The following is a 57671-nucleotide window of genomic DNA, read 5'->3' on the forward strand; positions in this document are numbered from 1 at the left end:
TTTTTTGGCATTTTACCCCATGTTAACTTCTTTGCAAGTCTACTGTCTTTTTGGCCCATTTCCAGCCAAATAGGCTCGCTGGCAACCGTTAGAAATGAAAAAAGCCGGTTTTTGTTCAAATAACGCTTCTGGCAACCGTTAGAATTTTTGCCCGGGAAAGGTAAGGGCCCGCAACGCCCGACAGAGGACGAATAAGTCGAAAATTGGTTAGGATTCGGAGCAACGTCGGGGAGAAGGCGAACGGGTCGTAAGTGTTCGAGAGAATCGGAGCAACGTCGGGGAGAAGGCGAACGAGTCGCAGAGTTCGAAGAATCGGAGCGGCAAGTGTTCATATATCCGGTCGGGGGTCTTCCACGAGCAAGCCCCCCGACCGGATCAACTAGATCAGCAGCTCCACCGCCAAAGCCGCTACAATTCCGCCGAATACGACAGCGATGACCGGCAGGCGCAACAGCGAGAGAAGAACGGCGGCGGCCGCTCCGGCGATGCCCGAGCGCAGGTCGCCCGTGGAGGTAAAGACGGCGGGAAAAGCGAGCGCGGACAAGGCGGCAAACGGAAGGTAGTCGAAAAACCGTTTCATCCGGCCCTTAATCGTCAGGCGTCCGCCGAACAGCATCGGAACGAGACGGGGAAGGTAAGTTACGGCGGCCATTCCCAGCACGACGGCGGCATTCAAGTAAAAACCGTCCATGTTATTCCTCCCCTTTTCCGAGCCAGGCTCCGGCTGCGGCGGCGAGAACAGTAGCCAGCACCACGCTCCAGCCGCCGTTCAGGAACGAAAAAAGAGGCGCGTAAGCAAAAAGGCAGCTGAACAGCACGGCCAGGATTGACACGAAGACGGCGGAAGGCGTTGTGCGCAGCCCGGGCACGAGCAGGGCGATGAACATGACGTAGAGCGCAACGCCCATGCTGTTCCGGACAAAAGCAGGCAGACCCTCCGACAGCAAAAGGCCGGCCCACGTTCCGGCGTTCCAGGCGAGAAAGGCAATGGTGTTCAGGCCGAGCAGGTAAGGGAAGGACAACTGCTTTCCGGCGGTTCGCATGGACGCTACGGCAAAGGTCTCATCGGTCACACCAAAGGCGAGAAGGGCCCGCATCCGGCCTTTGATGCGCCCGTGCAGCCTTTGCGAAATGGCAGACGCCATCAGGAAGTGGCGAAAATTTAGAATAAAGACGGTCAGCACAATTTCCGGCAGCGCCGCACCGGTTGCGAGCAAATTAATACCGACAAACTGGGACGCCCCGGCATATACCAGGAGCGACATGAGGATGCCGACGTACGGGGGGAGCCCCGACGAAACGGTCAGCATGCCGAATGCAAGCGCGATCGGCACATAACCGACCGCTACCGGCAAGCCTTCCTTGACGCCTTCCCGCAGCTGCCTGAACGCAGCGGGCGCGGCAGCAAGATCGCCCGCTGCTGGAGTAGGCGGAGCTGCGGCCGAACGTTCCGGCTGCCCGGGAGATGATGGATTCACGGACGGTTGGCTCCTTTTGCGGAGGATGGGGTTTGCGTTTAAGCCATTATAACGAATCGGGGATCTTCTGTCTGTCCGATTTTTTTGCCGATGGGGGCGATAAAAGCCGGATGCGGCGAGTTGATCCGGTTATCTAATGAATTTTTTTTGACAATTCTGTTTCAATGCCGGTTGTCCCGGGTAAACAAAATTCAAAAGCATGCCGAAATAGCGGCTTTTCAAGCGATAAAAGCAATACATAAGCATGAATGCCGAGGCAGTTGATTGGATTGCAGCCGCGAGGCGGACATGAACCATGATCAACGGAGGGACGAAGATGTACCGGATCAGCTACAAAGGCAAGAGCTTGGGGGAAACGATGGACCGTGAAAAGGCGGAAGCGATGCTTTTGCAGCTGCGTCCGTGCTTCCAGAGCCTCGAGCTGCAGGAAGTCAAACCCGCCGATCTGAAGCGCGGCGACAAGAAACAGGAAACGGCGTAACGCAAGGCGCTCCGTTTCACCGCCGCTTTGGCTTCCGCATGCGTTGGCACCGGCGGTCTTTCCGGGTACAATACAAGAAGACCAAACGATAACCCTGTCCAGCCGGACGGCAAATCCGGCGCGGCGGGGTTTTTCGAGTCACGGCGGGAGGCTGGAGAATGCCGATATTGACAAACGCGGAGCGGATGGCGGAACGGCTGCGCGGGCTATGGAAGGATCCGGTGAGCCGCTCGGAGCTTTGGGTGGTGTGCGTCGGCACGGACCGCTCGACGGGTGATGCTTTCGGTCCTTTGGTGGGAACGATGCTGAAGGAGGCCGGGTTCGCCGACATTGTCGGAACGCTGGACGCTCCGTGCGATTCGGCCAATCTGGAAAAGCGGCTGAAGGAGGTGCCGTCCGGCGTGCGCGTGCTGGCGGTCGATTGCTGCGTCGGCCCATCGGTCGGGCGGTTTCAAATCGACTCCCGCCCTTTAATGCCGGGGAAATTCATGGGCAAGCCGCTTCCCCCCGTGGGCGAGGCATCGCTTGCCGGCGTCGTATGCCCCAACACGGACAATCCTTACCGGGCGCTGCAAACGGCGTCGCTTCATTTGGTGCTGACGATGGCGCGTCAGGCGTCCGAGGCGGTCGCGGAAGCTTTTCGCGAGTAGCCCCGGAGACGCAAATCCATAGGCTTCCACAATGGAAAAGGAGCTCGGCCAGGCGGAACAACGCCCGGTAGAGCTCCTTTTTGCTGGATGTTGCGTTAGATTCTTTTTTGCCGTTTGCGGTATTCCTGCGGGGGGCAGCCTTCCTGCTTCTTGAACAGCTGCGAAAAGTAGGAGAGGTTGCTGTACCCCGTCATGTCGGCGATCTCGCTGACCTTCAGCTTCGATTCGCGCAGCAGACGGCGGGCGAGGCTCATTCGCTGTTCAAGCAAATACTCGGACATGGACAGCCCGGTTTCCCGCTTGAACAAACGGGAGAGATAGTCGGGATGGAAATGGAAGCACGCGGCCAGCTCCTCCCGGGTTACATCGCGCGATAGGTTGGACAGGATGTACTGCTGAATCGTCTTGACAAGCGTCTGCCCTTCGGTCTGCTGCAGGTCGAGGGTTTCGATGGCGCTTGTCAGCACTTCCTGCGCCCAGTCGCGCAGCTCCTCGGCTGTGGAAACCGACCGCAGCAGATCGGCAGAGCGGTCCAGCCAGGGCAAAGCCTGCTGCACGGACATTTTCTTGCGGTGAAACAACTGGTAAATCATCGAAAAGAGATGATGGTAAAGCGCCAACTGAAGCTCGGCGAAAAAGACGTTCCGGCGGCTGTTCGCCGACAGCCATTCGTTCAGAATGCGGAACAACTCATCTTTCTTGCCCGTTTCGAACAAGACAGCCAGTTCCGAAGGCCATGGGGATGGAGCCGGCTCTTCGATTACGTTCGCGCCGACGGCATCTGCCATGAAAAGCGAGAGAGGCATTTACGTACCCTCCTTACCCGTAGACGCTTGTGGCGGTTTCCCGCGCTGCGGACCCTCCGGTCCGCAGCCGGGAGAGCGGCAACTTGCAAGCCAAGCCGGGGTCTGCGTCCGCGGAGCCGGAAAGCCGCCCGGTTGAAGGCGGCTTTCCGGCTGCAGGCCCGCGGTTCAGGGCTCGCTGCCGTATACCAGTGTTCCGTTTTGATACAGGGTTACTTTTGACCAATCGGCTAAACCAAGCTTGGTCGGATCGAACGAATAATCGTTTGCTTCGTTAAAGTTGCTCCAGTCCGCTTTGTGCAAGCGGGACTGGATCACGCCGGTTTGCCCGCCGGCTGCGATGGAGCCGGCCCCGGATTTGAAGGAAATCTCCAGGTAGGTATCGGCGTTTGCTTTCGGCGTGGCCAAGGTCACGAACTGGCCGGTGACATTGGAGGAACCCACAACCGAATAGTCGTTATAGTAGTTGAGAGAAGCGCTGCCGTCTTTGGTGAAATAGTAGCGGATTTTCAACGTGCTCAGATCAACAGGCGTCGAGCCGGTGTTGACGATGTTCAGATTCGCCCGGATGGCGTTGTCCGTCGCGTTGGTGTCCGCCGCCTGATACTGCACCTTCAATGCCCCGGGAGGCGTCGTCGGCGTAGCCGTAGGAGTAGCAGTAGGTGTGGCAGTCGGTGTTGCCGTAGGAGTAGCGGTCGGTGTAGCCGTTGGTGTTGCGGTAGGCGTAGCCGTCGGTGTGGCGGTCGGCGTGGCCGTAGGCGTTGTGGTCGGCGTCGGCGTCGGCGCGCCGCCCAGCAGGCGGTCGTATTCCGCGTAGGCCGTCGCGATGTCGACCTGAGACCAGAACCGGTGGTACTCAAACGTCGGCACTCCGCTTTCCCATTTCTTGGTCGTGGGGTTCCAGGACGTGTTGTACAGATTTTGCAGATAAGCAAAATCGGGGTCCTGCTGGAGTTTCGGTCTCAGGTCCGCAAAGCTGATGTAAACGCCGTTTCCGCCTTTGGCCGGATCGGACGGTACGGCTCCGGGGCCCGGAATCGTGTTGCCTTGTCCCGTCAAACCGGACCAGCCGGCGGGAATGTAAACTTCTTTGGTGAAGTAACGGTAAGCGTCGCCTTTTTGCTCCGGACGGGTGATGCCAACGCCGTCGTTAAAATTCCAGGCGACGTCAAGCAGCTGCTCGGCGGTCGACTTGGCTTGGGCGGCAAGCGGCGTGAACGCGCCGGTTTCGGCTTTGGTGCCGGCGGCGAAGAAGGTCAGCGCCTTGATATAGCTGCCGAGCACGCCGACATCCTGGCCGGGGTTCTTGGTTACGACGCGGAAATTCGGGTTGCCCGTGAACGAGGAGAACCCGTTCCAGGTGTCGGGCTGCCCTCTCCATTCCTGCGTGGATGGAACGTAGAACTGGCCGGGGTCCGGCGTTGTGGCGACGGCCGGGTTGTTGCCGCCGAGAATCCGCTGTCCTGCGGCGTTCAGGTAATAGCCATCGGCATCCGTCACCGGTTTTTGGTTGACGAACACATAATCCAGCGACCAGTCGACCCATTTGGTGATGACCGTTTTCGCCATCTGGAAGTTTTCCGAGGTCAGCTCGCCGTTTTCAGCCAAAATGTAGTACATTTCGGCGACGCGTTCGAGCGGCCAGGCCTGGAAGCCGAACCAGGTGTTCGAATCCGGGTCGCGGTAAACCGGCGCTTCCTGATACGCCATGCCGTAGAACGTGCTGACGCCCGCCGGGTACTTGGAATAGTTTCCGTTGTAGCTGTTGGTGGCTCCGCCGCCTACCGCTCCTTCGGAGGAAAGAAGCCAGGTGTAGAATTCAAGCTGGCGCTTGAGGGATTTGTTCCAGTCCTCTTTTGCGGTAGCCGATGCGGGAATCAGGCCGCCATCCGTTTGCGACAAAGCATAAGCCGCAACCGGATTCTGGTATGCCTGATGCGTGTGGCTGGCGCCGATTCTCCAGGCCCAGTTGCCGGTTCCGTTAGCGCCAAGGCCGCCGCCCCAGGCCGTGTACCAGGCCATCAGGTACATGTTGGAGTCTTTTCCGGTTCCGGGAGAAGGCGTCCCGTCCGCCGCGCTGCCGACTTGCTGGAAGTACTTGTCGAACATGCCGTAGCGGAGGAAGTCGCCCATTTTCTTGGCTTTGTTCAGGTAGGCCGGGTTGTTGTAACCGAGCTCCTTGGCCCAATAAAGAACCTGAACGGCCCGGGCGTCCGCGTCCGTAGCGTTCGTGTACCGCCATTGGGCCGCCGGCGCTTGAGCCTCCTTGGTAAACAAGGTCATAAAGCCTTCGCCCGTTTTGCCGAAGGTTTTATCATCCTGCGACGGATGGGGGATGGTTTCCCAAACGGATTCCTGTTCGCCCCGTTGGTAAGTATTGACGTAGGTTGCGGTATGGGACGGATTCAAAAGGTTTCCGAAGCCGTACCAGTTGTCGACGTCAACCAGCCAATGCATGAGATAAGTCTGGTTGCTGCCGTAAGTCGCCTTCAGCTCGGCATCGATTGGGTCCTTGCCGGCCGCATAGGTGGCGCCGATCTGCGACGGATATTGATCGGGATAAGGTTTCTCGGCTGCGTACGTTGCCGGACTGTTCGGGTTGTAGTAGCTCATCGTCGGCTGTTCTTCCTTGCCGTCTCCTTCGTTAACCGGAATAATGTATTTTTCCATGCTGTCCCATGCGGCTTCCAGCTTGGTCCAGTCCTTCGTATAGTAGCCGTACAGGGTTTCCAGCCAGAGCCAGTAGCTGTAGGCTTCCGACGTGGTCATGTGGCCGTGGTCGGGGGCTTCGCTCAGCAGGGTTTCAATGGAATGGTAAGGGATGCCCTCCGGCGAGAAATAGCCGCTGGCCGGATTCTTGATCTGATTGTACAGCGTCAAAAACCGGGTCTGGTTCTGGCTGGCCGCCGCATCCGCATGCTGCGTGCGGGGAACGCCGAGAAAAGCGCTGACCCCGAGCGCACCGCTCAGCAAAATCGCAAGACCGGCGCGGACCTTCTTGTTTTTCATCCTTTGTCATCTCCTTTTTTTGGATTTCGTGCCGCCCCGAGGGAGCGGCACGAATACTGTGTTTAAGGCTGGGACCCGAAAACGAGGGTTCCGTTCTGATAAAGCGCCACGTTCGGCGCATCGGTCAGGGTCAGCTTGGCGGGATCAAAAGAGTAATCGTTGGCTTCGCTAAAGTTCGACCAATCCGCCTTGTGCACGCGCGCCTGGATCACGCCGCTCTGGCTGCCGGGCGCGATGGTGCCGGAGCCCGGCTTGAACGAGAGCTCCAGGTACGTGTCCGCGTTGGTCTTGGGCGAAGCGAGCGGGACGAACTGGGCGGTGAGGTTGGACGAGCCGACAACGGCGTAATCGCAGAAGAAATTCAGCGCGGCCGAACCGTCCTTTGTGAAGTAATACCGGATTTTCAGCGTCGAGAGATCGACCGGCGCGCTTCCGGTATTCACAATATTAAAGTGCGGCCGAACCGCGTTGTCCGAGGCGTTCGTGTCGCCAACCATGTACTGCACCTTAAGGCCGCCGGGCGAACCCGTCGGAGTAGCGGTAGGCGTAGCCGTTGGTGTAGCGGTGGGCGTAGCCGTCGGCGTTGCGGTCGGAGTAGCGGTAGGCGTAGCCGTTGGTGTAGCGGTAGGCGTGGCCGTCGGTGTCGGCGTCGGAATGACGATGCCGCTCGGCTCTTGGCCGAAGATGCGTGCTCCGGCATCGTAGACAGGCAGCTTCGGCGCTTTTTGCACCGTGGTCATGACGAGTCCCGTGTAGGAATAATCGTTGGCGGGATCCCATGCGCCTTGCGGTCCGGCAATCCGGAACTGGACTTCTTTCCGGTAATGCGGCTGGCCGCCCGGATAAATTTTGGTTCCGGTAAAGTCGACGTTCACGTAGTACAGGTGCTTGGCAGCGTCGAAGGGAAGCGGCTGCGAAACCGCAGCGCCTTGATTGTAGGCCGAGCTTACCTTCACGTCCGCGGCTGTATAGCCCGCCGCATAAACCTCGCTCAAGTCAAGGAAATACTTGAACGAAAGCTTGTCTCCCATGCGGGCCGGCCAGCCGGAAACGTTGTTCAGGTAGGCCTTGATTTCCGTGAAGTTGGCGCCCGACTGGTTCAATGCGGCTTCCACGAAGAACTCGTCCGTTCTCGTTTCCGGCGCGGGGAAGTTCGCAAGCGGCTTTTGACCGGCGCCGTAGAGAAGGTTCATTTTGGCGAGCGCGCCCGTAAAGGCGGCGTTGTAATCGGTTGCAACTTCATTGCTGACATAATCGTTTGTGCTGTCGGTATACTTGTCCGAAGCGTCCGGTCCGCCGACCAGCGCGCCATACAGAATATGCCGGTGCTCCGCAGGGCTGGACAGGCTGTCCGTCCAGGAGCTGTGAGCGGTCCGGTGATGCGGATGCTGCGGCGGATTGATCCCGAATCCGACCACATAGCTGCGGTTATCCGGGTTATCGCCCAGCATATAGCGGATTTGGCGCTCGGCGAAATCCTTGTAGCGTGTTTTCTTGGCCGCGTCGGTTACGAAATCGGAATAAACGAAGGCCAGGAAGGAAGCGTTTGCAGCGTACCGCAAGGAGCCCCAGCTATCCAGCCAGGCGAGCCCGCCGGGCGTGTACTTCACCTTCATGCCGTCTGTTCCGACCGTCCAGAAATCCAGATTGCGCTCGGTTTCCGCGGCAAACTTCTGAGCCTCCGGCATGCCGAGCTTGGACGTGATCCGGGCGAGCAGAATCTGCGCGCCGTAGCGCTTGTCGTCCCAGTTGATCGTCCATTTGACCGGCCAGCTTCCGTCCTGCTCGGTGCCCCAGCTTTTGGTGGCCTGGATGGCTTTGGTCAGGTACGTGTCATCCCCGGTGGCGAGATACAGCCAGGCGCCGCCCCAGGACAGCTCATCGTAATATCCGCTCCAGGACCGGTAAAAGGAGGCGGCGTCCGTAATGCTGTCGGAATAAGCCCCCCGGTACGTATCCGCGAACGAATAGAGCTGTTTTGCGTGCGTGAGCAGCGTCGCCGAGTACGCCGGGTTGGTTTGCTTGAAGACGATCGAAGCGGCGGCCAGCGCGGCGGCCGTTTCACCCGCAAGGTCCGAACCCGGATGCGCGGCGTCAATCTTGTACGCTTTGCGCTCCATCTGCATAACCTCGGCGGGGCCCCACCAGGCATGGTCGATGCCGCCGGTGCCCACTTGACCGTACAGTTCATTCGGGGCTGTATGCGCTTTCAAAAAATAGTCGGTCGCCCATTTCAGATTGTCCAGCATTTCATCCAGCTGTCCCGCCTGTTCAAAGCCCGCCCGGTATTCATAAACGGACCAAGCGAGCATCGTGGCGGAATAAGCCATCGGAAACCCGAACTTGACGTGGTCGCCGGCGTCAAACCAGCCGCCGGTCAGATCGACCCCGACATCCGCTCCGTCCTTCAGGCCGGAGTCTCCGCGCCATTCCACGCGGTTGTTGTCGGGCAGCACGCCGGACCGCTGCGCTTCATAGAAATAGATGGATTTTTGCAGCGCCTCGGCGTAATTGTAGCTGCCTGCGGCAGCCTGCGTGACGCTCCCCAATCCACTGCCGGATACCAGAGAAACACCCAAAGCGGTTACTGCCATGCACGCAAAGAAGCGGGTACGCCAATTTACCTTTTGCGTACGGTTCATCCGTTCACCCTCTCTCATTTGATTCGTTATCGCATTTAGCAGGTCAAGCAGCCAAGAAACGGTATCCTCCTTTCCGGGAATCTAGCAAGAAATAAGGAATTGCTACTCAATTATACCTTTTTTTGGAGGTTCGACCAGAAAGGAAACTGACCTCTATTTGTTGATTTAAAGACTTTTATGTAAATCCCTGATAGAAAACCGTAAACCGGCCTTCGCCGAAATGCCAAAAACCCCGTTCCACGGGGGAACGGGGCGGTATACCGGGAAGCGTGTCGCGGCCGGGACCGGGTCATGCGCCGTCCGACAGAAAAGGAACGACACATTCGGGCGAATCCATGGAAACCTTGCCGACCCCCGGATGAACCGGATAGGCGTCCATCTCCTCCGCCGGATAGGGCTGCCAGGCTTCCTTCAGGCGCTCGGGCTCCCTTATGCTCCGGTCCAGCCAAAGGCGCTCGTGCTCCGGCCGGAGAATGACCGGCATCCGATGATGAATGCCTGCGGTAAGCTCGTTCGGCTCGGTTGTCAAAATAACGCAGGAAGCGGACCGCGTGCCGTCCGCCTCCGTGCGCCATTCGTACAAGCCGGCGAAGGCGAACGGACGGCGGTCTTTGCGCACAATCCGCATCGGCCGTTTTCCGCCGCCCGGAGCGGCGGTCCATTCGTAATAGCCGTCCCCCGGAATCAGGCAGCGCCGGGTCCGCAGCGCTTCCCGGAAGGCCGGCTTGTCGGCTGCGCTTTCGGCCCGCGCGTTAATAAGCAGGGGCGGAGTGCGGCCGTCCTTGGCGGTCCACGCCGGCGTTACGCCCCACTTCAGGCCGCCAAGCCGCCGGCCGTTTTTGCCTTCGACAACCGCGTAGACGGTTTGCCCCGGCGCCGCGTTGTAACGGGGAGCGTAGTCGCCTGTTATCTCATCGATTTGAAAAATGTCGGCAAGCTCGGCAAGAGTCAGCAGGATGGTATATCTTCCGCACATGGACGGGTCGCCCCTTTCAGCAAAGTCTTCGCAGGTTGTCAAGGTAAATATTTTGCAAAGCCAGGTTTCTTTGTTTCGGCCGTTGCTTTCCGGTGTAATAGATTTTACCAATTTGAAGAGGGGCTTCCCCCGGAAAAAGGAGTTGAAGAGTCATGTCGATCGAACGTTTTATCTTGCGCAAGCTTAGCCGGTGCAAACAAAAGGAACTTCGCGCGAACCTTCTTCAGCTGCTCGTTATCCGTATCCAAAAGGCACAGGAGCAAGCCGAGCTGGAACAAATCCGCAAAACCGCCATTTGAGCGCATCCGATGGCAGACCGGCGCAGGCCGCGAAAAAGCCGGAGACGTCCGACGGTTTGCCGTTGCATACCGACCTTTGCAAGCCCTGCCAGGGGCTTTTTTGTTTTGCGGCGAAAAGGGGACGCGGGGGAGCCCTTGGCAATCTCCGGGCTACAGCTCCTCGATCACATCTCCGGCGATGATTGTTCCACCCGGCCGTTTGGCGGCCGCGGCATCGCCCGCCCGGCCGTGCAGCCAGACGCCGAAGCAGGCCGCATTCGTGCCGTCATGGCCCTGGGCGAGCAGACTCGAGATAACGCCCGAAAGCACGTCGCCCGTCCCGCCCGTTGCCATGGCGGGGTTGCCCGTCAGGTTGACGTAAACGTCGCCTTCCGGCGAAGCCACAACGGTGCGGGCTCCCTTCAGGACCAGGGTTACGCCATGGCGGATGGCAAAGCCGCGGGCGACGTTCACCCGGTCCGCCTGCACCTCGGGCGTGGACAAGCCGGCCAGACGGGCCATTTCGCCGGGGTGGGGCGTCAGCACCGTTGGCGCTTCGCGTTTCGGCCAGGCGCCGAATTCCTCCGCATCGGCGAGCATGCCAAGGGCGTCGGCGTCGATGAGCAGCGGGCAGCGCGCCCCTTCCCAGATGGCGCGCAGCCACTGGCCGTCGTCGGCGTAGCGGCCGAGCCCCGGCCCGATGGCCAGCGCGTCGCGGCCTTCGGTCAGCGCGAGCAGCCTTTCGGCCGACACATGCGTCCAGTCGCCGTCGCCGGCGTCGGGCACGCCCGCCAGCATGGCCTCGGGCAGCCGGCCGCTCAAGTGGCGCACCAGGCTGGCCGGCACGGCCCAGGTGGCCAGCCCGCAGCCGGTGCGCAGGGCCGCCCGGGCGGCCAGCAGGCCGGCGCCGGTCATCCGCTGCGTACCCGCCGCGAGAAGCACATGGCCGTAAGTGCCCTTGTGCGTATTCGGCGCGCGCCGCCGCGACAGATCGAGGCCGAGCGGTCCGGCGAGGAATTCCTCGGTCAGCAGATGGCTGCGCGCGCCGAGGGTGCCGGGCAATCCGGACGGGATGCCGATCGCCCGCACGCGAAGCTCCCCGGCGTATTCGGCGCCGGGGTACTGCGTCAGGCCGATCTTCGGGAAGCCGAAGGCGACGGTGACGCAGGCGCGGATACAGGCTTCCGCCACGGCGCCCGTATCCGCGTCCAGGCCGCTCGGCAGGTCGGCCGCGACGATTGGGCGTCCGCTGGCGTTCGCGCGGCGGATGATGGCGTCATACGGCGCGCGCGGCTCCCCGGACGCGCCGGTGCCGAGCAGCGCGTCGACAATGCCGTCGTAGCGGTCCCAAGCCGGCCCGTCCTCCTCGTACACCGTCAGGGGAAGGCCCAGCTTCCCGGCGATGTCCCGCTGCACGGCGGCTTCTCCCGTCAGCTCCTCCGGCGCGGAGGCCAGGACGATGTCGCACCGGACGCCCTCCGCCTGCAGATGGCGGGCGGCGACAAGCCCGTCCCCGCCGTTGTTGCCTTTGCCCGCGAGAATCAGCCAGCGGCCGGAGAGCCGTTCGCCGTCCGCCTTCAGCCGGGCGGCGACGCGCAGCGCTTCCTCGGCCAGCGCACGCCCCGCATTTTCCATTAAAACCAGAGCCGGCAGGCCGAGCTCTTCTATCGCGTGTTTGTCGGTCCTTCGCATTTCTTCCGCTGTTACCAGATACATGGGACCCTCCTTGTATGTACGGCGCCCGCCATTCGGCGGCGCGCTTGTGTTCGTCACCCGCTCAAGCTAAAATCAGTATAGCGAAAAACTGGTTTTAATACGAATGGTACCTGGCATCATTCGGGCATATACTGGTTCGACCGGAAGAATCGGCCGAAAGCATTGGAAAGGGATGAACAGTTTGATTGTAATCAAGACGGAGGCGGAAATCGCCCGGATGAAGGAAGCGGGGGCCATCCTCGCGGAATGCCACAGGAGGATCGCCGCCAAAATCGTTCCCGGCGCGACCACCTGGGAGCTGGAAGAGCTGGTGGAGGACTATTTGAAAAGCCAAGGCGCCACCCCCGAGCAAAAAGGCTACCATGGCTATAAATATGCGACCTGCGCTTCGGTAAACGATGTGGTCTGCCACGGGTTCCCGAGCAAAAAGCCGCTCCATAACGGAGACATCGTCACCATCGACATGGTGGTCAACAAGGACGGCTGGCTCGCGGATTCGGCCTGGTCCTACGGAGTCGGGGAAATCAGTGCGGACGCGGCCAATCTCCTGGCCGTTACCAAGGAATCGCTTTACAAAGGCATTGAGCAGGCCGTTCCCGGAAACCGGCTGGGCGACATCGGCCACGCCATTCAAAGCTATGCCGAAGCGCGCGGCTTCTCCGTCGTCCGGCAGTTCATCGGACACGGCATCGGCCGGGAGATGCACGAAGCGCCCGAGGTGCTGCACTACGGCCAGGCGGGCCGGGGACTGCGGCTCAAGGAGGGAATGGTGATCACGATCGAGCCTATGCTGAATGCCGGGCACTGGGAAGCCTATGTGGAAGAAGACGGGTGGACGGCGCGCACGGTGGACGGCAGCCTGTCAGCCCAGTATGAGCATACGATCGCCATCACAAAAGACGGCCCGGTCATTCTGACCGAGCAGTAAAGCAAATCCGGCTTGCGGCAAGCCTTCGCGGTTCCAACGGACCCGCGGAGGCTTTTTTGCGCGGAATTTTCCAAAACCATACAAGGAATAAGAAGGTAAATGTAGAATTAGATAGAAATGTGCAAAAGGCCAACTGGTTAGGGAGGTTGCATGTTCCTTGTCAATCAAGAACAAGTGGAGTCTTTGCTTCGGCCTTGCGGCGACTATCATCATTTCCGTCTTTATGGCAATGGATTATTGGGACACCAAACATAGCTTGACCAAACGGCTGGAAGACCGCATGCGGGAGGCGGAGCGGGCGACAGCCTTTTCGCTGAAGTCGGAAATGCTGCTGACGCGGGAAAAGGATGCGGCGGCAAGCCTCCGGCTTCGCTTCGCCGGAGGGGAGACGGACCGTCAGCTGGCCCAAAGCGGCGCTGCGCCCGGCCCGAAGGAGCTTGCCAGGTGGCGGGACACCTTTGAGCTCTCCGGCCTCTGGCTGCTGGAGGTCGGACCGGACGGGAACGCCTCCGTCCGGCAGGCCGCTTCCGGGCAAGGCACACCGCCGGACTGGTCATTCTGGCAGCGGGGGTTGTCCGAGCTATGGGCCAAGGGTACCGTGTTCTCGGAGCCGGGAATCGCTTCCGCGGGCTTTTGGATGCCCCGTTCGGACGCCGCAGCGGCGGCTGCCGGGCCTGTGTCCTGGTGGGGCTTCTACCGTCAGCAGGACGGCGGTATCCTGGCTCTGGAAATGACCGGAGATGCGGCCGGGGAAGCCGGCTCCGGCAGCGCCGCCGACACGCGTTCCGATCTTCTTCACAGCAATGCCGACTTTTTGCAGATCGCGGCGTTTGATCCTTTTCAGGCTTCCCTTCTGCTCGGCGAAGAGACCGAGGACACCACGCTCTGGGCCGCCCGGATCCGGGAAGCGTATTTCGCCGGACAGGCCGTCACGCTGCCGGGCGAAGCCCGGGGCCGCCCCGCCGTGGTCCGCTTCCATCCCGCCGATGCGGGCGTGCCCGTCGTGATCGTGGTGGCCGCGGACCGGGCTTCAATCGACGGACCGCTCCGGAAGCACATGGCCGAACGGGCGCTCCTTGGCCTCCTGCTTCTGGCGGCGGCGATGCTGCTTGGCCGGCTGGCCGCGGGCGGTCTGCTGCGGCCGTTGAAGCGGATGACGGTGCAGCTTGGCAGGGTCGCCATGGACCGGCCGAATATCCGGGTGCCCAATACGGCAAGGGACGAATTCGGCCTGCTCGCCTCCCGCCTCAACGGAGCGTTCGACCATTTGGAGGAACGCACGGAGAAGCTGCGGCGGGAGAATGAAAAGCTCACGTTCTCGAACGAATACCTGGAGTCGCTCTTTGCCCACACGACGGACTTGATCTGCGTGCTGGATCGGGACGGCGCGGTGCAATACATGAACCAGGCGTTTGAAACGCTGCTCGGCTGGCGTCAGGAGGAGATAAAGGACACCGAATATCCCTGGTTGTCCGAACGGCTTGCCAAGCGCACCCGCAAGTGCATCGACCGGATTCTGGCGGGCAGCCAGCTGTCCGATCAGGAATCCGTCTTCTTGACCAAAACCGGCAAGCAGATCGAGGTCAGCCTCAGCCTTTCGCCGGTCAAGAAAGCAAACGGAGAAATCGTCGGCGTGTCGGCCATCATCCGGGACATCACCGAGCGGAAAAAAACCGAGGAGCTGCTTCGCCGCTCGGAAAAGCTGTCCGTGATCGGGCAGCTGGCGGCCGGCGTTGCCCATGAAATCCGCAATCCGCTCACAACGCTGCGGGGATTCGTCCAGCTTCAGAAGGCAAAAGGCGAAGGAAACCGCAATCACCTCGAGCTCATGCTGGCGGAGCTGGACCGGATCAATTTTATCGTAAGCGAATTCATGATTCTGGCAAAGCCGCACGCCAACCGGTTTCAGCTGAAGGATCCGCTCGGCATTTTGCAGGATACGGTGCTTTTGATGGAATCGCAAGCCGCCCTTTACGGCGTTACCCTCAAGCTGGAGACGGACGCTTGCCTGTTTCCTGTGGAATGCGAGGAAAACCAGCTGAAGCAGGTGTTCATCAACGTGATGAAAAACAGCATCGAAGCAATGCCGAAGGGGGGCGTGGTGAGGATCATTCTGAAGGCGCTGGAAGGCAAGCGGCTGCTTTTTCGGATCATCGACCAGGGCAGCGGCATACCCGAGGACCAGCTGATCCGGCTCGGCGAACCGTTCTACAGCAACAAGGAAAGCGGCAACGGCCTGGGCCTCATGGTCAGCCAGCGGATTATCGCCAATCACAGAGGCACGATGTCCATCCGCAGCCGGCTCGGCAAAGGCACCTGCGTGGACATCGTGCTCCCGGCCGAGCTGCGGGAAGCCGGGGAGGAAGCGGCTGCGGCGCTGGAGCCTCCCGTCAACATCCATTAGCGGCGGATCAGCCGCCGAACGCCTGCCGGAAGGCCGCGGCCACGAGCGCCGGCTCCGTTTCCCAGATCCGGGCCACGTCCTCTGCGGCGTTTTGCTCAAACCAGTCGGCGAGCAGCCTGCGGTTGCCCGCGTTTTGGGCGATGTACACAAGGTTTGGCACAAGCTTGCGGTAGTAGGCTTCCTCCGCCTCTTTCATCCGCTCGGGCGGCACATGCAGCTTGAGCCGCTTTGCCGTCCGGTAGAGCTCCCTCGCGCAGGCGCGGCGGATCCCTCTGGCGGTGGGCAGCGTTTTTTCATGCTGGGCGTTTTTCGGTTTCACGGCGGTCTCCTCCCGGTCGTTTGGCTGCTACAGCTTATGCGGCGGGGACGGCGGGAGCCACTTTCGGCTGCGGGAGGCGAATGACGCCGGTTATCGCAAACACGAATAAATTGACAACGCATCCGCTTCGTGATATAACTTGCAAAAACCATTTTCGGAAGGGGAACGGGGCCTTATGACGAAGGAGAACGCCAAGATCCTGGATTGTACGATCCGCGACGGCGGCCTGGTGAACAATTGGGAGTTCAGCGTCGATTTCGTGCGCGATTTGTACAAGGGACTGAGCGAAGCCGGAGTGGAATATATGGAGATCGGCTACAAGAATTCCCCGAAGCTGCTCAAGGGAGCGGATGCGGGGCCGTGGCGTTTTCTGGACGAAGGCTTTCTGAAGGAAGTCATTCCTTACAAAACGGCCACCAAGCTGTCCGCGCTCGTGGACATCGGCCGCGTCGACGAAAACGACATTTTGCCTCGGGAGGAATCGGCTCTTGATCTGATCCGGGTCGCCTGCTACATCAAGGACGTGGAGAAGGGATTGGAGCTGGTCCGCAAATTCCATGAAATGGGCTATGAAACCTCTTTGAACATCATGGCGTTGTCCCATGTGCTTGCCCATGAGCTGGAAGCCGCCCTGGCGGAAGTGGCCAAAAGCCCGGTCGATCTGGTCTACGTCGTCGATTCCTACGGAAGCATGGACCCGGTGGATATCGGACATCTGGTGGACAAGTTCCGGGCCCTCGTCCCGGGCAAGCAGCTTGGCGTTCATACCCACAACAACATGCAGCTTGCGTTCGCGAACACGCTGACGGCGCTGAATCACGGCGTCCAGTTTCTGGACGCTTCGGTCTTCGGCATGGGCCGGGCGGCCGGGAACTGCAACACGGAGCTCCTGGTCAGCCATCTGAAAAACACCAACTATGAAGTCCGCCCTCTTCTGGACGTTATCGAGAAGCACATGCTCGGCATCCGCGAAAAATGGGAGTGGGGATACCTCATTCCGTACATGGTCTCCGGCGTGTTTGACGAACATCCGCGCATGGCGATGGCGCTGCGTGCCAGCGAGAACAAAGACCGCTATGTCGAGTTCTACGATACGCTGACCAACCCCGAATCGATCGTCGCCCCGAAGGCCGACTGATGCTGAAAGCGCGCATCCCGGACATTTGTCCGGGATGCTTCTGTTTCCATGGAGCGGCCGGTTTTCGGAGCATTTCATAGTCGGGCGGGGTTTGTGATAGAATAGGATGAGGGTTGGAAAATTATTAGTTGGAAGGCTGGACGGAGATGGGCGATTTTATTCATCAAATTCTCGATTTCCTCACCGATCTCGGTTACTGGGGGATTATGCTCGGACTCATGATCGAAATTATTCCCAGCGAAATCGTGCTCGCTTACGCCGGTTTTTTGGTGGAGCGGGGGGACATCAACTTTGTGGAGGCCGTTATTTTCGGCACAATCGGAGGCGTCATCGCGCAGCTTTTTGTGTACTGGATCGGGCGCTACGGCGGCCGGCCGGTGGTTGAAAAGTACGGGAAGTACATCCACCTGAAGAAAAAGCACATCGACGGCGCGGAGAACTGGTTTAACCGGTACGGAACCGGCGTTATCTTTACGGCCCGGTTTATTCCGGTCGTACGCCATGCCATTTCCATTCCGGCGGGCATCGCCAAGATGTCCCTGCTGCGCTTTACCGTTCTGACGACGCTCGCGATCATCCCGTGGTCCGTGCTGTTCATCTGGCTGGGCGAACGTCTCAGCGGAGTCGGAAAGAGCTGGAACGACATCGGCGAATACTCCCACCAATACACGGTGCCCTTTCTCGTGGGGGCGGTCGGTCTGCTGTGCCTCTACTTCATCTTCAAGATTGTGACCCGCAAAAAAACCCGCAAAACGGAGTAGACTCCGGGCGGCACCAAGGAGGCGGAACCATGGCAAAATCAGTGACGGGCTTTATCGGACAAGGCATCAAACCGGCGGTTTTCATCGACGGCATGCAGAAGAACAAGGAAGCGTTTCTGGATTATTACACCTCGTTTGAATGGCCGAGCGAAGACGACCGGCTCTATTTCGAAAGCCTCCGCAACCGCGACGATCTGCGTTGCCTGATTCTGATGGCGGACTGGTGCGGCGACGTTGTGCGCAACGTGCCGGTGGTGTTTCGCGCGTTGGAGAGCAGCGGCGTTCCGATGGAGGTCATGATCATCGAGCAGCACCCGGAGCTGATGCACCAGTTTCTGACCATGGGCGGGCGCGCCATTCCGATCGTGATTTTTGCGGATACGGGCGGTTACGTTCTGGGTACCTGGGGGCCGCGTCCCGAGCATGTGCAGGAAGCGATGCGCGCCTTCAAAGCGGCCAATCCCGACCGGGAAGCGGCCGATTACCAGACCAAGCTCCAGGAAGCACGCGAAGAAATGGGCCGGCGCTACGGCGAAGGCAACGGCTATCAGGCCGTCATTGTCAAAGAACTGCGCGAGCTGATCTCTTCCTTTTAGGAAAGACCATCGACGCGCAACGGAGGTTGAAGGCCGCATGCCGCTGAAAGTGGAAACCTGTGTTCTCGGCCCGCTGGGAACAAACGCATATCTGTTGAAAGATGAAGAGCAGGGGAAAGGGATCGTGATCGATCCCGGCCAGAATCCGGCCGCGCTGGTCCGGAGGCTGGACGGCCTCGAGATCGAAGCCATTCTGCTGACCCACGCCCATTTCGACCATATGGCGGGCGTGGAAGAGGTCCGCAAGCTGAAGGGCTGTCCCGTTTACCTTCACGACCTGGAAGCCGACTGGATGGGCGACCCCAAGAAAAACGGCTCCGCCAACTGGCCGGAGGTGGCCGGGCTGGTGACGGCGGAGCCCGCGGAGCACGCCCTCGCCGACGGCCAGAAGCTGACGCTTCTCGGACATGAAATCCGCGTGCTTCATCTGCCCGGCCATTCGCCCGGCAGCGTCGGGTTCCTTCTCGGCAGCCAGCTGTTCGGCGGGGATGCGCTGTTTCGGCTCGGGATCGGCCGCACGGACCTGTACGGCGGGGACGATTTCGCGATGCAAAGCACCCTCGCCAAGCTGTTCAAGCTGCCGGATGAGGTGACGGTTTATCCCGGACACGGCACGCGGACGACGATCGGGTACGAAAAAGCGAACAATCCGTACGCGTAAGCAGGGGAAACAAGCGGACGGAACGGCTTCCGGCCCCGGCCTCCGGCCCCGTCGCGGACTAACCGCGTAGCCGCAGCAGCCGGTCTAGCCCGGCGGCATTGCGGACTAATCGCATGGCCGCCGCGGCAGACCTGAACCGGCGGAGGGCAGGAACGCTCCGCCGGCCCGGGGCCGGACTTTTTTCGTTTGCTTCTAAACTTTTCGGAGTTATAGTACGATAGAATAGGAAACAGGTCGCCTTTCATTTGCATGGCTTAAGGGGGAATCGGAATGCTGCGACTGGGACAAAAGATTTACATTGTGGAAGACAGCCTGGAGCAAGGCTTGCCCATCGGGGAATACGGGTACGTAATCGCATACGACCGCAACGCCGACAACGTATTTGACTACGTGGTCCGGATCCCGAGAAACAACCGCCATGTTCTGGTGCCCGCTTCCGACATCGAACGCGAGGAAGTGCTGCTGGAACGGGAAGCCAGCCGCGTGGAGCGCGAGGCGCTGATCGATTTCGCGCTGGCGACGCGCAACGAGGAGCTGTTCCGCCGTCTCATGAACGGAGACGCCGAGCCGGCTGCCAGCGAAGCGGAGGAACCGGCCAAGGAAGTGACCAGCCGGGAGGAGTTCATCCGCCAGATTAACCTCAAGGCCTGGATTTAACCGAAAACATGCGATTTGCCCATGATGGACAACGCCAGCCAACCGGAGTACCGGTTGGCTTTTTTTGCGCTTTTCGCTCGCCCGGCAAAAGGCTTTTCCGGATGGACCGGCCTCTTCCAGGCGTTTGGGAAAATGCGCGTTTTGGGCAACGAGAGGTTCGTTTTGACAATGGTTGTTCGGGTGCCCGCGTGCTAGGATGAGAGCAGCTTCCAGTTTTCGGTCCGCCTGATGCGGACGCGCAGGAGGTTTGCTCATGGCAACGACCATTGGAGAAATCATCGGCTGGCTGACGGAAGGAGTCGACGTCCCGGAGGCAACCGCAGACCGGGCGGACCCGGCTTGGCTTGGCACGGAAGCGCTCGGGATCGCCGTAACCTTTTCAGCCTCGCAGCGGATTCTGGAGGAAGCGGCCCGGCGGAACGCCAACTTTATCATCACGCACGAAGGGGTATTTTACAGCCATCAAGAGCCGGAGGACTGGATCGTCCGGGACCCCGTTTATCTGGAGAAAAGGCGGCTGCTGTCCGGCTCCGGTCTGGCGGTCTACCGGTTCCACGATCACATTCACCGTTACCGGCCAGACGGCATTATGGCGGGGCTTTTGCGCGAGCTGGAATGGGAGGCTTTTGTCGAGGAGCATCAGGCGGCCGCTTCCGTTTTGTCGCTTCCGCAGCAAAGCGTGGAGAACGTGGTCCGGCATCTGAAAGAAAAGCTGGGCCTTTCCTTCGTCCGGCTGGCGGGTGAATCCTCCTTGTCCTGCTCCCGCGTGGGCGTTCTGGTGGGGTACCGGGGCGGCGGGCGGGCGATCATTCCTTTTGTGGAGGACAAAAAGCTGGATCTGGTTATCGCCGGAGAGGGGCCGGAATGGGAAGCGCCGGAATATATCCGCGACGCGGTCCATCAAGGCCGGCGGCGCGCCCTTGTCATGCTGGGGCATGCGGAAAGCGAAGCGCCGGGCATGAAGCTTCTGGCGGACCGGCTCGCCGTCCGTTTTCCGCAGGTTCCGGTCTTTTTTTTGAAGGATGCACCGGTGTTTCAGGTTTTGTGAGGGAACTGAAAAGAGGAGGCCACAAGGATGACAAGCCGAAGGACCGTTTCGTTCAACCGCGGCTGGCGGTTTGCGGAGGGCAACTACGCCGGCGCCGAAAAACCCGGCTATCCGGATCAGGGCTGGCGGACGCTGCAGGTGCCGCATGATTGGAGCATCGAAAAACCGTTCGATCCCCAGATGCCACAGGGAGGCTTTCAGGCTTCTTTGCCCCGGTGGTCGGTCGGCTGGTACCGGAAGCGCTTTCGGCTGGACCTGCTCCCTGAAGAGGCGCGGGTTTACGTGCAGTTCGATGGTGTCCATCACAACAGCGAGGTGTGGATCAACGGGCATTTTGCCGGCAAGCGGCCTTACGGGTACGCCAGCTTCCAATACGACTTGACGCCATATTTGCTGCGGGACGCCGAAAACGTAATTGCGGTCAAGGTGGACAATACGGCGATGCCCGCCGACCGCTGGTATTCCGGCTCGGGCATCTACCGGAACGTCTGGCTGATCTCCACCGGGCCGGTTCATGTGGCCGAATGGGGCACGTATGTCACCACGCCGCGAATTACGCCGGAGGAGGCGGAGGTGCGGATTCGGGTTGCGCTCGCGAATCACGGCGCGGAGGAGGCGGACTGCCGCATTGCGACCACGTTTGTGGATGCGGAGGGACGAGAGCAGGGCAAAGCGGAAACGCGGATTCGGCTTGCTGCCGGGGCGACGACGGAAATCGCGCAGGAAGCGGCGCTTGCGCAGCCCGCGTTGTGGTCGCCGGACCGGCCGGCGCTATACCGGGCGAAAACGGTCGTCTTTCGCGGCGGCGTGGAAACGGACCGCTATGAAACGGGTTTCGGCATCCGGGACCTGAAGTGGGACAGCGGGAAGGGCTTTTTCCTGAACGGAGAGAACGTCAAGCTGAAAGGCGTTTGCCTCCATCACGACCTGGGCTGCCTCGGCGCGGCTTACCATGATCCGGCTATGCGAAGACGATTGGCAACACTGAAGGAAATGGGCTGCAACGCGATCCGCTTCGCCCACAATCCGATGGCCCCCGAGCTGCTGGATTTGTGCGACCGGATGGGTTTCCTGGTTGTGAATGAAGCGTTCGACAAGTGGAGGTCGCTTTATTACGAGCATTTGTTTGACGAGTGGTGGCAAAAGGACCTCGGGGACTTCCTGCGGCGCGACCGGAATCACCCGTGCGTGATTCTGTGGAGCGTGGGCAACGAAGTGGAGCGCCAGGGGCAGGAAGACATGCTGGGCCTGCTGGAGATGCTGGCCGCTTTTTGCCGCGAAACCGACCCGACCCGGCCGGTGACGTGCGCGCTCGAACCGCACAACACCCCCGTCGAGCTGCGGGACGGCCCGATCGAAGGGAAGGTGGCGCACACGAAAAAGCTGGCTGCGCGCATGGACATTCTCGGTTTGAACTACCAAGAGCAGTGGTACGGCCATTACCGGGAAGCGATGCCGGACAAGCTGATTCTCGGAACGGAGACCTTTCCGTTTTACCGGGGCAGGGAGAATCGCGTCAAAGGCTATTGGCCGCGCAATCCGTGGTTTGACGTGGAGGAAAAGGATTATGTGATCGGGCAGTTTGTTTGGGCGGGGATCGATTATCTCGGGGAATCCGTTTATCCTTCCAAGGGCTGGTCTTCGGGTCTGATCGACACCTGCGGGTTCCGCAAGCCGGTGTCGTATTTGCAGCAAAGCTTCTGGTCCGCCCAGCCGATGGTGCATGCGGCCGTCCTGGACGACAGCGGGCGCCAGGAGCACAACCCCGGGTGGACGATGCACTGGAAGTCGCCGGCGATGGCGGATCACTGGACGCTTCCCCATCTCCAGGGCAAGCTGGTGCGCCTGCTGACATTCACCAACTGCGAGACGGTCGAGCTGTTCGTGAACGGTGAATCCTACGGAGAGCGGAGACTGGCGGATTACCCGGACCGGCTGATGGAATGGCATCTGCCCTACACGCCGGGAAGGCTTCGGGCCGCAGGCAAAATCGGCGGAACGGCCGTTTGCGAGCACGTCATGGCGACCGCCGGGGAACCGCGCCGCCTTCTGCTCCACGCCGACCGGACCGTGCTGCCGGCGGACGGACGGGAGCTTGCGCATGTGGAGGTTTCCGTGACAGACGGGGAAGGCGAAGTGGTTCCGGTCGGAGACCATTTACTCTCTTTCGAGCTGGCCGGGGAAGGCCGCATTCTCGGCGTCGACAACGGCGATTTGAGCAGCGACGAGCCTTACCGGGGGAACCGCCGGACGACGCGGAACGGCAAATGCCTGGTAATCGTCCAGGCGGGCGAACGGGCCGGCACTTTGATCTTGCGGGCGTCAGCGGCGGGCCTGGAGGCGGGAAGCCTCGCGATTGAAGTGAAGGAGCATGACCGCGCCGAGGGCCCAGCTACTGCGGCGGGCTTGCAGGCGGGAAGCCTCGCGATTGAAGTGAAGGAACATAACCGCGCCGAGGGCACGGCTTCTGCGGCGGGCCTGGAGGACGGGAAGCATCCCATGAGCAAAGGGCATGTATGCGGACAAAGTCCGGCTTGTGCGTTGGTTTTCCTTCACGGACGGCGACTAAACGAAAGAGGTGCCCTCAAGGTTAGACGTGACCGGGGCTCCTCTTTTGTAATTGCTGGCTTTGTTCGTCCAGAAATCCTTCGTGTACGCCTATTCGTGTACGCCTACCTAAGCTGTATCGTTGGTGTTTTGACTCGTTCTGCCGGTTGCTCTGCGTTTTCCCCAAAAAACCAACTTTTCGAACGGACAGAACTTCAAAGAATCCGCAAAGTGGACGGTGTGAACATAAAAAGGAAATGAAAAGCCAAAGCAAATCCGGTTTGCAGACTGCCAATTCCCAGGTTGAGCCCTCCTACGGCAGCACCAAGAGAGAGTTAGGTGCACGAAAGCAACTATTTCAAGCAAAATAGCGGGTGCGGGTTCAAATAAGTTCGTTCACGCACTTAATTATTCATTTTTTTCCAAACTATGTTAAAATAGGTCCTTTTAAGTGCGCTTCTGCACTTATATGGTTGAAAGGGGGCAAAGAGAAGGAAATTGTTGCTTTCCTGCACCTATTTCGCAAAAGCACCCGATTTGCAAACCAAACCGAGGCTTCCAGCATTCCCGGAGTGCTTAAGGGGGACCGAACCCGGAGGTTGTGTCGTTTATGCTTGCTCGCCGTCAGGGCAACAAAACCGAATGAAAAATAACCGCACCGCGCAAGACTAGCCTCTTGCCGGTCCGGTTTTCTTTTTTTCGCGCTTGGATACGGGGGGCATTAGAGTAGCTTCTCTATTATGAATGCATCTTATTCGTTCGGGGAAATGCGCTGCATCTCTTGAAGTTCGGCTTTGAGCATGTCAACGTCCAGCGACGAAAAGAGGAACAGGGACCGGGCGTTTTCCAGATAAATTCGGATGTCTTCCTCGCTGTTGCCGGACAGGTGCAGGGCAAGCAGCTGCTTTAGCTCGTCCTCCGTAAAACGGAAGCGTTCGATGAGCCGAAGGGCTTCGCTGTAAGCATTCATGCGGCGGGTCTCCTTCCTGCTGTTCGATTCTTGACTACGGTCCATTACCCTCCAGTCCGCACCGTTAAACATGGTTATCGCTGTCGAGAATTGCCGTGTATTTGAATCGAAGCCAAACCACAAGGCCGCAACAGAACAAAAAAGACTGGTGGAGCTGAGAAGATGCCGAAGTACGCAAAACGGCTGTGCGAAAGGGGGCAGGCCACACGATCTCTTGCAGGGCTTTGTAGAATTTGCAGGTCATTACCCCGCAGGGCTGTAGAACTCTTTGAAAAACAGCGCGAGACCCATACGAACGGTGCGGCGGATCCACTACAGGGCCGGTGCAGCCCTGAAAGCAGTCGCCGGAGCTCGCAGCTCAGGCGGACTAATCCCGGCCCGCGGCGGCGCGCGGACGGTTCGGTCGAATGCCGGGCACCGCACCGGCGCTGGCCGGACGGAAGCCGGGAAGCCAAAGAAAGGCAAAGCGCACCATGGCCACAATGACAAAACACGCCCATAGCGGAAGGAAAGAGACCAACACCCCGGCGACGAGCGCCCCGATCGCGCTGCCTCCGTTCATTAGCAGTTGAAAATCGGAGAAGTAGTCCATTTCTTTTTTATGGCGGCCGGCCTCGTCCATCATGACCGATTGCTGAGATACTTCGAAGACGGAGGAACAGACGCCGATCCAGGCTTGAACGATGATCAGGAGCCAGAACTGGCTGATCCACCCGTACGGAATGATCGCCACGGCCATTCCCAAAACGGCCAGCGTGTAAATGTTCATCGACCCGAAGCGCTCCATCCATTTGCGGGCAAGCGGCAGGAAGGCGGCGGACACCACGCCGGAAGCGACGACAAAGTAACCGATCTGGGCGTTGGAGAGATCCAGCGCTTTCACGTGATAAAGGGTGAACAGCGGCCCGACCATCGTGATGCCGATGTTGTTAAGCGCCATCCACCACATGCGCCGGTCGCATTCCCGGAACGGGACCACCATTTTCAGCCGAACCCGCTGCTTTTCGTTCGGAGCGAGCCGGGCGATCAGGTTCATGCCGGCAAACGTGGCCAAACAGCCGACCAGCATGGAAATCATATAGTTATAGGGAAAAAGGCGGTCGGTCAAGTCGAGCACATTGCCGATTCCCAGGCTGCCGAGCACGACAATGACGATGCCGATAAGCTTGTTGGTGCTGAATATTTGCGGAAACCGTCCCGGTTCCACATGGCGGCGCAATATCGCGGGCTGCTGTGCGCTGGTGACCATGACGGACATGGCGTTCACCGCCCAAAAAGCGAGGATAAACGGAATAGGGTTCGGAAGCATAACCGCCAGCGCCATGCTGAGGAAGGCGAATTGGCGGACATAGCCCGCCGTCAAATAGACCCCGCGGGTAACCGGAAATTGGCGGGTGATAAAGGCCAGCGACAAAGCGGAAAAGAGCGGCGGCAGCGAGTTGGACAAGGCGACCTGGAAATCGCTTGCGCCCAGCCGGACGATCAGCACCGGCAGGAAGGTGAAGAAGGCGACGCTTTTCGTGTTCTGCAGCGCGGCATCCAGGTAGATTCGGGTTGTCAGCTTCATGTTGGTGGGAACCGGACCTTTCTGCTTTGCATCTGCTTGATGTTTCGCAAACGAAAGCCGATCTTTTGCCATCTTACCGCCTTTTTCGGCGGGATAACATGGAGATATCGCTTAGAAAACATGGATTATCCGCGCACGCGGCGATTTTTATTTCAGCAATCGGTCATACTTCTGTTCAAAAAGTACTTGAGACGGACAACGTTTTGGCATATCACCATACTCGCCCGTTTTATCCCGTTCACATGGTTGCGATTCCTAAGAAGCAGATCTCGTCGCTTCTAACACTGGAGCAAGGCGACAAGGAACTCTTGATTGAGTTGATGGGACGTTGTAAAAAGGTGGCGTCACAAGTGCAGTCTGAGTATGGAGCTTGCAGAGTGTCGACCAATTTAGGAAAGTACCAGGACTCAAAGCATCGTCATTTTCATGTTTTCTACGGCGAACCATTACGCTAAAGGTAATCCGAACGTATGGGAACGAAGCTCAATAAAGGCTCATAAGGCTCAAAAGGCCTCAAAAGAACAACAAAACCCCGGCGAACCAGAGCCGGGGGTTTGCTATGTACCGCTAAACTATCTCAAGCGGGGACCCGCTTGATTCTTTCCTGTCACGCGTTGGATTCCGTGACGTTCTTCCAAGCCTGCGGGTGATTGTCGCTCAGCAGCTCCACGGCGGCCGCGTTCGCTTCCACCTGCGCTTCGTCCTTGCAGCCAGGAATTACCGCGGTTACAGCGTCGTGCTTCAGGCACCAGGCCAGCGCCCAGCGGGCCATGTCCGTGCCCTCCGGGACTTCGTTCCGGCGGATTTCATCTACCTGCCGGAGCTTTTCGGCCGTTTGTTCCGGGTCGTGGCGATGCCGCACGTCGTCTTTGCCGAAGGTGGCGCCGGGCTTGTACTTTCCGCTCAGGTACCCGCTTGCAAGCGGAACCCGGGCCAGCACGCCCAAATCCTGCTCCAGGCACGACGGGAAAACGGCTTCCTCCGGCTGACGCTCCAGCCGGTTGTATACCACCTGGATGGCGGACGCGCCGACGCGTGTCGCGGCGGACGTTTGATGCACGTTGGTATTCGCTCCGATGGAAATGCCCAGATGACGGACCTTTCCGGCTTCCACCTGGCGGTTCAGCGTTTCCCACAATTCGTCGTTGTCGAATGCGCTGTCCGGGCCGGAATGGAACTGCAGCAGGTCCACATAATCGGTGCCCAGCGCCTTCAGGGATGCGTCCAGCTGCTTGACGGCTTCCTCGGCGCCAAACGAATCCGTGCGCGTAAAATTCTCGTGAAAATGATGGCCGAATTTGGTGGCAACGACCCAATCCTCGCGCCGGTCGCCGCGGAGAAAGCCTCCGATCAGCGATTCCGACAGATGGTCGCCGTAGCATTCCGCCGTATCGATCAGATTGATGCCAAGTTCCTTGGCCCGTCCCAGGATTCGGTCGGCTTCCGACTGGGAAAAGGCTTTGCCCCATTCCCCGCCGAACTGCCAGGTGCCGACGCCAACCACGGAAACCTTCAAGCCGGTTTTTCCAAGTCTGCGGTATTTCAACTGTCATTCCTCCTTCGATGATGGCTTCCGCTATCATGATACACAATTCGGTCCGCTTTTCCAAAACGGCCGAATCCGCTCAAGCCAACAGGAGACGGTTGTCCGTTTCCGGCAGGAGCCCTTATAATGGAGCCAAAAGGAGGGGGACGGGTGCAAACCGCATTAATCATCTACATTGCCGTGCTTTCCGCGCTCGGCTATGCCATGATGGGCAATGACAAAGCCCGCGCGCGCCGGAACAAACGGCGCATTCCGGAGGCTCGCCTGTTTGGCGTCGCTCTCATTGGCGGCGCGCTTGGCGTGCTGTTCGGCATGTACCGGTTCCGCCACAAAACGCTGCATTTGAGCTTCCGCGTCGGCATTCCGCTTCTGCTGGTCTGGAATGCGGCGGTCGTTTCGTATCTGATTCGGCTTTCTGCCGGTTGAGGCGGATGTCACGGTTAAAAACAAGAAAAGCCTCACCCTTCGATGGATTTCGGAGGGCGAGGCTTTTATCGCTTCACGTATTTTGCAGTGTACCAATCCGTGCGGTTTTCGCTTGCTCTACCGATACTGCTGAAAGATAAGAATATAATTGTTTTGTGTCGTTTCCCGTTCCGTCCAAGTCATAGACCGAGACGACGATTTCCCTTTTCACCAATCGGACATAGCCGCCTCCCAATTTTCGCGTAAAACGAAGCCCCATTGTGAAATAATGAACACGGCACAGATAGGGACGCGTCAGAAGGCGGATTCCAGTTTTTTTCAATTGCAGCCGCCCTTTTTGGCCGAAGCGGGATATTTACGCCGCCGTGGGGGGAACTTATAATTAGCATCTGTGAACTGGAATTGCAGGTAGTTATCGTCCATGTCGCCCGCCGGGGCTCGCTGGAAGACAAAAACATGCAGGACAAATCTGTGTGTTTTTTTATTTGAAGAAAAGGTGTGATTGGTTTGGCCAGCAAGCTCAAACGATTCCTGATCGGCCGTCCGATGAAGTCGACGGATCTGGAAGCTGAAAAATTATCCAAGCTTAAGGCGCTTGCCGTCCTCTCGTCCGACGCGCTGTCGTCGGTCGCGTACGGGACGGAGCAAATATTGATCGCGCTGATGGCCGCCGGCTTTGCCGCCGCGTGGTATTCGGTGCCCATTTCCTTTGCCGTATTGGCCCTTTTGGTGATTCTGGTTGTCTCCTACCGTCAAACCATCTTCGCTTACCCCTCCGGGGGCGGGGCGTACATTGTGTCCAAAGACAACCTCGGGACGTACACCAGCCTGGTCGCCGGGGGATCGCTTCTGGTCGATTACATATTGACCGTTGCCGTCAGCTCGTCCGCCGGGACGGACGCGATCACGTCCGCGTTTCCGCAGCTGCACGATTACCGGGTTTACATCGCCATTGCCATGATTCTGTTTTTGACCATCATGAACCTGCGCGGCACCACCGAATCCGCCAGCGTGCTGGCGATCCCGGTGTACTTGTTTATCGGGTCGATCGCCGTGCTGATCGTGGCGGGGCTGATCAAATACCTCACCGTCGGCCCGCAAGGGCATGTGCCGGAGTTCGGCTCCGCGGTGTCCAACGTCAGCCTGTTCCTGCTGCTGAAGGCGTTCAGCTCCGGCTGTTCGGCTCTGACCGGCGTCGAGGCCGTCTCCAATGCGATTCCGAATTTTCGCCAGCCGTCTGAAAAAAACGCCGCCAAGACCCTCATGATGATGGGCTTTATCCTTGGCTTCATGTTCCTCGGCATTACGCTGCTGGCTTACTGGAACGGGATCGCGCCCAATCCGACCAGCACCGTCGTCTCCCAGGTCGCCGAATCCACCTTTGGCCGCGGAGTCCTGTATTACTGGATTCAGGGCATTACGGCGCTGATTTTGTTCCTGGCGGCAAACACCGCATATTCGGCTTTTCCGCTGCTCGCCTTTATGCTTTCAAAGGATAAATTTCTGCCCCATGCGTTTCAGGTTCGCGGAGACCGGCTTGGCTTCTCCAACGGCATCATTTTTCTCGGCGTTTTCTCCGCGCTTCTGGTCATTATGTTTAACGGCAATACGGAAAGCCTGATTCCGCTGTATGCGGTGGGCGTGTTCATTCCCTTTACGCTTTCCCAGCTCGGCATGATGCTCCGCTGGCGGAAGCTCCGTCCCCCGGGCTGGACGTTGAAATTCGTCGTCAATACGATCGGCATGCTGACCACGCTTACGATCACCCTGATTTTCATCATCACGAAATTTGACCATACCTGGGGCGTTTTCGTATTCCTGCCCGCCGTCATCTACCTGTTTGTGCGCATCCGCCGGCATTACGCGAACATCGCAGACGAACTGCGGCTGAACCTGAAGACCGACAAACCCGTCATAAAAGGAAGCACCATCATCGTGCCGGTGGCCGGCGTGACGCGGGTTGTGCTGAACTCGATCAGCTACGCACGCTCTCTGACGGAAAACGTGGTCGCCGTTTACGTCGGGTTCGATGAGGAAGAAATTCGCCGCATGGAGGAAAAGTGGGCCGAGTGGGACCCGGGCATCCGCCTGATCACGCTGCGCTCCCGGTACCGGAGCATCATCCGTCCGCTTTTGCGGTTTATTGACACGGTGGAGTGGAAAACGTCCGAAACGGACCACATCACCATCCTGATTCCGCAATTTATCACGCGGCACTGGTGGCAAAATCTGCTTCACAACCAGACCAGCCTGCTGATCCGCGCTTTTCTCTTTGCCCAAAAAGACATCGTCATCGCCACCGTGCCGTACCACTTGCGCAAATAACGGAAGCGGCGCGCCGTTGATCGCACAGGGAGCGTTTTACGGTGCAGACTGAAAAGCGTATTGCCGCGAGGCCGAAGCGTCCTATGGATCAGACGGGGCTTATCGCACCGGCCGGGCGTCTAACCGCGCAAGCTAAAGCGTGCCTTGGTCGGCCGCCCTTCCCGGACAAACAAGCCGTTCCGTTCATAGCGGACGGCTTTTTTTCTGCTTTCGGCCGGTTTTTCCGCCGGATTGGGCATATCCGGCATATCTGCCAGGAAGGCGCTTTCCCCGGGGCGGGCATCCGGGTATACTGGTGGGGAAGAGGCTGCTTTAACGCCCCGAAAGGGAAGCTGAAAACGGGCAGCTTACAGGAGGAGAGTCAAGCTATGAAACCGGGCATCAGCACCTACAGCTTGTACAAGGCCATGCAAAACGGGGAACTGGATATTCTCGGCGTCATCGACTGGATCGCGGAAGCCGGCGCGGAGCACGCCGAGATTGTGTCGCTCGGCCTGAATCTGGCCGGGCAGCCGGAGCTGACGGAGCAAATCCGGAAGCGGGCCGAGGCGAAAGGGATCGCCCTTTCCAACTATGCGACCGGCGGCAACCTGGCGGTGGACAGCGAGGAGGACTTCGAGCGGGAGGTCGAACGGCTGCTCAAAGAAGTGGACGTCGCGCGCGGACTTGGCGTCAAGCTGATGCGGCATGATGTGGCCAGCCACCCGGACACGTCGATTCGCAACTTTCTGAACCGGCTGCCGAAGCTGGCCGAAGGCTGCCGCCGGGTAGCGGATTACGCCGCCGAAGCCGGCATCGTGACCAGCGTGGAAAACCACGGTTATTTTCTGCAGGCAAGCGACCGCGTACAAGCGCTGCTGCATGCGGTGGACCGGCCGAATTTCAAAACAACGCTCGACATCGGCAACTTCATGTGCGCCGACGAAGACCCGGTGGCTGCCGTCAAGAACAACATCGGGTACGCATCGATGGTACATATCAAAGACTTTTATCTGCGCCCCGCAGCCGCGGAGCCGGGCGAAGGCTGGTTCCGCACAACGTCCGGCAATTACCTGCGCGGCGCAATTGTCGGCAACGGGGATATTCCGATGGCGCAGGTTTTCAAGGTGCTCAAAGGCTCGGGGTACGACGGTTATCTTTCCGTCGAATTCGAGGGGATGGAGCCTTGCCGCGAAGGAACGCGGATCGGATTGGCAAACGTCCGCCGGCTGTGGGATCAGGCGTAACGAAACGATAATTTTTTGCAAAAAATAAAAGGTTGGCAAGGAAAAGCCTCCCGGCTTCGTGCGCTGCGCGAAATCGGGAGGCTTTGTCATAACTGGCATTTTTCGCTTCGTCATCTGTGAGGGAAAACGAGGAAATAGGGCTAACGGATTAGCACTGGTACACTCGCGGCCTGCCTTCGATCCGGCAAAAAGCGTCGCCGCACCTTGCAGCCGGCATCCGGTTTGCGTATAATAAGCGGTAACATTTTAAATGCCATGATGGAGAAGAGTAAGCAGTGCTTCGCGACAGGGAGGAAACGCCGGAGATTGAGAGCGTTTCTCGGGAATCAGGCTGCTGAAGTTCGCTCCGGAGCAGTCCCTTGAACCGCCGCTTGCGGGCGGAAACGGTAGGGAGCCGGCGGCGCTGCCGCACGGTCCGGCCGTTCGCCCCGATTCGAAAGCCGCGCAGTAGAGCCGACCGGTTACGAGCCGTTATTCGACAGAGCGAGCAAGCGGATTCCTGCGCCATTCCGGCGGGAACGCGGTTACCGGCCGTACGCCGGCCGAGGCGCCGCATGCTTAAACAAGGGTGGTACCACGGCGATTTCGTCCCTTACGGGACGGGGTCGCCTTTTTGCTTTTGCCATACACCGCTAAAAGGGGCGACGAATCATGATGAAGGAACGTTTGATCGAACTGAAGCAAACGGTGCTGAACGAGCTGAAGGACGTTAAGGGCATCCAGCAATTGAACGAGCTCAAGGTCAAGTACCTCGGCAAAAAAGGACCGCTGACCGAAATCCTGCGCGGCATGGGCGCGCTCAGCGCGGAGGAGCGCCCGCTGATCGGGCAGGTGGCGAACGAGGTGCGCCAGTCCATCGAGCAGGCGCTCGAGGAACGCCAGGCGGACATGCAGCGCCGGGAAACGGAGGAGCGGCTGAGATCGGAAACGATCGACGTGTCTCTGCCGGGCCGGCCGGCGCCGGCCGGAGCGGCGCATCCGCTCAGCAAGGTGGTTCAGGAGATCGAGGATATTTTCGTCGGCATGGGGTACACGGTTGAGGAAGGCCCGGAAGTCGAGCAGGATTACTACAACTTTGAAGCGTTGAACCTTCCCAAAAACCACCCGGCGCGCGACATGCAGGATTCGTTTTATTTGACGGAGGAGCTGCTGCTTCGTACGCATACCTCTCCGGTGCAGGTGCGCACCATGGAACGCCGCAAAGGCGCGGTTCCGGTCAAAATCATCTGCCCCGGCAAGGTTTACCGGCGGGACGAGGACGACGCGACCCACTCTCACCAGTTCACGCAGGTGGAAGGGCTTGTAATCGGCAAAAACATCCGCATGAGCGACCTGAAAGGCACCCTGCTCCAATTTGCCCGGGAAATGTTCGGGCCGAACGTGAAAATCCGGCTTCGCCCGAGCTTTTTCCCGTTCACCGAACCGAGCGCGGAGGTCGACGTTTCCTGCATGATGTGCGGGGGTGAAGGCTGCCGGACCTGCAAAGGCAGCGGCTGGATCGAAATTCTCGGCTCCGGAATGGTGCATCCCGAAGTGCTGCGCATGAGCGGATATGATCCCGAGGAATACAGCGGCTTTGCATTCGGGATGGGTCCCGAACGGATCGCGATGCTGAAGTACGGCGTGGACGACATCCGCCATTTCTATGGCAACGATCTGCGTTTTCTCCGGCAGTTTACCCAAAAGTAAGAAGCAGGCGAGATCGGCGGCTGCAAGCCTGTCCGCCGCGTGACAGAGCGCAATGCGCACTCGAAGCACGAATCAGGAGGCCCGAGGAGGCCTTGTCTATATGCAACCAATCCAACGTTAGGGACGTGAGCCAAGCATGAAAGTATCGTACCGATGGTTATCCGAATACGTCGATTTGACGGGCTATAGCGCCAAAGAGCTGGCCGAAAAGCTGACTCGCAGCGGCGTGGAAGTAGACGGAGTGGAAGCTTTGAACAAAGGCGTGCAGGGCGTGGTGACCGGCTACGTCAAAGCCAGACAGAAGCACCCCGACGCGGACAAGTTGAACGTTTGCACGGTGGACGCCGGGACGGGCGAGGACCTGCAAATCGTCTGCGGCGCTCCGAATGTGGCGGAGGGGCAAACGGTCCCCGTGGCCCTGATCGGCGCCAACCTGCCGGACGGCTTGAAGATCAAACGCGCCAAGCTGCGGGGCGTCGAGTCCCAAGGCATGATTTGCTCTGCCAAAGAGCTTGGTATCAACGACCGCTACCTTCCGAAAGAAGTGCAGGAAGGCATTCTGGTTCTCCCGGAGGGAACCGCTGTCGGACAAAATATTCTCGACGTGCTTGGCATTGACGACGAGGTGCTGGAGCTTGACCTGACGCCGAACCGTTCGGACTGCCTGAGCATGCTCGGCGTCGCATATGAAATTGCGGCGATTCTCGGCCGCGAGGTGCGCTTGCCAGACCCGCAGGAGGGGCTTGCCGAAGAAGGCGCCCCGGCGGCGGATAAGCTCAAGGTGGACATCAGCGCGCCGGAAGCTTGCCCCCATTATGCGGTTCGCCTGCTGGAAGGCGTCAAGATCGGCCCATCCCCGCTCTGGATGCAGTACCGGCTTATGGCCGGCGGCATCCGGCCGATCAACAATGTGGTCGATATTACCAACTACGTCATGCTGGAATACGGTCAACCGCTTCATGCCTTTGACGCCGACAAGCTGGCGGGCGGCCGCATCGAAGTCCGCATGGCCCGCGAAGGCGAGCGGCTGGTGACGCTGGACGGCGTGGACCGGGAACTTGCTTCCTCGATGCTCCTGATCACCGACGGCCCGACGCCGGCCGGAATCGCGGGCGTCATGGGCGGTGAAAACTCCGAGGTTACGGCAAGCACCGCGCGCATCGCCCTGGAATCGGCCCATTTCGCCGGTCCCTCCATCCGACGCACCTCCCGCCAGCTGAGCCTCCGTTCGGAAGCCAGCCTGCGCTTTGAAAAGGAAGTGAACCCCGAAGCCGTTATCGCGGCGCTGGACCGGGCCGCTTCCCTGATGTGCCGCTACGCTGGAGCGAAAGCCGCCGCCGGAACGGTTGAAGCCAAGGCCCGCCCCTACGAGCAGCAACGCGTTCCGCTTGCGCTCGCCAAGGTCAACGGGCTTCTCGGCATGGAGCTTTCGTTCCGGGATGTCCAGGACGTGCTGGACCGCCTCCATTTCGATTATGAAGAAGCGGGAGAAGACACTGTTCTGGTCAAGGTTCCCGGCCGCCGGGGGGACATCGCCCGCGACGTCGACCTGATCGAGGAAATCGCCCGTCTGTACGGCTATGACAACATCCCGACGACTCTGATGGTCGGCGTCACCACGCCGGGTTCGCTCACCCGATCCCAGCGCCTTGTCCGCAGCGTCCGCAGCCTTTTGACGGACAGCGGCCTGAACGAAGCAATTACCTATTCGCTGACGCAGCCGGAACAGCACGAACAGTTTCCCGGCGCATACGAGGAAGCCAAACCGGTCCGGCTGGCGCTGCCGATGAGCGAGGACCGCAGCGTGCTCCGCACCAGCCTGGTGCCGCAGCTGCTGGAGGCCGCCCGGTATAACCGGAACCGCAACAATGCCGACCTCGCCCTTTTTGAAATCGGCCGCGTCTTTATAACCGACGAAGAAACGCTCACCCGCCAGCCCAAGGAAAAGCTGCTTCTGACGGTTCTTTTGACCGGAACCCGGACGCCGCAGCATTGGGCGGAAAAAGCCGCAAAGGTGGATTTCTATGATTTGAAAGGCATTTTCGAAAAGGTGACGGAAGCGCTTGGCGTCGAAGGCGTTCGGTACCGGGGCGTCTCCGTGCCGGGCTTGCATCCGGGGCGGACAGCGGAAATCGCCGCCGTGCGGAACGGGGAAGAGGCCTTTATCGGCCGGATCGGCCAAGTGCATCCGGACCTTCAGCGCGAGCTGGACCTGGAAGAAACGTATGTGCTCGAAGCCGAGCTGGAAACGCTGATCGGACTCGCGGGCGGTACGATTGAATACCGCACGCTGCCCCGTTTCCCGGCGGTTACGCGCGACATCGCCGTCGTGGTGGACCGGACGGTTCCGGCCGGCGAGCTGCTTGCCGAAGCGCGGAAAGTCGCGGGCGGACTGCTGGAGTCGAGCGGCGTGTTCGACGTCTACAGCGGAGAACGCCTCGGAGAAGACCGCAAGAGCGTGGCGCTTACCTTCCGTTACCGCAATCCGGAACGGACGCTGACGGACGAGGAAGTAACCGAAGCCCACGGGAAGGTGCTGGCGGCGCTGGAACAAACTTTTGGCGCGGAGCTTCGAAAGTAGCAGGAACAGGACGGCTTTTCGCGAATACGTAAACAAGCGTGGGAGGAGGTTTATGCATGAGCCAGGAAGAAACGACACGCCTGTCGGTCGATATCTACGGGACGCAGTACCGCCTGAAAGGCACCTCAAGTCCCGCCTATATGAAAAGGGTCGCGGCCCGGGTCAATGAACAAATGCAGCAGATCGCCCATACGAATCAGCGTCTGGATACGACGAAGATTGCCGTTTTGGCGGCTGTCAACATAGCGGATGAGTTTATCAAAATCCAGGATGAGCTGGAACGGCTTGCAGCGGAAACGGAGCGGCTCGGCAATCTGGAACGGGAGCTTCGCAAAAAGGCCGATCAATACGATGGGCTGCGCGAGTCCTTTGAAGCGCGGGACAAAGAATTCCGGGAACTGGAGCAGGTCCGGCGGGAAGAAGCGGAAAGCTTCTCCCGCGCCCGGACCGAGTGGTCCTCCGAACGCCAGCGTTTGGACGCGGAGAAGACCGGACTGAAGAAGGAACTGGAAGAGAAAAACCGCGAGGCGCAAAAAGCGGCCGAGCGGATCAAAGAGCACGAAAGCGTCCGCAATTCGCTTGTGCAGGAGCGCAAAGCCTTGCAGGATAAAGCAAACGCCGCACAAAACGAAGCGGGCAAGCTGCGCAAGGAGCTGGAGCAGACGGCCGCAAAAGCGGACGAGCTGGCAAAAGCGGGCGAGAAGGCCCGCAAGGAGCTGGCGGATTACCGGGCGCAGCAGGAGGGCGAAGTCCGCCGTCTGAAGGAAACGCATGCGGCCGAGCTGGCCAAGCTGCGTGAAACGGCAAGCGCGGAAAGCGAAGCCTTGCAGAAGGAGCGGCGCGAAGAGCTGCGCCGCCTGCAGGAAGTCCATGCCGGCGAGCTGCGGAAGCTGCAGGAAGCCCATGCGGCGGAGCTTCGGGAAATGCAAAGCGCGCAGGCCGAGGAACTGATTCGCCTGCGCGGCGAAGCGGCGGAAACCGCCGGGCGCTTGCAGGAAACCCACGCTGCCGATGCGGAGGAATGGAAGCGGCGGCTGGACGAAGCCGAACGGTATCTGGTGGAAGAAACGGAACGGCTGCGCAGCGAACAGGCGGAACGCGAAACCAGGCTGAAGCGCGAGCATGAAGAAGAGCTGGAGCGTAAAGATTTGTTTTTGGCGGAGGAGCTGGAGCGCGTTCAGGCGTCCATGCTCGCGGATGCCGTCCGGCTGGAGGAGGAACGCGACGCCGCGCGGGAAGAGAAGGCGCGGGTAGCGGCCGAGCTTGCGGAGCAGCATGAGCGCGAGCTGGCGGAGCAGGAAGCAGCGCTAGCGGAGCAGCATGAGCGCGAGCTGGCGGAGCGCGAAGCGGCGCTCGCGGAGCAGCACAAGCGCGAGCTTGCGGAGCGCGAAGCGGCGCTAGCGGAGCAGCGTGAGCGCGAGCTGGCGGAGCGCGAGGCGGCGCTTGCGGAGCAGCATGAGCGCGAGCTGGCGGAGCGTGAAGCGGCGCTTGCGGAGCAGCATGAGCGCGAGCTGGCGGAGCGCGAAGCGGCGCTCGCGGAGCAGCGTGAGCGCGAGCTGGCGGAGCGCGAGGCGGCGCTTGCGGAGCAGCATGAGCGCGAGCTGGCGGAGCGTGAAGCGGCGCTTGCGGAGCAGCATGAGCGCGAGCTNGGCGGAGCGCGAAACGGCGCTCGCGGAGCAGCGTGAGCGCGAGCTGGCGGAGCGCGAGGCGGCGCTTGCGGAGCAGCGTGAGCGCGAGCTGGCTAAACTGCGGCAGAGCGCCGATCTGGAGGCGGACGCGATGTTCCGCGAGCTGGAGAGCGAAACCGCCAAGCAGGTCGCGGCGGCGCGCGAAGCCGAAGCGGCCCGGCTGGGTGCGGAGCAGGAAGCTTTGCTTGCCCGGCTGTCCGAGGCGGAAAGCCGGTTGGGCGATCTCCAGGCGGGCTGGGCGGAAGAGAAGGACCGGTTGGAGTACGCCCTGCTGTCGCTTCGAAGCGAGCTGAACAAGACGGCCGAACGCGAGAAACGGCTCGACGAAGAACTGGCGGCCGTACGCCAAAGCGAATCCGACGAGGCCGAGCGGCTTGCCGTCAAGGAGCGCGAGCTGGCCGCTGCCGAAGACCGGCTGGAGGCGGCGGAGGCCGCCATTGCGGAAGCGAGACGCGAAGCCGAAGAACTGGCCGCCGCGCTGCGGCAGGAGCGGGAGGACAGATCCGTTTCGGCGGACCAACCGCTGGAACAGGAATACGCCAAGCTGCAGCAGGAGTATGAAATGCTCAAAAAAGAGTATAATGAGTGGATCGAACTGGTCATGGAAGAATCCACCGAGGAAGCGGGCCGAAAATAATGTTCGGTGCGGGAACCCCCTCACGGGGGTTTTTCGTGTTCGATAAGGCCGTCCTCCGGCAAGAAACCGAGATCGAAAGGAGGCAATCCGCTTGGCCAACATTGACATAACCGCCGTCGTGCTGCTGATCTTCGCCGCGCTCGGCCTGATCAGCAGCAACCAGTCCGTCGCGGTGGCGATGGTCGTTCTGCTGCTGGTGCGGCTCACGCCGCTGAACCAGGCGTTTCCCTGGATCGAGAAACACGGCCTAACCGTCGGGATTGTGATCCTGACGATTGGGGTCATGTCCCCTATCGCAAACGGCAAGCTGTCGCCGCAGGATATGCTGCAATCCTTCACCAATTGGAAATCGCTGCTCGCCGTCGCAACCGGGGTGCTCGTTTCCTACCTGGGCGGCCGCGGCGTCGCCCTGATGGGGAATCAGCCCACTATCGTTGCGGGACTGCTCATCGGGACAGTCCTTGGCGTCGCGTTGTTCCGCGGCGTTCCCGTGGGGCCTTTGATCGCGGCCGGCCTCCTGTCGCTGGTTATCGGGAAAACCGGTTAACCGGCGTTGAAGCCGACTCCTCCGCCAGAAAGCGGAATGCGTGAAGCTCCGGATGCAAAGCAAACCGGCGGCTTGGACCGATGTCCAGGCCGCCGGTTTTTTGCCGCCGGCAGGCGGCAGCGAAATTCCGCTTTAACGTGCTCCTTCGGTCCCGTTCCGTTTTCCGATGCCGGCAATGGGAACGAACAGGTCAATGATGCCGATAACCAGCGCCGCAAGCAGTGCGCCGAGCAGCGTCACGCGGATACCGCCGACGATAAACTGGCTGACGTAGATCACCAGCGCGCTGAGCAGAAATCCGACGACTCCCCGGCCGAAGGGACTGACATTTTTTCCGAAAAGACTTTCGATCACCCAGCCGAGCAGAGCGACCACAAGGGCCAGCAGCAGTGCGCTGCCGAAGCCCCCGACCCGGAACCCGGGAACCAGCCATGCGGTGACGAGCAACACAATGGCGGTGACCACAAAACGGACGATTGCGCCCAGAATACGCATGCGGATTACCTCCTCCCTGTAAGGACATACGGATAGTATTTCCCGAGTTGGCCGGGTTATGAACCGGGGAGGCGTTTGCGGCGGAGCGGAAACGCCGAGCTTTTGCCGATACCGGCTCCTGGACATGAGGCGGTCCAGGCTTATATCCGGGAATATTCCGCTATAGTCAAACGCTCGAATAGCTTATCCGGCGGGCTTTGGATATAATAGAGGCGGTAACGAACCATGATAGGAGCAGGATCAAAGTGGAAGGCAAAATTTTAAATACACTTGAATTTCATAAAATTCTGGACGCCCTGACGGAACGGGCCGCAACTAGCCTGGGCAAAACCCGGGCGGAAGCGCTCCGCCCGAGCGGCGTGCTGGAAGAGGTCAAGCGGCGCCTTCAGGCGACCGACGAAGCGTTTGCGGTCGACCGGCTCAAGGGGGGCGCTCCCTTCGGCGGCATCCGCGATGTCCGTCCGGCCCTGCGCCGGGCCAAGCTTGGCGGCATGCTGAATCCGGCCGAGCTGCTCGACATCGCCACCACGATGAAAGGCGGCCGACGGCTGCGCCGGTTTTTGGAGACCGTCCATTCCGATCACCCGATTCCGCTGCTTGCCGACCTGGCCGAGCTGATCAGCGAGGACCGACAGGCGGAGACGCGCATTCTTGAATGCATCGATGAACAGGCTTACGTCATGGATACAGCGAGTCCCGAGCTCAACCGGACGCGCCAAGAGCTGCGCAACGGCGAAGCGCGCGTTCGCGAACGGCTGGATCAAATGATCCGCACCCCGTCCGTGCAGAAAATGCTGCAGGAGAACCTGGTCACCATCCGCGGAGACCGGTACGTCATTCCGGTTAAAGCGGAATACCGCAGCCATTTCGGCGGCATCGTGCACGATCAGTCGGCCTCCGGGGCGACCATGTACATCGAGCCCGAAGCCGTCGTGCAGATGAACAACCGTTTGCGCGAGCTGAAGCTGAAGGAAGAGCGCGAGATCGAGAAGATTCTTCAGATGCTGTCGGCCATGGTGGCGGAATTCGCCGAGCCGCTCGAAGCCAACCTGGACGTTCTCGGCGAGCTGGACTTTATTTTTGCCAAGGCTACGCTGGCACGCACCATGAAAGGAACGCTGCCGGTCATGAACGACCGGGGCTTCCTCAAGCTGAAAAAAGGCCGCCATCCGCTGCTGACCCGGGATAACGTCGTGCCGCTCGACGTTGAGCTCGGCAACCAGTATAGCGCCATCATTGTGACGGGGCCGAATACGGGCGGCAAAACAGTCACTCTGAAAACGATCGGCCTGCTCAGTCTGATGGCCATGTCCGGCCTGTTCATCCCGGCGGAGGACGGAAGCCAGATGTGCGTCTTTGACGGCATTTATGCGGACATCGGGGACGAGCAGAGCATTGAGCAAAACCTCAGTACCTTTTCCAGCCACATGACCAACATCATCTCCATCCTGCGCGGCATGACGCCGAAAAGCCTGGTGCTGCTGGACGAGGTCGGGGCCGGAACGGACCCGGCGGAGGGCTCGGCCCTTGCGATCGCGATTCTGGAATACATCCATTCGATGGGCTGCCGTCTGGTCGCGACTACCCACTACAGCGAGTTAAAGGCTTACGCCTATGACAAAAAGGGCGTCGTCAACGCCAGCATGGAGTTCGACATCAACACGCTCAGCCCCACCTACAGGCTGCTGGTCGGCATACCCGGCCGAAGCAACGCGTTTGCGATTGCGGAGCGGCTCGGGCTGTCCCGCTCGATCATCGAGCATGCGCGCGGCCAGGTCGGCGAGGAGGACCAGCGCGTCGAGTCGATGATCGCAACGCTGGAGGAAAACCGGCTGACCGCCGAAGCGGAGCGCACCAGCGCCGAGAAGCTCCGGGCGGAGGTGGAGGCGCTGCGCCGCAAGCTGGAAAACGAGGAGCGCCGCTTCGCCGAAGAGCGCGGCCGGCTGCTGGCCCAGGCCGAGCAGGAAGCGGAGGCCGCCGTTGCCAAAGCCCGCCGGGAAGCGGAGGAGATCGTGACCGAGCTTCGGCGGATGGCCTTGGAAGGCGGCCGCATCAAGGAGCACGAGATCATTGGCGTCCGCCGCCGGCTGGATGAAGCGGTGCCCGACCTGGCGCCGAAGAGCGGTCCGGGCAAGCCGCCGGTCAAGAAAGAAAAGGCAATCGAGCCCGGAGACGAGGTTATGGTGGCCAAATTCGGCCAGCGCGGCCATGTGGTTGAGATCGGCGGCGGAGAAGCGACCGTCCAGCTCGGCATCATGAAAATGAAGGTGCCGGTCTCCGACCTGGAGTCGGTCAAGACGGCGTCCTCCCAGAAGAAAAAGCCCGCGCCGCAGCAAACCGTTACCGGCGTCAAACGCACCCGGGACGACAACGCGCGGCTGGAGCTGGACCTGCGCGGCCAGAACATCGAAGATTCGATCGTCGAGGTGGACCGGTTCCTGGACGAATCGTTCCTGGCAAATTTCCCGCAGGTGTATCTGATTCACGGCAAAGGCACGGGAGCGCTGCGCTCCGGCATCCAGGACTATCTGCGCCGCCACCGCCATGTCAAAAGCTTCCGGGACGGGGCTTACAACGAAGGAGGCACCGGCGTCACCGTCGTCGAGCTGAAATAAAAAGCCCCCCGAAATTCTTGAAACCTTGTTTTGCCGCATGCGTAAATAATCCTTGTGGAACCAAAAATGAACAAAATGCCGGCACAATAGATTCAGGGAGGATGAGCAGAATGGGAATTTTTAAACGTTTGCGCGATTTGACGGCCGCTTCGATCAACGATCTCTTGGATAAAGCCGAGGATCCGGTCAAAATGCTGAATCAGTTCCTCCGCGACATGGAGCAGGACATCATGGACGCCGAAGCGGCGGTCGCGAAGCAAATCGCGGTGGAAAAGAAATTCAAGCAGCAGTACGAAGAAGCGCAGGAAATGGTCGAGAAGCGCCAGGCGCAGGCCGAAAAAGCGATCGAGCAGGGCAACGAAGACCTGGCCCGCCGCGCGCTTCAGGACAAGAAAGAGCATCAAACCCGCTATGACGAAATGAAGGGGCAGTTCGACATCGCCAAAGCGAACGCCGACCGTCTCCGCGACCAGCTGGGCGAGATGAAAGACGAGTTTACGAAAATGAAGAACAAAAAGGATCTTCTGGTCGCCCGGGCGGAAGCAGCCAAAGCGCAGAAATCCATCAACCAGGCGATGTCCGGCTTCGGAACGGACAATGCCGCCCGCGGCTTCGACCGGATGAGCGACAAGGTTGCCCAGATGGAAGCCGAAGCGCAGGCCAGCAACGAGCTTCGCTCCAAAAACCGGAGCCTGGACGACGAGCTGGCCAAGCTGGACCAGAACGACGGCGTCGAAGACGAGCTCGCGGCCCTGAAGGCAAAAGTCGCGTCCCGCAAAGAGCAGCAGTAAGACGCGTTTTAAAACCGATAGCGCCGGGTAAGAGGCTGAAGAGCGGTTCTTCAGTCTCTTCCGGCGTTTCTGTGCTTACATAATCGCAGGAGGCGTTCCGATGAACAAAGAGGTAGACTGGATGCTGGACAATCCCTACCTGAACACGCTCGCTTTTTTTTCGGTAGCGGCTGTCGCCCTGATTTTGTTTATGCTGGTGTTCAACCGGATCACCCGTTACAACGACTGGCACGAGATCAAAAAGGGAAACGTAGCCGTAGCGATGGCGACGGGCGGGAAAATTTTCGGGATCTCGAATATTTTCCGCTTCGCCATCCTCAACAACGACACCATTCTGGAATCGATCATTTGGGCTTCCTACGGTTTCGTGCTGCTGCTGGCGGCGTATTTTTTGTTTGATCTGCTGACCCCTTATTTTAAAATCGACGAAGAAGTCAAAAGCGGCAACAAAGCCGTCGGGTTGGTTTCGATGATCATCTCGGTTTCCATTTCCTATGTAATTGGAGCCAGCGTGAATTAACGAACCCCAACAGAAAGGATGAGTCCCCTATGAACGAGGAGAATCAGATATGCCCCTGGTGTCAAACCGAGATTGTGTGGGACCCCGAGATCGGGCCGGAATCGGTCTGTCCCCACTGCTTGAACGAGCTTGGCGATTACCGCAGCGTTTCCCTGACGCTGGATGAGGAAGAGGACGAAGACGACGGCGAGCCTTCGTTTGAATACACCAAAGCGGAACCGGATGAGGAGGAAAGCTCGTTTCGCGAAGCCTACCTGCAAAAGGCGCAGGCGCTCACCGATCTGCAGGAGGAAGCGCCGGAATGCGGCAACTGCCGCGAGCTGATGCTGCTCGGCAGCGTGATCCGGCTGTCCGGGGACAATCACGTGCCCGTCCAGCCGCCCGGCATCAAGGAGCCGCTCACGCCGGAAATTCTGGAGATGAACTTGTATGTATGCCCCGCCTGCTTCAAAACGGAGACGTATCTGAACGAGGGCGGCCGGCTCCGGCTTCGCCAGGCGCTCAGCGACTAAACCGGCTCGCGTTCCGGGGCTTCCATCCCTTGGCCTTTCCCCCCGGGCACGATAACGTTTCACGGTTGGATTTCTTCGCTGCGGGGCAAAGTAAGCCAATGAACCATACTGCCGATTTGCCCAAATCATCCGCCGGAAGCCGTTTCCGCTCCTCTGAAGAAGACGGCCGCAAGCCGCCGAAAGCGTTGACGGCCCAAGCCCGCCTTTTGCTCCTGGTCGGCGCCTTGTACGTGGTGGCGGGTGCTCTGTCCGGGACCTTTGTACACGTTTACTTGTGGAAAGCCAAAAACGATCTGGCCATGATCGGCTGGTTTTCCGTCTGGCAGCAGGCGGCCATGGCCCTCACGTTCTGGATCGGGGGGAAATGGGCCAAGGAAGGAAACAAAATGAACGTTTTGCGGGCCGGCCTGCTGACAGCGATTGTTTTTTACTCCCTCGTTCTGCTGCTCGGTCGCGCCACGATCCGTTATTTCGTGCCGCTCGGCTGCATCCAGGGGGTAATGGCGGGCTTTTTTTGGCTGGCCTTCAACGTTTTGTACTTTGAAGTGACCGGTCCGGAGAACCGCGACCGCTTCAACGGCTGGTCCGGGCTGCTCAGCTCCGCTTCGGGTATGCTTGCGCCGCTTTTATCGGGGTACATCATTACCCGGATGCACGGAACGCAAGGGTACCGCGTTATCTTCCTGCTGTCGCTTTGTGTCTTTGCCGCCGGCTTTGCCTGCAGCTTTTTTCTGAGCAAACGCAAATCGGAAGGCCGGTACCGCTGGGGGTTCGCCCGGGAAATTTTGGCCCGGCCGCATGGAAGCTGGCGGACGATTTTGCCCGCCATGGGCGCCCAGGGGCTGCGGGAGGGGGTATTTGCGTTTGTTTTCAGCCTGCTGGTCTACATCAGCACCCGAAACGAGCTTCGGCTCGGAAATTATTCCTTCATCACCTCCGGGGTCGCGCTGGCCAGCTACTATGCGGTCGGGCGGCTGCTGAAGCACCGCCACCGCAAATGGGCCATGCTGACCGGCATTCTGGCCATGACCGCGGTGCTTCTTCCCCTTTTCGGCCGAATCAGCTACTGGAACCTGCTGGTGTACGGAATCGGAACTTCGCTGTTCATTCCGCTTTATCTGGTGCCGGTGACTTCGGTTGCCTTCGACGCCATCGGCAAGGAGCGGGACGGGGCCGAAAACCGGGTGGAGTACGTGGTCGTCCGGGAGGTGGCCATGAACGGTGGACGCGTGATCGGAACGCTTTTATTCATCGCTGTCGTTTCACGCACCGCTTCGCCCAATGCGCTGATTTCCCTGCTGACGGGCATCAGCTTAACGCCGTTAATTGTCTGGCGGCTTCTGCTTCCATGGCTGAAAGGGGGGAAAGAGAAGCAGTTGACGGACCCGATCCAAACCCGATAAAATAAGTAGGAATAGGAAAAGGGAGCGGATGCGTGTGTCGTTAAAAATTCATGGGAGCATTACGGAGCTGATTGGCCGGACGCCGGTGGTTCGCCTGAACCGGCTCGTCGGCGGACAGGATGCGGAGGTATTGGTCAAGCTGGAATTTTTCAATCCGAGCGGAAGCGTGAAAGACCGCGCTGCCTTCAACCTGATCGAGCAGGCCGAGAAGAACGGGGAGCTGCAGCCGGGGGCGACGATCATTGAAGCGACGAGCGGCAACACGGGGATCGGCCTGGCGATGAACGCGGCGGCAAAAGGCTACCGTCTGATCATTGTCATGCCGGATAACATGACCCGGGAACGCATCAACCTGCTGCGCTCGTACGGAGCGGAAGTGGTGCTGACTCCGGACGCCGAGCGGATGCCGGGGGCGATCCGCAGGGCGCAGGAGCTTGCCGACCGGATTCCCGGCAGCTACATCCCGCGCCAATTCGAGAACAAAGCCAACCCGGATATTCACCGGGAAACAACCGCGCTTGAAATCCTTGAGCAGACGGAAGGGCGTCTGGACGCGTTTGTCGCTTCTTCCGGTACAGGAGGCACCATAACCGGAACCGGCGAGGTGCTCAAAGAGCGCATTCCGGGCATCCGGGTCTATGTGGTCGAGCCCGACGGGTCCCCGGTTCTTTCCGGCGGCCAGCCGGGACCCCATAAGCTGGTGGGGACAAGCCCGGGGTTCATCCCTCCGGTATTGAATACTTCGGTATACGACCGCATTTTGCGCGTCAAGGACGAAGACGCGGTTCGCGTTACGCGCGAGCTGGCCGCGATGGAGGGCATTCTGGTCGGACCGTCCGCCGGTGCGACGGTCTGGGGGGCGCTGCAGATTGCCCGTGAGCTCGGTCCCGGCAAACGGGTGCTGTGCATTGCGCCCGACACCGGCGAACGTTACATGAGCACGGACATTTTCTCCGTCCCGGTTCACTTTGCGGCGGCCGGTCCTAAAAATCCCTCCCGATAAGGGAGGTTTTTTTGCCGGGGTGTTGAATAAAAATCCACTTAACTGTATAATTATAATTAATCCATTAGAGAACAGGGGGATTTCGCAAAATGATCGCATTGCAAATGGGGGGGCCGGAACCCTCTACGCTGAAGCAGCTTTTGCTATCTTCGGGCGGCAAGACCGCACCGGATACGAACGCTTACGAAATCGCCGCCTATGACGACGGCGTCCTGGTTGCGGTAGGCGGCCGGCTTTCGAGCGGGGCGGGCGACTGGAGCTTTGTCGTTCACCCGGATTATGCGGAACGCGGACTTCAGCAAAACATGCGCAAGCTGCTGAGCGCACAGGTTCCTGCGGCGGTCTGCTGAAAGGACCGGTTGGCGGAACCGGCCTGAGGCACTCGCTTCCAAACCATCGTTAACGATACGAAAATCGAACGGCTTCGGCTTCCCGCTGGCTTGTTTCTGCGCGGAACCGGGGCTTTTTTTGTGCCGCCGGAGGGGGAAGTGCGTCTTTGCAGGCACCCGGGTTTCGTTGTATAGTGGTACTAATCGTTTTTTATGCGAGGTTAATTTATGTGCAGGAGGCTTGTCGAATGGGAGAATTGAAGTTGCGAATCCTGGACCTGCTGAAGGAAGACGCCCGGACGGATTCGGCCACCATGGCCACCATGCTTGGCGTAACCCGGGAAGAAGTGGAAGCGGCGGTAGCAGAGCTTGAAGCGGAGCATGTTATCGTAAAATATGCAGCGGTCATCAACTGGGCCAAGGTCAACGAATCGGTGACGGCTTTGATCGAGGTGCAGATTACTCCCGAAAGAGGACGGGGCTTTGACGCCATCGCCGAACGAATCTACCTGTATCCCGAGGTGAAGTCCGTCTATCTGATGTCGGGCGCTTACGATCTCCTCGTGGAGATCGAAGGGCGGACGCTGCAGGAAGTTGCCTCCTTCGTTTCCAACCGGCTGTCTCCGATCGACCGGGTGCTTTCCACCAAAACGCATTTTATTTTGAAAAAATACAAACAGGACGCGATCATCTTCGACGACAAGGATGAGGATCGGCGTTTGATGATATCCCCGTGAGGAGAGGGCGGTTCGGATGGACAACAAGATAAAAACGATGGAGGACTATCTGAACCCGCGGGTCAGAGCCATCCCTCCTTCGGGCATCCGCAAGTTTTTTGATCTGGTGAGCGGGGGGAAGGATATCATTTCCCTCGGCGTGGGCGAACCGGATTTCGCTACGCCCTGGCATGTGCGCGACGCCGCCGTCGTTTCTCTGGAGCGCGGCTACACCAAATATACCGCGAACGCCGGCATGCCCGAGCTGCGGGAAGCGATTGCGGGGTATATGCATACCGGCTTCAGCCTGACCTATAACCCGAAGGATGAAATGATCGTTACCATCGGCGGCAGCGAGGGGATCGACCTGGCGCTCCGGGCGCTGGTAAATCCCGGCGACGAGGTGCTGGTGCCGGAGCCCTGCTACCTGCCGTATACGCCGATAACCCAGCTCAGCGGCGGGACGGCCGTTCCCATTGAAACGTTCGCCAAGGACGGCTTCAAGCTGACCCCCGAGCTGCTGAAGGCACACATTACGCCGAAATCGAAAATTCTCATCCTGTGCTTCCCCAGCAACCCGACGGGCGGTATTATGAGCTACGAGGATCTTCTTCCGATCGCCAAGATTGCGGAAGAAAACGATCTGATCGTCATATCCGACGAAATATACGCCGAATTGACGTACGGCAAACGGCATGTGAGCATCGCGTCGCTGCCCGGCATGAAGGACCGCACGATTGTGGTGAGCGGCTTTTCGAAGGCGTTTTCGATGACGGGCTGGCGGATGGGGTATGTGTGCGGGCACCGCGAGCTGATAGCCGGCATGCTGAAGATCCACCAGTACACCGTGATGTGCGCCCCGGCCATGGGCCAGGTGGCCGCGCTCGAGGCGCTGCGCGGCGGCAGGGAAGAAGTGCAGCACATGGTGGAATCGTACAACCAGCGGCGCCGCCTGGTAGTGAAGGGGTTCCGTGAAATCGGCCTCGAATGCCACGAACCGGAAGGCGCGTTTTATGCGTTTCCAAGCATCGCATCCACCGGACTTTCGTCCGAGGCTTTTGCCGAACGGCTTGTGGCCGAAGCCCGGGTTGCCGCGGTCCCCGGCAATGTCTTTGGTCTCGGGGGCGAAGGCTTTATCCGCTGCTCCTATGCAACTTCAGTCGCACAATTGAACGAAGCGCTGGAGCGGATAGGAGAATTTGTCCGAAAAGTAAAAACGGAAGAATAGCATTGCATTTTTTGCAAAAACTGCTATATTTATTATGAATCCGTAAATGGAAGAAGATGTAACATCTTAGCGAAATTCCTGCCAGGTCAGAAGGGAGGGTGTTGAATGGTATACGGTCAGGGCGCATGGGCGGCCTCCGGCAGCTATATGGTCGTGCGGGAAAGAACGTTCGGCAAGCGGCCGAAACCCTGTCATACCCCGAAATCCTCTTCTTTATCCTTCTTGGAGGAAGAGATTTACTCCTTGCGAACCCGCATGGAGGAGCTGTTCGAGCGGGAGCAATCCCTTACGTCTCCCCCTGTGGTCGAAGCAAGCAGCAAGCTGGATTTGAAGATCAATGAATATATGGAGAAAACCGGAATCCGCTGATTCCGGTTTTTGTTTGCGCGTTACCGTGCGCGTCCTTTTATGCTATCATAGGAAAAGAATCACAAAGAATCACTGGGAAATTGCCGGAGAGAAAGGAACCGAACGACATGAGAAAGCGTTTATTAGCGGCGCTGCTGCTGGTCATGACCGTGCTTGCGGCAGGCTGCGGCGGCTCGAAGTACGATGTTTCGATTTTTGTAATGCCCCCGCAGGGTATTCCCCAGGAAATAACCGCGAAGCTGGAGACGGATTTGCAGGCTCAGCTTGGAGAAACGCCGACAATCGACATTTTGGGCTCCCCTATTTTTGACTACAACAAGGAAATGGTGGAAATCGCTGCGGGCGGCCATTTGATTTATGTGTTTGGCGAAGAGCGGTTCAAGATGTGGGCAGAGCAGGGCGATTTTCTGAATCTGGACGAGCATTTCAACCCCGAGGATTATCCGAGCGGCATTGTGGAGGCAAACGTCAGCGACGACATGGACAAGGTTGTGATGGAGAAGCATCTCTACGGCATCCCGCTCTCCGAGTCGAAGCTGATGAAAGAAGCCGGCTACGCGGGTGACGAGATATATGCGTTTATCGTTCCGCGTGAGGATGATATGACCGAAACCCTGCAAGTATTGAAGGCCCTTGCCGAAAAGTAAGCCTTTTTGGGCAGCGGACCTCCGGGCATGTCGAAACCGGTTCTCCGTACTTGTTGGGTGCAGCAGCCTTTCGCCGCAGGCGAGAGGTTTTTTTGCGGACAACATGAAAGTTTCTGCCCGTTTCAGTCGAAAAGCTTGCGAAAAGAAGGGGTTCCGCCGGAGCGGAGAAGCCGACGAACCCGCCGAAGAATGATCGGTCGGCGGCCGCAGGATTTGGTTTTGGACAAGCGGTATGAGATGATAATGAGCATGGAAGGCGGGGGATAATGATGAAGCTGTACACCAGAACGGGAGATGCCGGACAAACCTCGGTTATCGGAGGCCGCGTTGACAAGGACTACGCCCGCGTGGAAGCCAACGGGACGATTGACGAGCTGAATGCTTTTGTAGGCCAGGCCGCCGCACAGCTGGATGCCGCTCGGCATGCCGATTTGCGGGAAGACCTGGTCCGCATCCAGCACGAGCTTTTCGATTGCGGCAGCGACATCTCCTTGTACGCCGGGAAGCCGCGCAAAGAGCGGAACGAAGGGGCGGAAGAGGAGAAGGAGGCTCCCGCCCGTGAAAAGGCCGCCAACCCGGCGGTTCCCGATGCTTCCCGCCTGAAGGTCAATGAGCGGATGGTGGAAGCGCTGGAGGCCATGATCGACCGTTACGATGCGGAAGCGCCCCCGCTCACCCGGTTTATTTTGCCGGGGGGGAGCGCTCCGGCCGCTGCGCTGCATGTATGCCGGACGGTTTGCCGCAGGGCGGAGCGGAGGGTGGTGACCCTTGCCAAAACCGAGCCGGTTAACGCGGATGTGATCCGTTACCTGAACCGGCTGTCCGATTTTTTCTTTGCCGCCGCGCGGGCGGCAAATGTCCGCGAAGAGCATCCGGATACGGAGTATATTCGGGGGGCGGAGGTATTTGCTCCGCGTACGGGAAGGAAGACGGATTCTTGAACGAAGAGACAAGCTATTATCCGCCGCTGGCCTACACGGTGCCTCCGGAGGATGACGGACTGCCGCTGCGGACGATCCTGCGCGGCCGGATGCGGCTTTCCCGCCGGCTGATGACGCGGCTGAAAACCGTACCGGAGGGCATTACGGTAAACGGGGAACGCAAGTACATGGACATTGCGGTCCGCGCCGGAGACCTCGTGGAAGCCCGTATGCCGATGGAGCAGTCCGAGGACATTTTGCCGGAGCCGATGGAACTGGACATTTTGCACGAGGACGAGCATCTGCTGATCGTGAACAAGCCGGCCGGCGTGATCGTGCACCCGACGCACGGCCATTATACGGGAACGCTGGCGAACGGGGTGGTGGCGCATTGGCTTGCCAAGGGCGAACAGGTCCGGTTTCGTCCGGTGCATCGCCTCGACCGGGAAACCTCCGGCGTGCTGGCGGTGGCGAAAACCGCTTACGTGCATCAGCACATTTCGGAGCAGATGAAGCGCGGTCAGGTGGATAAGGCTTACATCGCTCTGGTCCATGGACGGGTGCAGGAGGAAAACGGAGTGATTACCGGCCCCATCGACCGGGACAAGGACCGCCCCCGGCTGCGCGTTGTGACGCCGGACGGCTATCCGGCCGTAACCCGCTATGCCGTGGAGGCCGCCTACCCTGCCGGATCGGTGGTGCGCATCCGGCTGGAGACCGGCCGAACGCACCAGATTCGGGTGCACATGCGCCACATCGGGCACCCCTTGATCGGGGACAAGATGTACGGTCCCGGCGGAGAGTGGGAAACGGGGATTGTGCCGACGGCCGAGGAGCTTGCCGAAGCGAAGCCGGCGGCCGGAACCGGTGCGTTCTCGCGCGTGGTACTCCCGATCGCCCGGCAGGCGCTGCACGCGTGCGAGCTCGGCTTCATTCATCCCGGAACGGACCGGAGGATGACGTTTGCCGCCGGCCTTCCGTCCGATATGCAGGCGACGGCGGGGCTTTTGTCCCGGCTGGAGCCCGAAGAATAGGAAGCGGCGTCATTATGAAACCGAAAGGAGTGCCGATCACATGAAAGTAACCTTTTACGGATACCCGAAATGCGGCACCTGCCGCAAAGCGCAAAAATTTCTCGAAAACGGGGGCTTGCTGGTAGAGGCCGTTAACCTGGTCGAAAGTCCGCCATCCAAGGAAACCCTTGCGGACCTGATCGAAAAAAGCGGGCAGGACCTGCAGCGTTTTTTTAATACTTCCGGCGAGGTGTATCGGGAGCTTGGCCTGAAGGATAAGCTGGGAGACATGAGCAGGGACGAAAAGCTTCAGCTGCTCGCTTCCAACGGAAAGCTGATCAAGCGGCCGATCGTGACGGACGGCGTCCGGGTAACGGTCGGCTTCCGGGAAGAGGAATTCGCTAAGTGGACAGGCAAAAAATAAGCGGAGGACCGGCGCTGCCGGTTCTCCGCTTATTTGTTTGCGTGCTCTGACGCCTCTGCCGGAGGGCGGCTTTCACGGCGTTGCCCGCTTACGGAAGCAGCTCGCCCGGCAGCACGCTGCGCCCCTCGGCGGCCGACAGCGTGGACGCTTCCATCAGCGCCGTCAAGTCGCGGGCGATGGCGATGTTCTCGTCCGCTTTGGTCCCGTTTAGAATGTGGCCGACCCACTGGGCGAATGCCGGTTCCCGGTCCGCCTCCAGCGGCAGCGTGCGCCAGCCGGCGTCATCCGCTTCCGTGCGGAGGTACAGCCTGTCCTCTTCGGGAGCTCCGTACAGCAGCGTGCCTTTGGTTCCGTTGATCTCAATGGCGAAAGGAGACCGTGCGTTGACGAAGCCGGCTTCGACAATGGCAATCGCCCCGTTGGCGTAGCGGAGCACGGACACCGCATTGTCCTCCACTTCCTTGCCGGTCACCGAGCCGAAGGTGGCGGAGACCGAGTCCGGCATGCCGAGGAACAGCCGGGCCAGGTACATCGGATGGCAGCCAAGGTCGATCATGGCGCCGCCGCCGCACTGCTCGCGGCTGAAGAAATGCTCCGGCAGCCAGCCTGCCGTCGCGCCCGCGTGCGCCAAGCGGATGCGGACAAGAGTGACGGTTCCGAGCGAGCCTTCCTCAAGAACCTTCCGTACGGCTTGTGTGGACCCATGGTTTAAGCGGGGCAGGGAAACCGTGAGCTTCACGCCATTTTCCTCTACGGCCGCAAGAATCTCGTTCACCTCCCGCACGGTGGGGGCAACGACTTTTTCGGTAAAAATGTGTTTCCCGGCCCGGGCCGCGGCTGTCAGAACCTCGCGGTGCAGATTGGTGGGAGCGTCGACAATAACGGCGTCGATGGAAGGCTCGGCGAGCAGGTCCTCCAGCCTGGCGTAAAAAGGAATGCCGCGTTTGCCGGCCTCCGCCGCGCCGCGTTCCGGATTTTCGTCCCATACGGCGACGATTTCCGTCTCGGGGTGGCGGTCGGCCAGTTCGGCGTATTCGTGCGCATGGACATGCCAATAGCTGAGCATTGCGGTTCGGATCATCGGGATAATACCGCCCTTCTCTGTGTTTGATCGCCTCTATCATACCGGACTCTGCGGGGAAGCGAAAGAGCGGCGGCAAACAAAATAGAAGCAAGGCCAAAATTGGCAGACCGGGTGAATGGTTCGGAACCCCAGGATTGTTTATAATGAAAAGATGAAAACAAGGACAGGCCGGCGCATGCCGGCGGTGGCCATAGGAGAGAACAAAATGAACGAAGAAAACCGCCCTTCCCTGATGCTGGTGGACGGAATGGCGCTGCTGTTCCGCGCTTATTACGCTTCGGCGGTGACGGGCTATATCAAACGGACGCAAGACGGTGTGCCGGTCAACGGCGTTTACGGCTTTGTCCGCTATTTGCTGGACGCGATCGACCGTTTCCGGCCGACGCATGTCGCCTGCTGCTGGGATATGGGGAGCAAGACGTTCCGCACCGAAAAATTCGAAGGCTACAAGGCCAACCGGATCCAGCCGCCCGAGGATTTGCGGCCGCAGTTCGATCTGGTCAAGGATGTAACCGAGGCGTTCGGCATCCCGAATATCGGCATTCCGGGATACGAGGCGGACGATTGCATCGGTACGCTGGCAAGGCTCTTTTCCCGGGAACTGAACGTGTTTGTGCTGACCGGCGACAACGACATGCTGCAGCTGGTGGACGAGCAGGTAGCGGTGATTATTATGAAAAAAGGAGCGGGCAACTACGCGGTATACACCCCGCAATCCTTGCTGGAGGAAAAGCAGCTGACGCCCGCGCAAATCGTCGATCTGAAGGGATTGATGGGCGACACCAGCGACAATTACCCCGGCGTAAAAGGCATCGGCGAGAAAACCGCGCTCAAGCTGATCCGCGATTTTGTTTCCATCGAAGGCGTGCTGGAGAATTTGCCGGCGCTGCCCAAAGGCGTGCGGGCCAAAATCGAAGCGGAGCTGGAGATGCTTCACTTGTCCCGCGAGCTGGCTCGCATCGACTGCTCGGCTCCGGTGGAATGCCTCCTCGAGGACTGCCTCTGGCAGTACGACCGCGAGCGGGTGGCGGAGAAGTTCGCCGAGCTCGAATTCGGAGGGTTACTGAAGCGAATTATATAACTGGACCGAAACCGGCAGGGGGACCGGAAGAAGCTCATAGAACAAGCCTATGATCGCTATTGGAAAAAGCTATTGCCCGGAGAGCGGGAAAGCCATGTCTTTTTGGCCCAAAAGTGATAGAATTGGAGCAAGATTTTCGGGGGAGGATGAAAAAGCATGGCCAAAGAGAAATTGAGAAGCGACATGATCAAAAAAGGCTTCGACCGTGCGCCTCACCGCAGTCTGCTGCGGGCGGCCGGCGTTAAAGAAGAGGATTTCGGCAAACCGTTTATCGCGGTTTGCAATTCGTATATCGATATTATTCCGGGGCACGTTCACCTGCAGGAATTCGGCAAGCTGGTCAAGGAAGCGATCCGGGAAGCGGGCGGCGTCCCTTTCGAGTTCAACACGATCGGCGTGGACGACGGCATCGCGATGGGGCATATCGGCATGCGCTATTCGCTGCCGAGCCGCGAAATCATTGCCGACAGCGTGGAAACGGTCGTCAATGCGCACTGGTTTGACGGGATGGTCTGCATCCCGAACTGCGACAAAATCACGCCCGGCATGATTATGGCGGCGATGCGGATCAACATCCCGACCATCATGGTCAGCGGAGGGCCGATGAAGGCGGGCCGGGACAGCAAAGGCAAGGCGCTTTCGCTGACCTCCGTATTCGAAGGCGTCGGCGCGTACCAGGTGGGAAAGATCGACGACGCGGCGCTGCTCGAGCTGGAGCAGTACGGCTGTCCGACGTGCGGCTCCTGCTCGGGCATGTTCACCGCCAACTCCATGAACTGTCTGGCGGAAGGAATGGGGCTGGCGCTCCCCGGCAACGGCACGATTCTGGCGGTCGCCGAGGAACGCAGGGAATTCGTCAAGCGCTCCGCGCGCCAGCTGATGGAGCTGATCAAGAAGGACATCAAGCCGCGCGACATCGTCACGATCGAAGCGATCGACAACGCGTTCGCCCTGGACATGGCGATGGGCGGCTCCACCAATACGGTGCTGCACACGATCGCGATTGCCAATGAAGCCGGCATCTCGTACCCGATCGAGCGGATTAACGAAGTGGCGAACCGGGTTCCCCATCTCGCCAAGATCGCTCCCGCTTCGGATTACCACATTGAAGACGTGCATAACGCGGGCGGGGTCAGCGCCGTTCTGAACGAGCTGCTCAAGAAACCGGGCGCGCTGAACGGCGACTGTCTGACCGTTACCGGCAAAACGCTCCGCGAGAACGTGGAAGGCTGCGAAATTCTGGATCAGGACGTCATTCATCCGCTCGACAACCCGCACAGCGAACGCGGCGGCCTGGCCGTGCTGTTCGGTAATCTGGCGCCGGAAGGAAGCATCATCAAGGTCGGTGCGGTCGACAAATCGGTCGGCGGACGCCATGTCGGCCCGGCCATCTGCTTTGATTCCCAGGATGAGGCGCTTGCCGGTATCGCGAACGGCAAGGTGAAGGAAGGCCATGTTGTCGTCATCCGCTATGAGGGCCCGAAGGGCGGCCCCGGCATGCCGGAAATGCTGGCGCCCACCTCGCAGATCGTCGGCATGGGTCTCGGCGCCAAGGTCGGGCTGATCACCGACGGCCGGTTCTCGGGCGCTTCGCGCGGCATCAGCATCGGACATATTTCGCCGGAGGCGGCGGAGGGCGGTCCGATCGCGTTTGTGCAGGACGGGGATATCATCGAGCTGGACCTGATCGAGCGCCGGATCGAGCTGAAAATCAGCGACGAGGAGATGGCACGGCGGCGCGAAGGCTGGCAGGGCTTCGAGCCGAAAATCAAATCCGGTTACCTGGCCCGCTACTCCAAGATGGTCACCAACGCAAGCATGGGCGGCATTTTGAAAATCTGACGCTTTATCTTGCCAAACCATTCCGGTTATAGTAAAATCGGGTTATATCAGAAAGAACGGGAAGCACCTTTTCTGCTTGGCGGAGAGGTGCTTTTTTTCGTTCTTTCTTTTTTATTTCCATTGCGGAGGTGCAGCGATGAATCTGATTTTTTTAAGCAGTTTTACGGGAAAGCCCAACCAGCAGGAGGCTCGTGAGGCCAAGGTGGCCATTTCGGAAGAAGGAGGCAGCTGGCGGGTGCTTTGGCGCGAAACGGTGTACGGAGGGGAAGGCCGGGAAGAAGTATGGTATGAGGGCGCAGGGTGGCGGGACATGCTGGAAAGCTTCCGCGCGGGCTTAAAGGCCAAGATGGCGGACGGCTTTACCCCCCTTATCGAGCAGCCCGCCGTGCGGGAAGAGAGATTTCCGTCTTTCACCCGGAAAGTGCAGCTGCTGCAATATTACAGCGAGCAGCATTACGCGGAAGAAGCGTTTGAGAAGCTGCGGGAATGGCGGAAGGAAGTTTCGCGCAGCGAAAGCAAATCGGCCTATTTTATCGCTTCCAACCGGATGCTGCAAATGTTCGCCGCCTTCCTGCCGCATACCCTGGACGAGCTGGAGCAGATTCCCGGAATGGGGGACAACCGGCTCCGGGACTACGGCGCTTCCATCCTGGATATCACGCGCCAATACAGCCGCACCACTCCTTTTCCGCTGCATTGGGTTCCCGATCAGGTCGATCCGGCGCTGTTTGCGGAATGGCAGGACGAAGCGGAGAAAACAAAGGAGCGCTTGACGGAAGAGAAACGGGAAATCAAGAAAAAGCTGCTCAGCGAAATCGCACAGGGAGCCGGTTTGGCGGAATTGGGCAAAGCGCTCAAGCGGAACCGACGCGATATTTTATTGGCAGTGGAGGAACTGGACAAGGAGGGGTATGATGTCAGCCGGTTGGTGGAAAGCGAGCTGGCCGAGGTGGACCGGGACATACAGGGCAAAGCGGATCGCCTCTTTCACGAGTTGGGCGACCGGTATTTGAAGCCGGTGGTCACCGGCTTGTTCCCGGAAGCAAAGCCCGGGGACAAGGAAACCGACCGGGCTTACGAATGGCTTCGGCTGTACCGGCTCAAGTTTCGCCGCCAGCCCGCTTAAACGATGAATTCGGCGGACTGCCGGCTTCTGCATAAAAAGGTCCTGGAAGGAAATCCGGGCGATAAGCTGACGTAGTTCCCTACTCCGGCCCAATCAAAAAGCCCGCATTTTCCGGTTGGCACAAGGCCGGTCGGGAAATGCGGGCTTGCTGGCTGGAACAGGCTCCGATGCGCACGAACCGTTCATAGCCAATCCTTTTTGCGGAAGTAGAAGAAGATGGCGATGCCGATTACGATAATGCCCCCGATTATGGCTGCTTCTCCGAAATAATTTTCGGCGCCCGGCAAATAATCGAGGTTCATTCCGTAAAAGCCGGTAATAAAGGTGAGCGGCATGAAGATAACGCTGATAGAGGTCAGCACGCGCATGATTTCGTTGGCGCGCGTGTTGATGCTCGACTGGTACGCTTCGCGCAAGTTGCTCATCAGGTCCCGGAACGTCTCGAACGTATCGGTGATCTTGACCGCGTTCTCCCATATGTCTCCGAAGTACTTTTGGAGCTGGTTGTCGATCAGCCGCAGCTCCTTCCGGTTCAGCGCCGCGATCAGATCCCGCTGGGGGGCCAGATTGCGCTTCAGCCAGAGAATTTCGCTTCGCAGACCGACAATTTCATTCAAATGGGTTTTCCGGGTGTTCATCAGAATTTCTTCTTCCAGGCTTTCGATGCGGTCTTCAATCCGGTCGCCGACCAGAAAGTAGTTGTCCACCACAAGGTCGATCAGGTGGTACAAAAGCCGGTCCGGCGTATCTACCTCTTCTTCCCAGAGAATCGGCTTCAGCTTGCGGATTTCGTTGATTTTATGCTTGGTGACGGTGATGATGTAATAGCGGCCCAGGAAAAGATTGAGCGGTCGAAGGAAAATTTCCTCGTCGTCAAAGCGGATGCTGTTTATAACGATAAAATAATGAGTGTCATAAATTTCAATTTTGGGGCGCTGCTCTTCTTCCGTCATGCAGTCCTCTACCGCAAGCTCGTGCAGGTGGTACAAAGGCTGCAGAAGCTCCAGCTCTTCCGGCTCCGCGTCAATCCAGTAAAAGCCCGTTTCCGGCGGGGCGACGCATGCGGACACGTCTTCCATCAGGGTAAATACACCGTTTTGCACCAGGCGTACCTTCATGGGTTTCACTCTCCTTCTTCTGCTTATTTTGGGCAAAAGAGAAGAAACAGCCGGCACGCGAGGCGAAATTTGGGGTCAGGACATGTGCGGACACCGGCTGTTTTCGTTTTCTTTTGTCAGACAAACGACAGGCATCGTGGT

51 protein-coding genes are annotated in these 57671 nt (G+C 59.4%); 37 read left to right on the forward strand and 14 right to left on the reverse strand.

Annotated elements, in window-relative coordinates; all coding sequences use genetic code 11:
- Nucleotides 1-379: 379 nt before the first annotated feature.
- Both AC6I6H_RS06870 and AC6I6H_RS06875 read right to left on the reverse strand, forming a co-directional pair.
- Nucleotides 380-691 carry an AzlD domain-containing protein gene (locus tag AC6I6H_RS06870; RefSeq protein WP_497953001.1) on the reverse strand — a complete coding sequence of 104 codons (312 nt, stop codon included), beginning with the start codon at nt 689-691 and terminating at the stop codon, nt 380-382.
- 1 nt (nt 692) lies between these two features.
- Nucleotides 693-1478, reverse strand: coding sequence for an AzlC family ABC transporter permease (locus tag AC6I6H_RS06875; RefSeq protein ID WP_497953002.1), 786 nt, complete (start codon nt 1476-1478; stop codon nt 693-695).
- Nucleotides 1479-1773: 295 nt separating this feature from the next.
- Between AC6I6H_RS06875 and AC6I6H_RS06880 the strand changes: the two genes are divergently transcribed.
- Nucleotides 1774-1959 carry a hypothetical protein gene (locus tag AC6I6H_RS06880; RefSeq protein WP_497953003.1) on the forward strand — a complete coding sequence of 62 codons (186 nt, stop codon included), beginning with the start codon at nt 1774-1776 and terminating at the stop codon, nt 1957-1959.
- Nucleotides 1960-2117: 158 nt separating this feature from the next.
- On the forward strand, nt 2118-2609 hold the full coding sequence (gene yyaC / locus AC6I6H_RS06885) for a spore protease YyaC (RefSeq protein WP_497953004.1): 492 nt from the start codon (nt 2118-2120) through the stop codon (nt 2607-2609).
- Between the two features lie 95 nt (nt 2610-2704).
- Here the strand turns inward: yyaC and AC6I6H_RS06890 are convergent, their stop codons facing one another.
- The 4 genes from AC6I6H_RS06890 to AC6I6H_RS06905 all read right to left on the reverse strand — a co-directional run bounded on the left by AC6I6H_RS06890 (nt 2705) and on the right by AC6I6H_RS06905 (nt 10039).
- On the reverse strand, nt 2705-3415 hold the full coding sequence (locus AC6I6H_RS06890; RefSeq protein WP_497953005.1) for a helix-turn-helix transcriptional regulator: 711 nt from the start codon (nt 3413-3415) through the stop codon (nt 2705-2707).
- Nucleotides 3416-3580: 165 nt separating this feature from the next.
- Entirely contained in the window at nt 3581-6421 is a 2841-nt protein-coding gene (locus tag AC6I6H_RS06895; RefSeq protein WP_497953006.1) for a glycoside hydrolase family 48 protein, read from the reverse strand.
- 62 nt (nt 6422-6483) lie between these two features.
- Nucleotides 6484-9063, reverse strand: a complete 2580-nt coding sequence (locus AC6I6H_RS06900; protein ID WP_497953007.1) for a glycoside hydrolase family 9 protein — start codon at nt 9061-9063, stop codon at nt 6484-6486.
- Nucleotides 9064-9352: 289 nt separating this feature from the next.
- Complete coding sequence (locus AC6I6H_RS06905) at nt 9353-10039, reverse strand: SOS response-associated peptidase (protein ID WP_497953008.1); 687 nt, start codon at nt 10037-10039, stop codon at nt 9353-9355.
- A gap of 152 nt (nt 10040-10191) precedes the next feature.
- Between AC6I6H_RS06905 and AC6I6H_RS06910 the strand changes: the two genes are divergently transcribed.
- Nucleotides 10192-10338: a hypothetical protein gene (locus AC6I6H_RS06910; protein ID WP_497953009.1), complete on the forward strand. Its 147-nt coding sequence runs from the start codon at nt 10192-10194 to the stop codon at nt 10336-10338.
- 150 nt (nt 10339-10488) lie between these two features.
- Here AC6I6H_RS06910 and AC6I6H_RS06915 read toward each other — a convergent pair whose 3' ends face one another.
- Entirely contained in the window at nt 10489-12033 is a 1545-nt protein-coding gene (locus tag AC6I6H_RS06915) for an NAD(P)H-hydrate dehydratase (protein WP_497953010.1), read from the reverse strand.
- Between the two features lie 181 nt (nt 12034-12214).
- On the opposite strand from AC6I6H_RS06915, the gene map reads away from it, so the two are divergent.
- Entirely contained in the window at nt 12215-12961 is a 747-nt protein-coding gene (gene map / locus AC6I6H_RS06920) for a type I methionyl aminopeptidase (protein ID WP_497953011.1), read from the forward strand.
- A gap of 157 nt (nt 12962-13118) precedes the next feature.
- On the forward strand, nt 13119-15365 hold the full coding sequence (locus AC6I6H_RS06925; RefSeq protein ID WP_497953012.1) for an ATP-binding protein: 2247 nt from the start codon (nt 13119-13121) through the stop codon (nt 15363-15365).
- Between the two features lie 7 nt (nt 15366-15372).
- On the opposite strand, the gene AC6I6H_RS06930 is transcribed toward AC6I6H_RS06925, so the two are convergent.
- A complete protein-coding gene (locus AC6I6H_RS06930; RefSeq protein ID WP_497953013.1) occupies nt 15373-15684 on the reverse strand; it encodes a dehydrogenase in 312 nt (103 codons plus the stop codon).
- A 175-nt stretch (nt 15685-15859) separates the two neighbouring features.
- Between AC6I6H_RS06930 and AC6I6H_RS06935 the strand changes: the two genes are divergently transcribed.
- The 7 genes from AC6I6H_RS06935 (at nt 15860) to AC6I6H_RS06965 (ending at nt 23353) form a co-directional block, all read left to right on the forward strand.
- A complete protein-coding gene (locus AC6I6H_RS06935) occupies nt 15860-16822 on the forward strand; it encodes an aldolase catalytic domain-containing protein (RefSeq protein ID WP_497953014.1) in 963 nt (320 codons plus the stop codon).
- A gap of 146 nt (nt 16823-16968) precedes the next feature.
- Nucleotides 16969-17583, forward strand: a complete 615-nt coding sequence (uptA, locus tag AC6I6H_RS06940; protein ID WP_497953107.1) for an undecaprenyl phosphate transporter UptA — start codon at nt 16969-16971, stop codon at nt 17581-17583.
- 29 nt (nt 17584-17612) lie between these two features.
- On the forward strand, nt 17613-18179 hold the full coding sequence (locus AC6I6H_RS06945; RefSeq protein ID WP_497953015.1) for a thioredoxin family protein: 567 nt from the start codon (nt 17613-17615) through the stop codon (nt 18177-18179).
- Between the two features lie 37 nt (nt 18180-18216).
- Nucleotides 18217-18840 carry an MBL fold metallo-hydrolase gene (locus AC6I6H_RS06950; protein WP_497953016.1) on the forward strand — a complete coding sequence of 208 codons (624 nt, stop codon included), beginning with the start codon at nt 18217-18219 and terminating at the stop codon, nt 18838-18840.
- Nucleotides 18841-19110: 270 nt separating this feature from the next.
- A complete protein-coding gene (locus AC6I6H_RS06955) occupies nt 19111-19497 on the forward strand; it encodes an ATPase (RefSeq protein ID WP_497953017.1) in 387 nt (128 codons plus the stop codon).
- A 253-nt stretch (nt 19498-19750) separates the two neighbouring features.
- The gene (locus AC6I6H_RS06960; RefSeq protein WP_497953018.1) at nt 19751-20545 is read left to right on the forward strand and encodes a Nif3-like dinuclear metal center hexameric protein; all 795 of its coding nucleotides are present in this window, start codon (nt 19751-19753) and stop codon (nt 20543-20545) included.
- 27 nt (nt 20546-20572) lie between these two features.
- On the forward strand, nt 20573-23353 hold the full coding sequence (locus AC6I6H_RS06965; protein WP_497953019.1) for a glycoside hydrolase family 2 TIM barrel-domain containing protein: 2781 nt from the start codon (nt 20573-20575) through the stop codon (nt 23351-23353).
- A gap of 490 nt (nt 23354-23843) precedes the next feature.
- Here the strand turns inward: AC6I6H_RS06965 and AC6I6H_RS06970 are convergent, their stop codons facing one another.
- Nucleotides 23844-24062, reverse strand: coding sequence for a hypothetical protein (locus AC6I6H_RS06970; RefSeq protein ID WP_497953020.1), 219 nt, complete (start codon nt 24060-24062; stop codon nt 23844-23846).
- A 367-nt stretch (nt 24063-24429) separates the two neighbouring features.
- Nucleotides 24430-25629 carry an MFS transporter gene (locus tag AC6I6H_RS06975; RefSeq protein WP_497953021.1) on the reverse strand — a complete coding sequence of 400 codons (1200 nt, stop codon included), beginning with the start codon at nt 25627-25629 and terminating at the stop codon, nt 24430-24432.
- Nucleotides 25630-25727: 98 nt separating this feature from the next.
- Between AC6I6H_RS06975 and AC6I6H_RS06980 the strand changes: the two genes are divergently transcribed.
- Nucleotides 25728-26084 carry an HIT domain-containing protein gene (locus tag AC6I6H_RS06980; RefSeq protein ID WP_497953022.1) on the forward strand — a complete coding sequence of 119 codons (357 nt, stop codon included), beginning with the start codon at nt 25728-25730 and terminating at the stop codon, nt 26082-26084.
- 152 nt (nt 26085-26236) lie between these two features.
- Here the strand turns inward: AC6I6H_RS06980 and AC6I6H_RS06985 are convergent, their stop codons facing one another.
- On the reverse strand, nt 26237-27175 hold the full coding sequence (locus tag AC6I6H_RS06985; protein WP_497953023.1) for an aldo/keto reductase: 939 nt from the start codon (nt 27173-27175) through the stop codon (nt 26237-26239).
- A gap of 150 nt (nt 27176-27325) precedes the next feature.
- Between AC6I6H_RS06985 and AC6I6H_RS06990 the strand changes: the two genes are divergently transcribed.
- The 7 genes from AC6I6H_RS06990 to AC6I6H_RS07020 all read left to right on the forward strand — a co-directional run bounded on the left by AC6I6H_RS06990 (nt 27326) and on the right by AC6I6H_RS07020 (nt 38294).
- Nucleotides 27326-27601, forward strand: a complete 276-nt coding sequence (locus AC6I6H_RS06990) for a DUF1294 domain-containing protein (RefSeq protein WP_497953024.1) — start codon at nt 27326-27328, stop codon at nt 27599-27601.
- A gap of 507 nt (nt 27602-28108) precedes the next feature.
- Nucleotides 28109-29926, forward strand: coding sequence for an APC family permease (locus AC6I6H_RS06995; protein WP_497953025.1), 1818 nt, complete (start codon nt 28109-28111; stop codon nt 29924-29926).
- 368 nt (nt 29927-30294) lie between these two features.
- Nucleotides 30295-31152 (forward strand): sugar phosphate isomerase/epimerase family protein, encoded by an 858-nt coding sequence (locus tag AC6I6H_RS07000; protein WP_497953026.1) that lies wholly within the window; start codon nt 30295-30297, stop codon nt 31150-31152.
- Between the two features lie 654 nt (nt 31153-31806).
- Nucleotides 31807-32841: a phenylalanine--tRNA ligase subunit alpha gene (gene pheS, locus AC6I6H_RS07005; RefSeq protein ID WP_497953108.1), complete on the forward strand. Its 1035-nt coding sequence runs from the start codon at nt 31807-31809 to the stop codon at nt 32839-32841.
- Nucleotides 32842-32977: 136 nt separating this feature from the next.
- Nucleotides 32978-35422, forward strand: coding sequence for a phenylalanine--tRNA ligase subunit beta (gene pheT, locus AC6I6H_RS07010; protein WP_497953027.1), 2445 nt, complete (start codon nt 32978-32980; stop codon nt 35420-35422).
- 56 nt (nt 35423-35478) lie between these two features.
- A complete protein-coding gene (gene zapA / locus AC6I6H_RS07015; protein WP_497953028.1) occupies nt 35479-37107 on the forward strand; it encodes a cell division protein ZapA in 1629 nt (542 codons plus the stop codon).
- 740 nt (nt 37108-37847) lie between these two features.
- Complete coding sequence (locus tag AC6I6H_RS07020) at nt 37848-38294, forward strand: DUF441 domain-containing protein (RefSeq protein WP_497953109.1); 447 nt, start codon at nt 37848-37850, stop codon at nt 38292-38294.
- 132 nt (nt 38295-38426) lie between these two features.
- On the opposite strand, the gene AC6I6H_RS07025 is transcribed toward AC6I6H_RS07020, so the two are convergent.
- Nucleotides 38427-38789: a phage holin family protein gene (locus AC6I6H_RS07025; RefSeq protein ID WP_497953029.1), complete on the reverse strand. Its 363-nt coding sequence runs from the start codon at nt 38787-38789 to the stop codon at nt 38427-38429.
- A gap of 245 nt (nt 38790-39034) precedes the next feature.
- Between AC6I6H_RS07025 and AC6I6H_RS07030 the strand changes: the two genes are divergently transcribed.
- The 14 genes from AC6I6H_RS07030 to AC6I6H_RS07095 all read left to right on the forward strand — a co-directional run bounded on the left by AC6I6H_RS07030 (nt 39035) and on the right by AC6I6H_RS07095 (nt 51279).
- Nucleotides 39035-41404, forward strand: a complete 2370-nt coding sequence (locus tag AC6I6H_RS07030; protein WP_497953030.1) for an endonuclease MutS2 — start codon at nt 39035-39037, stop codon at nt 41402-41404.
- Nucleotides 41405-41514: 110 nt separating this feature from the next.
- On the forward strand, nt 41515-42195 hold the full coding sequence (locus AC6I6H_RS07035) for a PspA/IM30 family protein (protein WP_497953031.1): 681 nt from the start codon (nt 41515-41517) through the stop codon (nt 42193-42195).
- A gap of 100 nt (nt 42196-42295) precedes the next feature.
- Entirely contained in the window at nt 42296-42715 is a 420-nt protein-coding gene (locus tag AC6I6H_RS07040) for a DUF350 domain-containing protein (protein WP_497953032.1), read from the forward strand.
- Between the two features lie 29 nt (nt 42716-42744).
- On the forward strand, nt 42745-43227 hold the full coding sequence (locus AC6I6H_RS07045; protein ID WP_497953033.1) for a hypothetical protein: 483 nt from the start codon (nt 42745-42747) through the stop codon (nt 43225-43227).
- Nucleotides 43228-43325: 98 nt separating this feature from the next.
- Nucleotides 43326-44630 carry an MFS transporter gene (locus AC6I6H_RS07050; protein WP_497953034.1) on the forward strand — a complete coding sequence of 435 codons (1305 nt, stop codon included), beginning with the start codon at nt 43326-43328 and terminating at the stop codon, nt 44628-44630.
- Between the two features lie 34 nt (nt 44631-44664).
- Nucleotides 44665-45633 carry a cysteine synthase A gene (cysK, locus tag AC6I6H_RS07055; protein ID WP_497953035.1) on the forward strand — a complete coding sequence of 323 codons (969 nt, stop codon included), beginning with the start codon at nt 44665-44667 and terminating at the stop codon, nt 45631-45633.
- 89 nt (nt 45634-45722) lie between these two features.
- On the forward strand, nt 45723-45983 hold the full coding sequence (locus AC6I6H_RS07060; RefSeq protein ID WP_497953036.1) for a hypothetical protein: 261 nt from the start codon (nt 45723-45725) through the stop codon (nt 45981-45983).
- A 227-nt stretch (nt 45984-46210) separates the two neighbouring features.
- Nucleotides 46211-46699 carry an Lrp/AsnC family transcriptional regulator gene (locus AC6I6H_RS07065; protein ID WP_497953037.1) on the forward strand — a complete coding sequence of 163 codons (489 nt, stop codon included), beginning with the start codon at nt 46211-46213 and terminating at the stop codon, nt 46697-46699.
- 16 nt (nt 46700-46715) lie between these two features.
- Complete coding sequence (locus tag AC6I6H_RS07070; RefSeq protein ID WP_497953038.1) at nt 46716-47906, forward strand: aminotransferase class I/II-fold pyridoxal phosphate-dependent enzyme; 1191 nt, start codon at nt 46716-46718, stop codon at nt 47904-47906.
- Between the two features lie 105 nt (nt 47907-48011).
- Complete coding sequence (locus AC6I6H_RS07075) at nt 48012-48275, forward strand: aspartyl-phosphate phosphatase Spo0E family protein (protein ID WP_497953039.1); 264 nt, start codon at nt 48012-48014, stop codon at nt 48273-48275.
- A 107-nt stretch (nt 48276-48382) separates the two neighbouring features.
- Complete coding sequence (locus AC6I6H_RS07080) at nt 48383-48922, forward strand: hypothetical protein (protein WP_497953040.1); 540 nt, start codon at nt 48383-48385, stop codon at nt 48920-48922.
- A gap of 269 nt (nt 48923-49191) precedes the next feature.
- Nucleotides 49192-49863, forward strand: a complete 672-nt coding sequence (locus AC6I6H_RS07085; RefSeq protein WP_497953110.1) for a cob(I)yrinic acid a,c-diamide adenosyltransferase — start codon at nt 49192-49194, stop codon at nt 49861-49863.
- The gene (locus AC6I6H_RS07090; RefSeq protein ID WP_497953041.1) at nt 49860-50876 is read left to right on the forward strand and encodes an RluA family pseudouridine synthase; all 1017 of its coding nucleotides are present in this window, start codon (nt 49860-49862) and stop codon (nt 50874-50876) included. The genes AC6I6H_RS07085 and AC6I6H_RS07090 overlap by 4 nt, the downstream gene beginning before the upstream one ends.
- Before the next feature lie 40 nt (nt 50877-50916).
- Nucleotides 50917-51279 carry an arsenate reductase family protein gene (locus AC6I6H_RS07095; RefSeq protein WP_497953042.1) on the forward strand — a complete coding sequence of 121 codons (363 nt, stop codon included), beginning with the start codon at nt 50917-50919 and terminating at the stop codon, nt 51277-51279.
- An 88-nt stretch (nt 51280-51367) separates the two neighbouring features.
- On the opposite strand, the gene AC6I6H_RS07100 is transcribed toward AC6I6H_RS07095, so the two are convergent.
- Nucleotides 51368-52360 carry a Gfo/Idh/MocA family protein gene (locus AC6I6H_RS07100; protein WP_497953043.1) on the reverse strand — a complete coding sequence of 331 codons (993 nt, stop codon included), beginning with the start codon at nt 52358-52360 and terminating at the stop codon, nt 51368-51370.
- A gap of 208 nt (nt 52361-52568) precedes the next feature.
- Between AC6I6H_RS07100 and AC6I6H_RS07105 the strand changes: the two genes are divergently transcribed.
- From AC6I6H_RS07105 to AC6I6H_RS07115, 3 genes are all read left to right on the forward strand, one after another.
- Entirely contained in the window at nt 52569-53444 is an 876-nt protein-coding gene (locus tag AC6I6H_RS07105; protein WP_497953044.1) for a 5'-3' exonuclease, read from the forward strand.
- 156 nt (nt 53445-53600) lie between these two features.
- Nucleotides 53601-55286 (forward strand): dihydroxy-acid dehydratase, encoded by a 1686-nt coding sequence (gene ilvD, locus AC6I6H_RS07110; protein WP_497953045.1) that lies wholly within the window; start codon nt 53601-53603, stop codon nt 55284-55286.
- Between the two features lie 136 nt (nt 55287-55422).
- Complete coding sequence (locus tag AC6I6H_RS07115; protein ID WP_497953046.1) at nt 55423-56412, forward strand: HRDC domain-containing protein; 990 nt, start codon at nt 55423-55425, stop codon at nt 56410-56412.
- Nucleotides 56413-56594: 182 nt separating this feature from the next.
- Here the strand turns inward: AC6I6H_RS07115 and corA are convergent, their stop codons facing one another.
- Nucleotides 56595-57530 carry a magnesium/cobalt transporter CorA gene (gene corA, locus AC6I6H_RS07120; protein WP_497953047.1) on the reverse strand — a complete coding sequence of 312 codons (936 nt, stop codon included), beginning with the start codon at nt 57528-57530 and terminating at the stop codon, nt 56595-56597.
- Nucleotides 57531-57671: the final 141 nt, after the last annotated feature.

The sequence above is a fragment of the Gorillibacterium sp. sgz306347 genome, from assembly GCF_059735245.1.

Excerpts from the sequence above, each read along its gene's own strand:
- AC6I6H_RS06870 (WP_497953001.1), bottom strand. The coding sequence starts at position 691 with ATGGACGGTTTTTACTTGAATGCCGCCGTCGTGCTGGGAATGGCCGCC.
- AC6I6H_RS06880 (WP_497953003.1), top strand. The coding sequence starts at position 1,774 with ATGATCAACGGAGGGACGAAGATGTACCGGATCAGCTACAAAGGCAAG.
- yyaC (WP_497953004.1), top strand. The coding sequence starts at position 2,118 with ATGCCGATATTGACAAACGCGGAGCGGATGGCGGAACGGCTGCGCGGG.
- AC6I6H_RS06890 (WP_497953005.1), bottom strand. The coding sequence starts at position 3,415 with ATGCCTCTCTCGCTTTTCATGGCAGATGCCGTCGGCGCGAACGTAATC.
- AC6I6H_RS06895 (WP_497953006.1), bottom strand. The coding sequence starts at position 6,421 with ATGAAAAACAAGAAGGTCCGCGCCGGTCTTGCGATTTTGCTGAGCGGT.
- AC6I6H_RS06900 (WP_497953007.1), bottom strand. The coding sequence starts at position 9,063 with ATGAACCGTACGCAAAAGGTAAATTGGCGTACCCGCTTCTTTGCGTGC.
- AC6I6H_RS06905 (WP_497953008.1), bottom strand. The coding sequence starts at position 10,039 with ATGTGCGGAAGATATACCATCCTGCTGACTCTTGCCGAGCTTGCCGAC.
- AC6I6H_RS06910 (WP_497953009.1), top strand. The coding sequence starts at position 10,192 with ATGTCGATCGAACGTTTTATCTTGCGCAAGCTTAGCCGGTGCAAACAA.
- AC6I6H_RS06915 (WP_497953010.1), bottom strand. The coding sequence starts at position 12,033 with ATGTATCTGGTAACAGCGGAAGAAATGCGAAGGACCGACAAACACGCG.
- AC6I6H_RS06935 (WP_497953014.1), top strand. The coding sequence starts at position 15,860 with ATGACGAAGGAGAACGCCAAGATCCTGGATTGTACGATCCGCGACGGC.
- uptA (WP_497953107.1), top strand. The coding sequence starts at position 16,969 with ATGGGCGATTTTATTCATCAAATTCTCGATTTCCTCACCGATCTCGGT.
- AC6I6H_RS06945 (WP_497953015.1), top strand. The coding sequence starts at position 17,613 with ATGGCAAAATCAGTGACGGGCTTTATCGGACAAGGCATCAAACCGGCG.
- AC6I6H_RS06950 (WP_497953016.1), top strand. The coding sequence starts at position 18,217 with ATGCCGCTGAAAGTGGAAACCTGTGTTCTCGGCCCGCTGGGAACAAAC.
- AC6I6H_RS06955 (WP_497953017.1), top strand. The coding sequence starts at position 19,111 with ATGCTGCGACTGGGACAAAAGATTTACATTGTGGAAGACAGCCTGGAG.
- AC6I6H_RS06960 (WP_497953018.1), top strand. The coding sequence starts at position 19,751 with ATGGCAACGACCATTGGAGAAATCATCGGCTGGCTGACGGAAGGAGTC.
- AC6I6H_RS06965 (WP_497953019.1), top strand. The coding sequence starts at position 20,573 with ATGACAAGCCGAAGGACCGTTTCGTTCAACCGCGGCTGGCGGTTTGCG.
- AC6I6H_RS06970 (WP_497953020.1), bottom strand. The coding sequence starts at position 24,062 with ATGAATGCTTACAGCGAAGCCCTTCGGCTCATCGAACGCTTCCGTTTT.
- AC6I6H_RS06975 (WP_497953021.1), bottom strand. The coding sequence starts at position 25,629 with ATGAAGCTGACAACCCGAATCTACCTGGATGCCGCGCTGCAGAACACG.
- AC6I6H_RS06980 (WP_497953022.1), top strand. The coding sequence starts at position 25,728 with ATGGAGATATCGCTTAGAAAACATGGATTATCCGCGCACGCGGCGATT.
- AC6I6H_RS07000 (WP_497953026.1), top strand. The coding sequence starts at position 30,295 with ATGAAACCGGGCATCAGCACCTACAGCTTGTACAAGGCCATGCAAAAC.
- pheS (WP_497953108.1), top strand. The coding sequence starts at position 31,807 with ATGAAGGAACGTTTGATCGAACTGAAGCAAACGGTGCTGAACGAGCTG.
- pheT (WP_497953027.1), top strand. The coding sequence starts at position 32,978 with ATGAAAGTATCGTACCGATGGTTATCCGAATACGTCGATTTGACGGGC.
- AC6I6H_RS07025 (WP_497953029.1), bottom strand. The coding sequence starts at position 38,789 with ATGCGTATTCTGGGCGCAATCGTCCGTTTTGTGGTCACCGCCATTGTG.
- AC6I6H_RS07035 (WP_497953031.1), top strand. The coding sequence starts at position 41,515 with ATGGGAATTTTTAAACGTTTGCGCGATTTGACGGCCGCTTCGATCAAC.
- AC6I6H_RS07040 (WP_497953032.1), top strand. The coding sequence starts at position 42,296 with ATGAACAAAGAGGTAGACTGGATGCTGGACAATCCCTACCTGAACACG.
- AC6I6H_RS07045 (WP_497953033.1), top strand. The coding sequence starts at position 42,745 with ATGAACGAGGAGAATCAGATATGCCCCTGGTGTCAAACCGAGATTGTG.
- AC6I6H_RS07050 (WP_497953034.1), top strand. The coding sequence starts at position 43,326 with ATGAACCATACTGCCGATTTGCCCAAATCATCCGCCGGAAGCCGTTTC.
- AC6I6H_RS07060 (WP_497953036.1), top strand. The coding sequence starts at position 45,723 with ATGATCGCATTGCAAATGGGGGGGCCGGAACCCTCTACGCTGAAGCAG.
- AC6I6H_RS07065 (WP_497953037.1), top strand. The coding sequence starts at position 46,211 with ATGGGAGAATTGAAGTTGCGAATCCTGGACCTGCTGAAGGAAGACGCC.
- AC6I6H_RS07070 (WP_497953038.1), top strand. The coding sequence starts at position 46,716 with ATGGACAACAAGATAAAAACGATGGAGGACTATCTGAACCCGCGGGTC.
- AC6I6H_RS07075 (WP_497953039.1), top strand. The coding sequence starts at position 48,012 with ATGGTATACGGTCAGGGCGCATGGGCGGCCTCCGGCAGCTATATGGTC.
- AC6I6H_RS07080 (WP_497953040.1), top strand. The coding sequence starts at position 48,383 with ATGAGAAAGCGTTTATTAGCGGCGCTGCTGCTGGTCATGACCGTGCTT.
- AC6I6H_RS07085 (WP_497953110.1), top strand. The coding sequence starts at position 49,192 with ATGAAGCTGTACACCAGAACGGGAGATGCCGGACAAACCTCGGTTATC.
- AC6I6H_RS07095 (WP_497953042.1), top strand. The coding sequence starts at position 50,917 with ATGAAAGTAACCTTTTACGGATACCCGAAATGCGGCACCTGCCGCAAA.
- AC6I6H_RS07100 (WP_497953043.1), bottom strand. The coding sequence starts at position 52,360 with ATGATCCGAACCGCAATGCTCAGCTATTGGCATGTCCATGCGCACGAA.
- AC6I6H_RS07105 (WP_497953044.1), top strand. The coding sequence starts at position 52,569 with ATGAACGAAGAAAACCGCCCTTCCCTGATGCTGGTGGACGGAATGGCG.
- ilvD (WP_497953045.1), top strand. The coding sequence starts at position 53,601 with ATGGCCAAAGAGAAATTGAGAAGCGACATGATCAAAAAAGGCTTCGAC.
- AC6I6H_RS07115 (WP_497953046.1), top strand. The coding sequence starts at position 55,423 with ATGAATCTGATTTTTTTAAGCAGTTTTACGGGAAAGCCCAACCAGCAG.
- corA (WP_497953047.1), bottom strand. The coding sequence starts at position 57,530 with ATGAAGGTACGCCTGGTGCAAAACGGTGTATTTACCCTGATGGAAGAC.